Source organism: Bacillus aerolatus, assembly GCF_009183655.1.
Taxonomy (GTDB): Bacteria; Bacillota; Bacilli; order Bacillales; family Domibacillaceae; genus Pseudobacillus; species Pseudobacillus aerolatus.
Genome location: NZ_WEIO01000002.1, coordinates 403,701 through 461,371 on the forward strand (window position 1 = coordinate 403,701; position 57,671 = coordinate 461,371).

A 57,671-nucleotide genomic window follows, 5' to 3' on the forward strand; every position below is an offset into this window, starting at 1 on the left:
ACCTAAGGGAAAAATTAAGGCATCTTACGCAGCCAGTTTTGCAACTGATACAATTTCAGAAGATTATACGCCTTTTGTAAAAGAGAGCATAGGAAAATTGGATTGCGTAGGTATAAGAGAAAGAAGCGGTGTAGAAATTTTAAATAAATTGAATATAAAAAATGCGGTTAATGTCGTAGATCCGGTATTTTTACTAGATAAAGAAGAGTGGAATAATATTGGGAGAGAGGAATTTAATGAAAAGTATATATTAATATATGATTTTGATAATAACAAATTAATTGAAAAACTAGCTGTTGAAATTGCTAGGGATAAAGGATATAAAATTTATACTATTAATCCTGGTAAGCTTAAATTTTGCGATAGGTATTTTAAATTCGTTGGGCCGAAAACATTTATATCCCTGGTTAGACATGCACAAATTGTTATTTCAAATTCTTTTCATGCAGCTGTTTTTTCAATCGTTTACGAAAAAGATTTTGTTATTGTTAATAGAACTGAAGCAATAAATACGAGAATGAGAGACTTATTGGATGATCTAAGACTTAGTGAAAGGTTAGTAAATGAAAACTATAAACTAGAAAACATATTAAGAAAGGTTGAATATAAAGAAAGTAAAAAGATATTGAATGAAAAGATTGAGTTTTCTAAGAACTATTTAAAAAATGCATTATCTACAAAAGTAATAGTGTGAGGGCTTATTATGAAGAAAGTATTGTTTGTTATAGATTCTTTAAATAGTGGAGGGGCAGAAAAAAGTCTGGTTTCTTTGCTAGCTTTATTTAATTATCAAAAGTATGATGTTGATTTACTAATGTTTTCTCCTTCGGGGTTATATTTACCGCTTTTGCACGAAAAAGTTAATTTACTGGATGTACCCAACTATTTTATGACACAACACAATGATATAAGGAGTTTGTTTAAGAATAAAAAATTTAAGGAGTTATTTATAAGAATTGGAATTTCCTGCTCTCTTAGAAACCCATTTTATAAAAAACATATGCATAGTGCTCAAATAAGCTGGAAATGGATAAAAAAAGGTATAGATCAAATAAAGAAGGAATATGATATTGCCATAGCTTATAGTCAGGGTACACCAACTTATTTTGTTGCGGAAAAAGTTATAGCAAAGAAAAAAATATGTTGGATAAATACTGACTATAAAGTAGCACCATATAATAAAAACTTTGATGAAAAGTATTACGAACAATACGATAATGTTATAGCTGTGTCGGATCATAATAAAGCAGTTTTTGTTAATGAAATGCCAGGTATTGTGAAGAAAACAAGTGTTATTTACGATATAGTCTCACCTAGCCTAATTAAGTCAATGGCATCCTCTTTTGGTGGATTTACTGATAATTTTGATGGTTTAAGGATATTAACCATTGGAAGATTAGTAGATGTAAAGGGATATGATTTAGCTATAAAGGCTTGTTTCAAGTTAAAGCAGCAAGGATATAAAATTAAGTGGTATGCAATTGGCGAAGGAAATCTTAAAAGTAAGTTAGAAACGATGATTAGGGAATATCAACTAGAGGACACATTTATACTATTAGGAATAAAACGAAACCCGTATGTGTTCTTAAAACAATGTGATATATATGTTCAGCCATCAAGATTTGAAGGTTACGGGTTAGCGATAGCTGAAGCTAGAATATTACAAAAGCCAATAGTAGCAACAAATTTTACAGTAGTAACAAATCAGATTAAGAACAAAGAAAATGGTTTAATAGTCGACATGAATTCAGAATCGATTTCTATAGGTATAAAGGAAATAATAAAGAATCGTAATTTGAGGGAATATTTATACGAAAATTTAAGTAGAGAAAGGGCGGGTACTGAGCAAGAGATTGAAAAAGTTTATTCAATTATAGAATCTGTATAAAGGTAGATTTATAGTATTAGGCTATTGATTCGGGGGTGTTGTGAAAAATCAACTTAATGCTCATTAATACCAATGCAGGCGAAACGGAAAAGGCGCTCCTAAATATGATAACAGAGATGCCAAAGGATCAATTTGAAATCATAAATTTCATGTTAGAAGAGCATGGAGGGTTCTTGAATTCCATCTCTAATGACGTTAGGATTGAATATTTCAAAGGACAACATGAAGGAAATTCTAAAGGGGCCTTTACATGTAACTGAGCCGAATTTACCAAATAAAGAGATGATTATCGAGGCTCTCATCATATACTTTTATTGGTAAGATTACAAAAGAAAGAAGCCCTTTCTACAAATATGTTTTAAGTGATTAGCCAGTAAACCAAAATGAATTGAATGCGATATCGCAGTAGCTTATGCAGCCCCTACGGACCTCATAAGCTATTTTATTGCCCATAAAAGATCCATTTTGATGTTACTAAAATAGGTTTTAATAAGTATTTTGCAGCTAAAACTTACAAGAAGAAGTGCAAAAACTCTATTTGACCTCCAATAACGAGTCAAGGGTTAATATAGTTGTATGTAAATTTCGTTGATAATGTATCAAGAATGCTTTTTAAATAAAATTTAATATGGAAGGTTTAGAATATGAAAAGTCAACTAAAAGCTGGTGCCACATTATCATATGTAGCATTGTTTATTAATAGTGCTATCTCAATAATATATACACCTATTATGCTAAGTCTTCTTGGTCAATCGGAGTATGGATTATATAGTTTAGCTAGCGCAACTGCAGGATATGTAGGTGTTTTGAACTTTGGATTGGGGAATGCATTAATTCGATACACGGCAAAATACAAAGCACTAAATGATGAAAAAAGGTGCTCTGAATTATACGGATTGTTTTTTATTATGTACGGCACTTTAGGTGCGGTCGCATTAGTAGCAGGAATAATACTAACATTAAATGCGGATTTAGTTTTTTCAAATTCGCTAAGTATTGAAGAGCTTAACAAACTGGAGATAATCATGGGAATTATGATAGCAAACATATCCATTGGAATAGGACTAGGAATGTTTAATATAATCATTTTGGCCCATGAAAAGTTTGTTTTTCAAAAAATGATTGTAATCCTTGGTTCCATAATAAATCCTTTATTAATGTTGCCACTTTTAGTAAAAGGATATGGAGCTATAACCATGGCGTTAGTAACTGCATTACTAAGCTTATTAACAATTATTATAAATTTCAATTACTGCTTTAAAAAAATAAAAATAAATATATCCTTTGAAAAGTTGGAGAAAGGATTAGTTAAGGAAATAATAATATTCTCATCTTATATATTCTTAAATTTAATTATTGGCCAACTTTATTGGTCAACCGATCAAGTTATACTTGGTATTTATAGTGGAACCGTCGCTGTTTCTATATATACAATAGGTGTTTCTTTTATAGGTTACTTTTCTGGTTTTTCTTCTGCTATATCCAATGTATTTCTAAGTAAGGTATCCGCAATGGTGATGAAGGGGGCAACAGATAAAGAATTATCAGAGTTATTTATTAAGGTAGGGAGAATTCAATATATTATAATTTCATTTGCTTTAAGTGGTTTTATCGTTTTTGGACAAGAGTTTATTTATCTATGGGTCGGCAGAGAGTATAGTGAATCTTATATTATAGCAGTTATTATTCTTGCTCCTATGTTAGTCTCACTAATACAGGAAATGGGAGGAGTAATACTCCAAGCAAAAAATATGCAAAAGTTCAAATCGGTAGTCAATATTTCTATCGCTATACTCAATGTAATTATGAGTGTAATATTTGTTCAATGGTGGGGAGCTATTGGGTGTGCTATTGCGACAGCTATCTCTTTTACTTTAGGGAATATTATTATTATAAATATATATTATTGGAAGAAAGTCAAAATCAACATTCCTAAATATTGGGTTAACATTTTATTTATGAGTACACCATTTGTTATCAGTTTATTGTACGGTATTACATTAAATAATCAAATACTTGCTAATTATTGGACCGTGTTGTTTATTAAGATTTTTGTGTTTTCTGTAGCATACATTTTGCTAATGTGGATGACTGGTATGAATAAGTATGAAAAGGATTTATTAATTGTTCCTATTAAAAGAATAACACGCAGGCTTAGAATTAAAGATAATGTGGCGTAAAAGTAGTAAATGAGACCGGGCGTGTTGATTATTCGAATTAGGAAGACCGGTTCTATGAAAATTGAGTGTGCATGTAGGAAAGTGATCATTTCAGAAGCACAGTATAATTTTAGTTCTCTGGACAGCAGCCCGTAAGAGATAATGGCATAAAAAACTTTCGTATTTTTTGTTTGACTAAACATTCATTTGATCAGTACATAGGAAAATACCGATGCAAACAGCTGATTGTATACTGAATTTTTCGTCGTGCTAACTAAGACTATTTGACCCATTGGAAAAGGTTCAACCGTCCAGCGAACTCATAATTAATGCTGTTTTGAAGCATTTCCAACCCTTCATTTGAAATTATTTTTAGGGAATACTTTTTCTTGGTTTTGTTTGGTGTTGTTTACATTTCAAAAGAAGGTATTCCTTTTGTGTCTACATATGGAGTTCTTTGGGAGATTACCGCCGCACGCGTGATGTTATATTTTAAATTATAAATTAAATTTTGGTGGTGTTAACTATTGGGTAAATTATCTTTAAATTTAGTAAAGAATGATAGTCAAGCCTCTAGCATTTTAGATTTAATGAGATTTTTATCTGCTCTAACTGTTTTCCTATTTCACTTTTATGTTCCTGTACCTGGTTATCAGGCAGTGATGGTATTCTTTGTTCTAAGTGGATACTTTATATCTTCGAGTGTTTTAAAAGCAGTTGTAGAAAATAGGTGGAGCTGGTCTGACTATCTGTTTAAAAGATTAACAAGATTATGGATAGTTCTTTTACCTGCCCTGTTTCTAACCTATATCTTGGCAAAAATACAACTCGGACTATTCGGGGAAGATTTGAATCCCCCAAATTTAAAAGTTTCTAACTATATAAGTTGGGAACTATTTTTTGGGAATTTATTTTTTATGCAAGGGATATTAGTAAAAGGACCATTTGGTTTAAATGGACCATTATGGAGCTTAACCTATGAATTTTGGTACTATATATTATTTCCTTGTATAATTTTAATATTTTGTTCAAGTAAAAAAAGCAAAAAACTTTTTTATTTACTAGTATCAATCGCAATTTCAATTTTTGTAGGTCAAAAGATAATGGAATATTTTCTGATATGGTCATTGGGTGCAATCATTCCACTAATTAAACCATTAAACTTAGAGAAAGCATATTTAAAATTTATAATTACTCTATTTTCTACCTTAATAGCAATTGTTTCACTGCATTACGAGGCAGGTAGTAGTTTCTTTCTTGATTTAAGGGTTGGTATCACATTTTCATTTCTTATCTATCTCGTTGTTTCGTTTTTTAATAATAACAGTAGTTCCATAAAAAATAATATTCCTAAGTACTTGGCGGGATTTTCTTATACCTTATACTTAACACATTATCCTTTAGCAAATTTTATACTTACTTGGCGAATGTCCCCGCTATGGCCTTTCGAGGGGAATTCATTAATAATTAAAGTTGCGCTTGCTATTTTGGTCATTATATATGCTTGGATAATTGCATTATTAACTGAGAAACATACGGATAGAGTGAGAGGGATAATTTCCAAGCTGATTTTTAGAAAAAATATGAATCTGTTAAAAAATAAAAGTATTCCATCCAATAATGTAGACTCACAGCCTCCTATGTTAGGGTAGATGTCGCATAGAACCCTAGTGTTATATTAAGAAAACACGGAGGTCGAGCGATATGAAAGGAAAACCCTGAGCGACGAAAAACATTTTTTGGTGCTCTTACAGACTAAAGGATTAGCTATATTATTTATGCTGCTTCCACGCTACTAAAAAAGCATTCAGATTCCATTCGTTCATGGAATATCTGGACACCTGTCTGGAGAAGGTTCTTCGATGGATTGGATCTTTATCTATGCTGAAAAATTAAGTTCGATTGATATAGTACTTAGAATACTGGAAATCTCTCGTAACAACAAGTTAAGAATAAGAGGAAAGATATCCACAAGTATCAAGTTATTTCATTTTTTATATTCTATCTTGATAAATTTATAAAAAAATAAAAGAAAATAGGTGGGTGTTATCATGAGTAAGGTGAGTGTAATAGTGCCGATATATAATGCAGAAAAGAAACTTGGAAAATGCATAAAATCAATACTCAATCAAACATTTAATGATTTCGAATTGATTTTGGTAAATGATGGATCCATAGATAATAGCTTACATATTTGTCGGGGGTTTGAGAGAGAAGATAGGCGGATAAAAGTAATAGATAAAAAAAATGAAGGGTGTATTGCAGCTAGAAGAGAAGGAATAGAAAATTCGTCTTCCGATTATATAATGTTTGTTGACGCTGATGATTGGATTGATAAAAAGAGTATCGAAACACTTTATAATGAAACCATAAATAATGACTTAGATATTACAGTTTGTAATATGTATAAAGTATTAGGAAATGGCGCGCTATTCAAAAAAAAGAATGATAGTGTTTATTTTTCTAAGGATAAGATATACAGCGGTGAGGAAATTAAAAAGGAACTCGTTCCTGCCTACTTTCACGGTCATCCATTTCCATCCTCTTTATGTGCAAAGCTTTATAAAAAAGAGTTAATAGCGAAAAGTGGAAACTATTTAGACCGAATTTATTTTCTTGGAGAGGATCTATTTTATAACTTGGAAATGTTTTTAAAAGCAAAAAGGGTTAAAGTTATTTCCCACTCTCTTTATTTTTATAGTTTTGGCGGTTTTACAAGCAAATATATGCCACATTTATTTGAAGATATGATAAATGGTTACAAGATACAAAAAGAAGTAATTAATGAATACTTTGTAACCACTAAGCAAGAACATTATAACGGTATAAGCATAATGCTTCTTAATACATTTAAAACGTGTCTATGTAACTTGTTCGGTAGTAAACTATCGGAATCTAATATTAAAAAGTCCATAGCTATGTATATATCAAATGAGGATTTAATAGGAACATTATCCAATGAAGGTTCAATAAGATACTTCCCAAAGGAATATTTAAGTGCAATAAGAGAGAAAGATATAAACTTCCTGTACCAGTTAGGTAAAGATATGTATAAAAAGCAAAGACCTAGGAAAATGCTATTAAGTACTATTTCAAAGTTTCAAGGAATTTGATATTAACATTTGGACTTGAGTCAATATCTTGAACACAAATAAGTTAACCTTTTATGCTGTTTGACATAATTAATCCTTCACTTCTTGCAACGCCCGAAAGTTTGATTAGTCGTGAATACATTGGCGATTATACCAGCTTTCAATATAAAGAAAAAGCAGGAATTAATCCTGCCTAAGGAATTAGTTAATCGTTCATATTAAGGAATTTCATTTTGTTAAACTTGGGAAATTAAATCGCCGTTGAAAGTAGATATCAAGGATAAAAGATATTATTAATTAAATTATTTAATTTGATATGATTGTTGTGCAATTTGACCTGTGATTTGATTAAATTGTTATCTTTGAAAATTAAAGGAATAGTGGGGGAGTTATCGGCACTTACACTAACCATTGAAATACTCGTCATAAAAGTATTGTCTGTCAAAAGTATTTGATCGGCAACCATCGTATTTCGTATACCAATCATAAAGTTGCTGCTTCCATTTTGGTAGTGGAATATATTTCCTGAAAATTGAAGATTACCCCACTTTCCGTTTAATAAGAAGGCACTATCAGAACTCGCAGGATTGAAAAAATAACTGTTGTTTACCTTGAAAGAATTAATTTTTTTATCTGTACCCATATAAAAAAGGGTATGCGAGTCCCAATTGAAATAACAATTACTAAATTCATATTTGCCCCCCCCGGATATTTCCTCTAGCCGTCCACTATTAATAAATGTGCACCCTGTATATACACCTGGCGGCAATCCGGTAGGTCGGTTTTCTTTGTGTCTAGTATTTATAAAAGATACATTGCTTAAGATCCAATCATGGGCTCCTATGGGTACTACGGTAAATGCTTCTCTTCCGCTTCCTTCAAAAATACAATTTGAGATGCTTTGGGGTTCAACACTAAATATCAAAGGGGCACCAGGGTTTATTGATGCAACGTAAAAATCATTATCGAATAAGAATTTACAATTGTTTATTTGGGCGACATAGGCTTTTTGTTTTCCGAAATTAAGTGGACTATTATGGAAGAAACAATTATCTATTAAAGCCTCTGCTTTGCCTGGAAGACGCATTCTGCACCTATATAGGTGGTTATTTGAGAATAACGCGTCTCCTGTTAGAACGGGATCGCAATTGTGAAAGTAGTTCTTTTCAATAGTTGCTTTATCAACGCCGGAATTGATGGTAAATATTCCACCTTGGACTCGACTGTTAGTAATGCTAATGTGCTTTCCGGCTACAGCAATAATGTTATAGCTTTTATTGTCATAAATATCATTGCTGTCAAGAAAAATATATTGGTTTATATCATAACCGTCTTCTATAGCAATGGCTCCCTGGGGGGCCGTCCCGCTAATATGGTGGATTTCACACTTGCTCACATAGCAATGTTTCATTCCACATATTGCTATCCCTAATCTTCGGCAATGGTGAAGATTGCATTTTTCAATATACACATGTTTTGGAAATTCCGGAGTTCGTATTAATATTGTATTTCCTGAAACAGAAGGAATGGTGGCTTGATGTAATATAACTTTGGCATAGCTTGCTCCTATAGGAACCTCTACTTCATCAAAGAAATGAAGGTTTGTCTTGGATGATAAAAAGGTATCGTCATTTTTATAAAAGACTACGTCGTATGTGTTTGTTGTAATTTCGCTGCCAATCCCGCCGTAACTGTCACCGTAAAGCCCGAAGTAACCAAGGTTTGTTATTTGAGGGATCATGGGGATATTTACTTTTGAACGAATGCGATTAGAATCTGAGGTTAAAGTTCCATTTAAAGTATTCACCCCGCCTAATTCCAAATTCCCTGCGAGTTTTGGAAAGTTTCCGCCTATGCCTCCGAATGAAGTAATACCAAGAATAGCATCCCCGGTCGTATGGAAGATTTCAAGATTATCCAGAGTAATGTACTGGCCTCCGTATTTCATTTCCACACCTAAACCAAATTCATGAGTACCCCCGCTTGAATAATTATGGGTATACCGGTCTCCCTCAATCTTACCGTTAGTCACTCTTGAATACTTCTGTTTGTTGCGAAATGAGACAATGGCATAACCAGGCAAGCTGTTATCTCTTATTCTTAACGTAGCACCACCTAAATTGAATGTCATATAGCTTTGAGGTTGAATCGGATTATTCTCATCAATTAAATAAGTGCCATTAGGCAAGACAACCTCGGAATAGCCTTGCTGGGCTGCCCAGGATAAGGCATCGTTCAGTCCTTTAGATGTATTAACAGCATCAGTTCCATCGTTTTTGATATTCCAGCGGACTAATTCAACTAAGTAAGAACCTTCAGACATAAAGGATCACCTGTTGCTTAACTCTAGCCTTGTCCATTAAATGAATAAAAACTTTCTTTTTCATTACTATAGAGCCTCCACTTAAATTTAGTTTTAAGACAGTTCAATTACGATTGGAGTCTTTTCCATCTCCCTATTATGCTATTCAAAAAAGTTACTAAAGTAAGGGCCGATATCTTGAGTAAGAATGATCAATTTAATCAAGATGGATACACAAATCGGCAACGAATCCGTTTTGTGTAATTTCACTTTTGTTATTCCTCTGCCACTCCCCTAAAGATTTGGGACATTGTTTCCCTAAGAATAAAGAAAAAGGTTTACTATGTGGGCATTTTAGAAATTATGGAGGCATGAGGAGTGATATCGTGAAAAAATATATCGTATCATGTATGACTATAATGGTTGTACTGTTTATGAGCTGGGCATTGTCACCTGATAAACTGCCTAAACTCGCTGCTAAAGTCCATAATGAAGCTGAAAGTTTGATGAAGAGTCCGGTGTATGAACTAGAATTGAGTCGATGGGGAGTGTACAACGATGGAACTCATCCGCTGGAAACGACTAAAGGGATCAACGCAGCACTTAAATGGGCAAAGGAAAACAAGTACAAAACCTTTAAAATTCCGAATGGAACCTACCTTATTGCTAAAGGTACAAAACAAGCTGATCCTGAAGCAAGGATCAATATGGTCAGTGACATGGATTTGCTTTTGAGTGAAAAGACGATCTTGCAAAAAGAGACAAATGAATTTGAAGTTTATTCTGTTCTTTACCTTGGACCGGATGTTAAAAATGTAAAAGTCAAAGGAGGTGTATACCGCGGGGATAGGGGTACACATGATTATTCAAAAAAAGGTCCCGACACAGGGGGGACGCATGAATGGGGATCTGGGGTTGAGGTTGTTGGGGCAGAAGATGTTGTGATTGATGGGGTGAAACTCGAGAAGTTCACAGGAGATGGAATCATTGTGACCGGTACAACAGTTACTGGGTCTTCTATTTCGGAAAAGTCCTTGGAAATGGGAGGGATCGACGATAAAGGCAAACCGGTTTCTGCGAAAGGTAAAATTCGCACGAATAGCCGAGAGGTAACACATTTTGATAATACAGCCTACAAAACTTATCGAAATATTCATTTTTGGCTGCCGGAGGGTATTTCGTCTGGAAGCAAAGTAGACGTCTACTACTATCGAAAAGGTGGAAGCTTTATAAAAGCGGATAAACAAGTTCGATTTTACTCAGGAGAGTCCGTTATCCCGAATGATGCCGATTATTTCCGGGCAGTCTTTGAAGCACCTTCAACTAAGGATGTTAAAGTGAGTCGGATGACGGTCGATATGTCGAGAAATGTGACCATTAAGAATTCTGATATTGGATATAACAGAAGGCAGGGAATTAGCTTAGTCGGCTCAGAAGGTGTAAAAATTATGAATAATCATATCCATCACACGAACGGAACTGCCCCTCAAAGTGGGATTGATATTGAACCTGGATTTTTTCCCGGTAAGAACACGGTTATAAAAGACAATAGATTTACCGACAATAAAATTCAGATTGTGCTTGCCTACGGAGAAAACGTCACGATTGAAGGAAACCAATTCGAACAATCTTTAAAAGGGACGGCCGGCGTTCATGCCCATAAAGGATTCAGGGGAAAAGTAGTTGTGAAGGAAAATACCTTCAATGGATCTAGTCTAACCCTTTATTCGAAAAATGCAATCGTGGACCACAATGAGGTGATAAACAGTGAAGTCAAGCTGCTTGGTAAAAATATTTCATTTAGTAACGCAACGCTGACAGACGCGAGCCTTAGCATTGGAAGTGAAAAAGGCCAAAAGATAAAAAATGTGGCGATCCAGCATAACGGTGTTCGTCCCGGGGTTCTCTATATATGGGATAAGCCGGTTCGTTTGAAGGATGTGACTATAAAGGCAAAAACTCGGGATAAGGGTCTTATTTTTGGAACGGGAAACAGCCAAAGTGTCTATGACCGCTTAGTGGTGGAGGATAGTCATCGAAAAGGTACTGTGCTTCCCGCGGGAACGTATAACGACTGTTCTTTTAAGGCCGGGGGGCTTGGGATTAACCGTGAAGGGAAATACGTCTTAAATAAGTGTGTGATAAAAGATCAAAGCAGCCTCGTAAGTGTTAACAGCTTGTACGGCAAGCCGGATGTGACTATCAAAAATTCTTTATTAGAAGTAAAGGAAAACATCGGGTACGGGGCAGCTATTTACATCCAAGGAGCTGATAAATTTAAGCTTTTGAACAGCACAGTATTAGCGAAAAACAACATAGAAAATACACCCTTAATTAAGATCGGCCCATATGGGTATCCGAAACGTGCCAAAGTGTTTGGAGTTACGATCAAGGGAAATGAGATTCATGCCAAAACTTTAATACCAGCAGTAGATACATCCAGTGCAGGAACAGATGCACCGGCTTATCAAATTGAGGATAATACATTGTATAATGCTATATTGGAATTGACATCAAAAGACATTAAAATCGATAATAACCTTATTCAAAATTAAATCAAAAAGGTGGTCCCCCATAGTAGGCAGCAAATTGAAAAGATTTGTCTATCTATTATGGAGGGATTTTTGTTTTTTAAAAGAATAGGAATTAAATAAGAGAGTGTTATGTTCTTTGATGGTAAAATATAAAAAAATTATGAAATGGGGTTCTTTTATGAAGCTGGCTTTCATCTCAGATATCCACGGCAATGCCATAGCTCTAGATGCGGTACGGCAGGATATAAAAGAAAAGAATGTTGATAAAATTTTTGTTTTAGGGGATATAAGCTTCCGAGGACCTGAGCCGAAACGGGCGCTTGATTTAGTTAGGGCCCTAAAGTGTGAAGTCATTAAAGGAAACGCGGACGAATGGGTAGTTCGTGGTTTAAGAGAAGGAGAGGTACCAGATCAGGCTTTGGAAGTTATGACGAAAGAGCGTGATTGGACTTACTCACAATTGGATGATGAGAGTATCGAATATTTGAGAAATCTTCCATTAGAATTAACGGTTGAAGTTAGAAATATTAAAATTCATGCTTTCCATGCTACTCCTAATAGTTTGTTTGAAGTAGTTCCACCATTTGAAAGTGATAGCATGATGAGTGAAAAATTGATGATCAATGAAGCTGACATATACATATATGCTCATATCCATAAACCGTATATTAGGTATATTAACGGCAAATGCCTTATCAACATAGGGAGTGTCGGTTTACCTTTCGATGGTATGAATAAGTCCTCATATTCCCTAATTGATATTAGAGATGGCAGCTTTCAAACTTCTATTGTTAGAGTCGATTATGATGTAAAACAAGTTATCCATCAGTTTAGAGAATCTGACTACCCTAATGTTGAATTGATGACAAATTTATTGCTTAAAGCAAAGTTATAACTGTGTAAGACAATCAAAACACTTAATCTTTCAACATCTGAGCCACTCTCACTCTTTGCTGCAAAGAGGCGAGATACTCAAGAAGCGAGAAAACAGAAGCCCGGATCTCTTTTGGTGAAGCATGAAGCCGATTGGCGGTCAAGCTGCGCTCTAACAGGTTCAAATGTAGAGGAGTATGGCGGGAGAAGGAAGTTCATCCGTGGGCATGCGGACAGTACCTACAAATATATTAATCTTTTCAGCCCTTGGCACAATTGGTGTCAAGGGTTTTGTTTTGTGGGGGAAATAATGAACGGCAAAGCCCTTGTGTTTTTCTTGCATATAATAATGTATTCAAGACTTAAGAAGACGAGGTGTAGTTATGGATCCCTATTATATTAAGAAAGTAGAGAATTACTATAAAGATTTGCTTCAAGGGTGGAATTCCCGTGTTTATTGGTATTGTTTGGCGGACGCGCAAGTGAAAGGAGAGAGGCCGGATGATGCTTTAGCTTCAATTAATAAAGCATTGTCTTTTTCTAATCCTTACCCATCCAAAGAAAAGCTTCTTGAAATGAGGAAGGAGATTAAGGCAGGCATAAGGCAAAGGCAGCCTAGCAACGTTTCAGTCGTGGATAGAAAGCGTGGAGATGTAACGGGAGATGGAATTGTTGATAATGTCTATCTTACAGCTGACAAAACTGAAGACAGCCCTTTTTGGAAAAATATTACCCTCGTTGTTCAGGATGGAAGAACGAATGAGTACGAACGAATCCCCCTCAAAGAAAACGCCGGTTATCACCCGACAATCTTTCTTGGTGACTTTACGGGTGACAAGGTGGATGACATTTTAATCATCATTGACACGGGTGGGAGCGGCGGTACGATTTATGCTTATGTGTTTTCGTTTATAAACGGGAAAATCAGTTTGATTTTTGATTTTGACGCTTTCAATGAAAAATACAAGTATGAGGTGAATTATAAAAATCACTTTAAAGCTGAGGTGATCAGCTTTAATCTGAAGAAGAAGTATATACTTGACCTGCAGTTAAAAAGCAAAGAATATTTAGCGGAGATTTATTACCCGAACGGTACATTGAAAGAGCCAATTAAAGGTTGGGTATCTCCTTTATCGGGTCTATATCCAATCGATTTTGCAAGGGATGGCACTTATGAGCTGGACGCTTTTCAAAACATCGCTGGCAGATATAATGCAGATGGATTGGGCTGGATGAAAAATGTACTTAAATGGAATGGCCGCGAATTTGTGCCAGAGCGGCAAACAGTGTCTATCTTCGGTGCAGGATAAAACCCGGTGGGCATTGATTTTTAAAATGTTTAACGTACCCGGACAAATAATTTTACCCCTTTTGCTAAACAAGCTAAAGGGGTTTTATTAGTTATTCAACTCAATTCTCACATTAATCATAAGGTTGACTCCGCTGCAAAAAATAATTCATATCCTCTCTTATTTCTTCATACGATAAATTAACTTACTATTCTATTACACTCTAAAAAATAAAAACTCCTTCCGGATAAAGCAGAAAGGAGCTTGAATGATTATTAATGGATGTGTCTGTATACGCCGATTACTTTTCCGAGGATAGTGACAGTAGGCAGAATAATCGGTTCCATTGATGAATTCTCGGGCTGAAGGCGGATAAAATCTTTTTCTTTAAAGAAACGCTTGACAGTGGCCTCATCATCTTCTGTCATGGCAACGACAATTTCACCGTTTTTAGCTGTCTGCTGCTGTCGGACGACTACGTAATCGCCGTTTAAAATACCGGCTTCAATCATGCTGTCACCCATAATTTCCAGCATAAACACGTGTTCATCAGCAGGTGCAAGCCGTTCTGGTAATGGAAAAAACTCTTCTATGTTTTCAATGGCCGTAATAGGCAAGCCGGCAGTTACTTTCCCGATTAATGGCACGTTCACTACATTTTGTCTTGGCACAGTATCTTCCATTTCCAATATCTCGATGGCGCGCGGTTTAGTCGGATCACGGCGGATCATTCCTTTGCTCTCCAACCGGGCAAGATGACCATGTACGGTTGAACTTGATGCAAGGCCGACCGCTTCTCCTATTTCTCTTACTGAAGGAGGGTATCCTTTTGCTTTAACTTCAAACTTTATAAAATCTAAAATATCCTGCTGCCTTTTCGATAATTTTGTCATTTGTCTGCACCTCTTGAATTGTCTTTTTCCTGTATTATAACATGACACTTTTTAGGATACAAACATAAGTTCGAATACACTCTTGACACAAACAAATGTTCCTACTACAATGAAACATGAATATACGAACGAACATTCGGATTAAGGAGGACAATTGATGATGAAAACACTTGTGAAAGAGAACTCTTTTGTTCTATTATTTATAGCTGTTACAATAATGGCGGGGGTTATGCTGATCTTGAATATGAGTGAAGAACACAATCCTTATAAGGAGATCACGGTGCAGGAGGGGGATTCACTCTGGAGCATTGCCGGTCAATACGTTAAAGAGAACGGAATGAAAGAAGAGGATTTTATCATATGGGTACAGAAAGAGAATAAGCTGTACTCCGCCAAAATAATACCGGGGGATACGCTCGTCATACCGGTTGATTCATCTCAATCTTATCCGGACAGCCAAGTCGCATTTAAAGAGGAGTAGTTTTAAGTGAGAGCCATTATTTATTGCCGTGTCAGTACAAAAAAAGAAGCCCAGGAAACGTCGCTCGAGCGGCAGGAGGAAGAACTGCTCAGCCTCGCTTCAAGGAAAGGATATGAAGTGGCGGCCGTGATTAAAGATCAAGTGAGTGGCTATGATCTTGACAGGCCGGGCATGTTAGATGTACTTGATATGGTGAAAAAAGAGCAAATTGATGCAGTACTTATCCAGGATGAAACAAGGATCGGGAGAGGAAACGCTAAAATTGCTTTATTGCATTGCTTATTTAAAGAAGGAATAAAAGTATACAGTATTGCTGATGATGGAGAGCTGCAGCTATCTGAGTCAGACTCAATGGTCATCCAAATTGTCAGTATGGTGGAAGAGTACCAACGGAAAATCCATAATTTGAAAATTAAACGAGGTATGAAACGGGCAGTAGAAAACGGATTCCGGCCTGAAAACAATTTGAAAAATAGGGGAAACCCAGCTGGAAGGGAAAGAAAAGAAGTGCCCGTGGAAGAAATTGTCCGTCTGCGGCGGAACGAGTTGACGTTTGATGAAATAGCTGCAACGTTAAGAGGGTTCGGCTATCATGTATCAAAAGCGACTGTCCACAGAAGGTTTAAAGAATATACTGAAAATGCCGAAAATGAGTCTGAATAAGCGTCTTTCTTGTTTACATAGTTCTTTTTTTATAAGATAAAGGTAAGAAACTACAGAAAGGAGTGTCTGCTAAATTATAAGCAAGAATGGTTATGTATAATTTAGCAGCAGTGATCTATGCTTTCTTCAGATAAACTTACCCGCATTAACGAACTTTCTAAAAAGTCGAAATCAGAAGGGCTGACGGCAGACGAAAAAATAGAGCAAGCCAGTTTGCGCCAGGAATATTTAAAAGTTTTTCGTTCGTCTATGAAAAATACGGTGGAAACTGTACGTATTTTTGACCCGGAAGGCAATGAAGTGACGCCCCAAAAAATTAAAGATATTCAAAATCGAAAGAACATGCATTAATCAGCCGGCGCCTGTCGGTTTTTTTTGTTGGGAAAAACAACGAGAGAATACGAATTGTTCGCCACAGAAATCTTGTATATTTTTATAAAGACCTATAATATTAAGAGGAAACAATATTTGTCGATGAAAGGAAGTTTGTCATGTTTGATAAAGTTGATCAACTAGCTGTAAATACGATCCGCACTCTTTCTATAGATGCGATTGAAAAAGCAAATTCTGGACACCCGGGACTACCAATGGGGGCGGCGCCAATGGCGTACACGCTTTGGAGCCGTTATATGAACCATAACCCTAAAAATTCAAAATGGTTTAATCGTGACCGTTTCGTTTTATCGGCTGGGCACGGATCTATGCTTCTATATAGCCTTCTGCATTTATCCGGTTATGATTTGTCTATGGATGAAATAAAGAATTTCCGCCAATGGGGCAGCAAAACCCCCGGACACCCTGAATACGGTCATACAGATGGCGTAGAAGCAACAACAGGACCGCTTGGTCAAGGAATTGCAATGGCTGTGGGGATGGCGATGGCTGAAAGACACTTAGCAGCTGTTTATAACAAAGACAAGTACGAAGTAGTGAACCATTTTACATACACGCTCTGTGGCGATGGCGACTTAATGGAAGGTGTTGCTTCAGAAGCCGCTTCTCTTGCCGCTCATCTTAAACTGGGTCGTTTAATTGTTTTGTATGATTCCAACGATATTTCTCTTGATGGCGACCTTGACAAGTCGTTTTCAGAAAGTGTAGAAGGCCGGTTTAAAGCATATGGCTGGCAGTATATTCGTGTAGAAGACGGAAATGACATGGAAGAGATTTCTAGAGCTATCGAAGAAGCGAAACAAGATGAAACGCGACCGACGATGATTGAAGTAAAAACAGTGATTGGTTACGGTTCACCTAATAAATCAGGCAAGTCAGACGTTCACGGTGCTCCACTTGGTGAAGAAGAAATGAAACTAACGAAAGAATATTATAAGTGGACATTTGAACAAGATTTTCATGTGCCGGAAGAAGTGTACAGCCGTTTTGAAGAATCGATTATTCAAAAAGGAAAAACAGCCGAGCAAGAATGGGACAAATTGTTCGATGAATACAAAAAACAATATCCTGAACTTGGCCAAAAGCTAGAGGCAGCGATTAATGGCGAACTAGCTGAAGGATGGGATAAAGACATCCCGTCTTATGAAGAAGGAAAAAGCTTGGCAAGCCGCGCTTCCTCCGGAGAGGTGTTGAATGCGATTGCTAAAAACCTCCCTACATTTATCGGTGGATCAGCCGACTTAGCCGGATCTAATAAAACAATGATTAAAAACGGTAAAGACTTTTTCCCGGATGCGTATGAAGGCCGCAACATTTGGTTCGGTGTACGGGAGTTTGGCATGGGAGCTGCGATGAACGGGATGGCTCTCCACGGAGGACTTCAAGTATTTGGCGGCACATTCTTTGTTTTCTCTGATTATTTGCGTCCGGCCATTCGATTAGCAGCCTTGATGGGGCTTCCTGTTACGTATGTATTTACACATGATAGCATCGCTGTTGGAGAAGACGGACCGACACATGAGCCGATCGAGCAGCTTTCTGCACTCCGGTCGATTCCCAATCTTTCAATTATCCGCCCGGCAGACGGCAACGAGACAGCTGCGGCTTGGAAATTAGCAGTATCTTCTAAATCAACACCGACTGCACTCGTGCTGACCCGCCAAAACTTAGAGACGATCAAAGGGTCTTCTGAAACAGCTGAAGAAGGAGTGGCGAAAGGAGCGTATGTGATTTCGCCGGCTGAGAAAGCCACAGCCGACCTGCTTCTGTTAGCTACCGGTTCAGAAGTGAACCTCGCAGTAGAAGCTCAAAAAGTGCTTCAACAAGAAGGTATCCATGCAACTGTTGTCAGCATGCCATCATGGGATCGCTTCGAACAACAAAGTGCAGAATATAAACGTTCTGTTCTCCCTAAAGAAGTGAAAAAGCGCCTTGCTATTGAAATGGGTGCTTCTCTCGGATGGGAACGCTACACTGGCGACGAAGGTGATATTATCGCTATTGATCAGTTTGGTGCCTCCGCACCTGGTGAGACAGTGATGAAAGAATATGGATTCACTGTTGAAAATGTTGTTTCCCGTGCGAAAGCATTAATAGACAATTAATGGGATAAAAGAAAAGGCCAGTTTTGCTTTGTAGCAAACCGGCCTTTTCTTGTTGTTAATCGACAAAACTAGTGGCCGTTTTTTCCAAAATTCAACAACCTCAACACACGTTCTTTCTTATAATAAGGAAAAGGACAAGCAGGAGGTAAAATGAATGAGAAGCTATCAAATTTACTGGATCGGGGATGAATTTGCCCATTATTTTTACGGGCGTGAACAGAACTTTTTTCAGTTATTTTTTGAAAGCTCCATGAATGGGAATGGAGAAAAAAGTGTAATAGAAAAGCAAATCCAATACATCACGGAAAAATTCTCTCTGCGTTCCATAGCTTCTGTTTTAAATGAAGCTTTGGCAGGCAGAGAGAGTTTCTCGTCCGAAAATAATCACCTTTACACGATTGAGTTGCCGAAGCAAAAAGGAAAGGCAATCCTGTCAGCTGAAGAAAAATGCCTTTATTTAAAGGCTTCCGGCAGCTATGAAGTGGAAACGGTTTTTTTCCATTCTTTAAAAAAATTAAATGCTTGTTTGTTCGCTGTGGATTTTGAGAGAAAAAATTATGGCTGGCTCGAACCCATAAAGAAAGAAATTTTGTTTAAGTGAAGAAAATTTCTCTTTCATGTTGTATAATGGCTTTCGGTTTAGTAAACTTTTAGTAGACAACATGAAGGAGGAAGTATTTTATGTGGTATGTACTCGTCGGAATTCTGGCTTTAGCTGCCGGGGTTGCGCTTGGATTTTTTATAGCCCGTAAATATATGATGGACTATTTAAAGAAGAATCCACCAATTAATGAACAAATGCTGCGAATGATGATGATGCAAATGGGGATGAAGCCTTCCCAGAAAAAAATAAATCAAATGATGTCCCAAATGAACAAGCAATTTAATGATAAGTAAACAGCGCTCAATTTTGAGTGCTTTTTATTTTTTTCGAGCGAAATCAACACAAAAATGAGCAGGTGTTTGATAAAACCCTGCTCATTTTAATTAGGCATTTGTTTATGTTTATGGTTATATGAATAAGATGAATGAATATATTTACGGTTATAATCGTTTAATAACAGGTCAAGTTCCTGGCTGTATTTAACAGCAAGAGGAGAATTTAATCCATTAACTGCGACAATTTTGAATAGCTCCATTCGTTTCTTTTCAATAGCATCCAGTAAGTTATCTTTGCACACAGCAGTAATTCCTTTCTATGTAGTAATAAGCCAGTCTCTGCCAGTTTCTTTAGTATACCCAAACTTTGACTTTTTTTCAAAAACAAAATCATTTTTTGTAAAGAAATTCATACTTATTTACGCAGGGAAAGGTCACAAATTATTCATAACTCTTTTTTCGCTTCCCGTTCTAAACTTTGTTACAATGTCAATGGAAAGGCAGGGGGTTCTCATTGAACGATATTAATTTGTTTTTAGCCTTTGGAGCAGGCTTTCTCAGCTTTATTTCACCTTGCTGTTTGCCGTTGTATCCCGCATTTCTTTCTTATATTACCGGCATGAGCGTCAATGAATTAAAAAATGAGAATAAAATGCTGCAAAGAAGAAGCATGTTGCATACACTTTTCTTTTTATTAGGGTTTTCAATAATATTTATCTCACTAGGGTTTGCATCAAGCTTTATCGGCAGTCTATTGTTTCAATATCAAGATTTGATACGGCAAATCGGCGCCATCTTTATTGTCTTCTTTGGTCTTGTTGTTACAGGTATTCTGCAGCCAAAATTCATGATGACTGATAAGCGAATGGAATTTAAAAGCCGTCCGAGCGGCTATGTCGGCTCTACGTTGATCGGTCTGGCTTTTGCTGCTGGTTGGACGCCTTGTACGGGTCCTATTTTGCTGTCTGTCTTTGCCCTTGCAGCAAGTAACCCAGGGTCCGGTTTGTTTTATATGATCGCTTATACGCTTGGATTTGCGATTCCGTTTTTTATTTTGTCTTTCTTTATCAGCCGCATGAAATGGATCCGCACTCACAGCGGAATCATTATGAAAGTAGGCGGTTATATCATGATTGTCATGGGGATTGTTTTATTTTTTGATTGGATGACAAAAATTATTATTTTCTTAAGTCCTTTCTTCGGCGGCTTTACTGGATTCTAACTCACAAGAAAGCAGTTTTTGTCTTTTTAGTGAAAATCAATTATAATAGCAAGGCAAATGTATACGAGATAAGGAATGATGAAGATGTTGCTTGTTGCTTCATCCATTTTGGCGGTTTTGATGGGAATTGCAGCCATGATTATTCGCATGAAAGCTGCCAAAAAACCAACTTCCGCTAAAAAGATTATTTTGCCTCCGCTTTTTATGAGTACGGGCGCGCTGATGTTTGTGATCCCTGAGTTTCGAATCACTTCTATGCAGCTGCTCGAAGCAATGACTGTTGGAATGTTATTTTCGATTTTATTGATCAAAACATCGAATTTTGAAATTCGCAATGATGATATTTATTTAAAGCGTTCAAAAGCGTTTCCGATTATTTTAATCAGTCTTTTGATCATTCGGATTATCGGTAAAGTGGTATTAAGTGCAACCGTTCACCTTGGGGAATTGAGCGGAATGTTTTTTATTTTGGCTTTTTCGATGATTGTTCCGTGGCGAATATCTATGTATTGGCAATATCGGAAGCTGAAGGCGGAATTAGCTAAAGGTCCGCTTAATAATAAAACAATCTTATGAAAGAAAGAGCTTGCGAATGCCGCAAGCTCTTTCTTTTAAAATAAGTATTCATACGGTGACATATCGATTTTCATCTCTTTCAGCTTTTTGCGCAAAAACTTATGATCCCTTTTCGGAGTAGCGACAATATAGCCGCGAATAACTAAATCTTGCGTGATGACTTTCGCTTTTTCATTTAATGCAAGTTCCCCAATCTTTCCAGCGATTTTTTGGCGGGCGACATCCCGGAAAAGTTCAGGTACTGGGCTGACGAGCTCTTCCAGCAGCTCTTTTTCAGGCTGCTTCCACAGCTTTCGCGTTTGGTTGACGTAATATTCTTCCCAGTCTAAATCTGATTTTCCATCTTCTTTCGGAAACCTCTTTAAAAACTTGCGAAACATAAAAAAACCGCCGATCGCAAAACTGCCGACCAGTATAATGACCCATAAAAGTATAAAATAAGAAAACCAACCTTGCAGCATGATGGCAACCTCCATATTTCTCAACTGTCGCTCCCCATTATAGACAAATGAGAAAGCTGACACAACAGTAAAGGCGAGTTAGCTGTCCATTGAAAAAAATTAACCTTTCAACGGATAATTCAAAATCACAACTCCGAAAATAATGGCAGATAATCCGATAAACGTTTGAAAAGTGAATGCTTCTTTCCAAATGAGAATGCCGATTAAAGCGGTAAGCGCCGTGCCTACTCCCGACCAGATGGCATACGCCACACTGAGCGGAATCGTCTTCAAAGAAAGAGACAAAGCGTAAAAGGCAGCACCGTAACCGACAGTAACAATGAGGGAAGGCAGCCATTTCGTAAACCCTTCAGACGCTTTCAACATGGAACTTCCAATCACTTCACTTACAATCGCAAAAGCGAGCAATAAATAAGGCATTATATTTCTCCTTTTTGTTCTTAGTTTACCAGTTTTTGAAGTGATTTGCTTTCTGAGGGTTTTTCGTTACTATGGAATTAACAGACTTTTTTAGAGGTGAAATTAGTGAAATTTATACATACAGCAGACTGGCATTTAGGCAAGCTCGTACATGGGGTTTATATGACAGAAGAACAACGGGAAGTATTGCATCAGTTTGCCAAAGTAGTAGAAGAAGAGAAGCCGGATGCCGTCGTGATTGCCGGCGACTTATACGACAGGTCTATTCCGCCGACGAGTGCGGTAGAGCTGCTGAATGAAATGTTGTTTAAAATAAATATAGAACTGGAAACGCCGATTGTGGCCATTTCAGGCAACCATGACAGCTCGGAGCGGCTTTCGTTCGGTTCTTCTTGGTTTCAGCACAGCAAATTTTATTTAAAAGGCAAAGTTGATGATCAATTTTCACCTGTCCGGGTCAATGGAGTGAACTTTTATTGTGTGCCTTATGCAGAGCCGGGGGTAATTCGGCAGCTGCTGGGGGATGATTCCGTTCATTCCCATCAGGAAGCGATGAAGGCACTTATAGGAAAAATAGAAAAAGAAATGGATCATCGGGAAGTGAATGTCTTTGTCGGCCATGCCTTCGTTTTAGGCGGGAAAACATCCGAATCGGAAAGAACATTGTCGGTCGGAGGATCAGGCTGTGTTGGAGCCGAGTTATTTGCTCCGTTTCATTACACAGCACTTGGCCACTTGCATAGCCCGGATGCCATCAATCATGAAACGGTCCGCTATTCTGGTTCTCTTCTAAAATATTCTTTTTCTGAAGCGAAACAGCGTAAAAGTATTTCAGTTGTTACGATCGAAGAAGGAGGCGCTTTTTCGATCGAAGAAAAAACACTTATGCCTAAAAGGGATATGCGTGAAATTGAAGGTACGTTGGAAGAGCTGCTTGATCCATCCCGTATTCAAAAAGAACAGGCAGAGGATTATTTAAAAATTACCCTTCACGACCGGGGAGCTATCATTGATCCAATGGGGAAACTGAGACAGGCTTATCCGAATATTCTTCACTTGGAAAGACAAATTGATATATTGGATCAGCGTAAAAAAGAAGGTTACGAAATGAAACGTGAGGGGAAAAAGTCGGACATTGACCTTTTTGCCGATTTCTACAGCCAGATGACGACTGATTCTTTTACTGCTGAAAAAAGAAAAATAATGGAGAGGGTCATTCAAGAGGCCCGTCTGGAGGCGGATCAAAAATGAAGCCAATTAAATTAATAATGCAGGCATTCGGTCCTTATGCCGGCAAGGAAGAAATAGATTTTGGCAAACTGGAAAACCGAACAATGTTTGTTATTTCCGGCAAAACCGGCTCGGGTAAAACAACGATTTTTGATGGCATCAGTTTCGCTGTTTACGGCCGGGCCAGCGGAGAAGAAAGAGCAGGAACCGACTTGCGCAGCCAGTTTGCCCAAGACGATGTGTTAACTGAGGTGCAGCTTGAATTTTCATTAAAAAGCCGCAACTATCAAATTTACCGCTCTCCTCAGCAGGAGAAGAAAAAGGAGCGCGGAGAAGGCTTCCGGACAATTACAGCAAAAGCGGAACTTTATGAAATAAGTGATGATGGAAATAAAAAACTGCTCGCGGCAAATGTTCGCGACGTCGATGAAAAAATAAAAGAGATCGTTCAGCTTGATGCCAATCAATTCAGGCAAATCTTAATGATTCCCCAAGGTGAGTTTAGAAAGCTGCTTGTTTCTGACAGCAAGGAGAAAGAGAAAGTGCTGCAGCGCCTGTTCCATACACAGTTTTATAAATTAATAGAAGAAAAGCTAAAGCGAAAAGCGGCTGATTTGGAGAAAAAAGTGGAAAGCGGGCTGAAAGAACGAGCTCAATTATTAGACAGCATAGAGCCAGCAACTGAAGAAATGACGGAGTTGCTTAAGCAGGATCCCCGTAATGAAACAGCCGTGCTTTCCCAATTAAAAGCAGAAATCAACTTCTTAACGAAAAGATTAAATGTGATTAAAGAAATGATTGATCAGCAGCGTGCCGCACGCGATGAACTTAATCAAAATATTCATCAGGCAAGGCACATAATCAAACAAATGGCACGAAAAGAAGAATTGGAAGCGGAGAAAAAGGAACTGGAATATAGAAAGCCTGCTATCAAGAAAAAGGCAGAAGAAATTGAATGGGCTGAGAAAGCACAACAGCTTGAGCAGCAAGAAGAATTGTGCATGAAATTGAAAAAAGATCTCGATGAAGACGAAAAGAGAGCGGAAGAAACTAAAATAACGTATGTGAAAAATCAAAAGGCTCGTGAAACAGCCGTTTTGCAATGGCAAGCAGAAATTGCCAAAGAGACGGATAGAGAAAAGGCTGCAGAAGATTTAAGCAGGCTGCTGGCTTTAAAAGAAGCCGTCTATTCACTTGAAGAAGAAAAAGATATGCTCAACCGGCTGAGTGATCAAATGAAAGCGCATGAGCAAACGAGAGAAACACTTTCAGCCCGGTACATAGAAATAGAAATTAAAATGGAAAAGCTGGATAAGGACTTAGCTTCACTCGACAGCTGGCAGCAGACGCTTTACGAAGAAGAAAAGAAAAAACAGTTGGCTGAAACACAAGTGAAACTGCTCGGCAAAGTTGAAAAAGTGAATGGACAAGTTGAGCGTTTAACGGTGCGGGAAAAGCAGCTTGAGCAACAAAATGAAGAGGAAAAGCAATTGCTTGCATCAGCAAAAGCGAATATGGAAGAGCTCGAAACAAATTGGCAAAAGCAGCAGGCAGGCATGCTTGCGCAGTCGTTAACTGCGGACGAACCATGTGCCGTCTGCGGCTCTACAGAGCACCCACACCCGGCTAAAGCCCATGCGGATGCGCCTGCGAAAGAAGAAATAGAAGCAGCTAAGCAGGAAGCGGCCCAGATTGAAGCGAAACAGCAGAAAGTCGCAAGCGAACTTACTAGTATTCAAATCCATTTACAAAAAGAAGAGGAAGCAATGGATGAGCTCTTGCAAGAAGCTGCCGAGAATGGTTTGCAAGTGAATCAAAGGGATAAAGCCGGACAAATGCAGCAGCTGCTTGCTGTTCAAAAAGCGGCTGAAAAAGCTATGCAACAAGCAAAAAAGAAGTTGCAGGAAAAAACAGAATGGTTAGAAGAACGCGGCCGGCTGAATATCCGATGGAAAGAACTGCGTGAGGAATTAACGAACTGCCAGCAGCAGGAGGCAAAAGTGCGCGAATTATATGCCGGCAAGCAGTCGCAAGTAGAGGGGATGCTGAAGAATATCCCCGAATCAATCCGGCAAAAAGATGCATATGAACTTGCGGCAAAGCAAGCGGAAAGAAAGAAGCTCCAGTTAGCAGAACAATTAGAAGTTGCTGTACAAAGAAAACAAGCGGCAGAAACGATGCTGGCGGCGACGGAAGCAGGTTTAAACGAAATACGAAGTACGATCACTCAGCAAAATGAGCGGCTGGCGACTGAACGCATGCGGTTTAAACAGCTGATGGAAGAACACGAATTCAAAGATTTCAAGCATTACTCATCCAGCAAACGGACCACTGCTGAACAAAGGCAGTTGCAGGACGATATTAACTCATTTAATGAGCAATTCCGTTCAACATCTGATAGGCTGCGAGAAATTACTGAAAACCTTGCCGATATCGAAAAGCCAAAACTTTCTCATTTACTAGCAAAAAAAGAAGAAATCGACGATCAAATAGCTGAACAAGATAAAGAAAGGCTCACAGTCAACAACTTGATCAGTAATTGCCAGCGAATTGAAGACCGAGTAGAGGTGATCAATGAGCATTTGCAAGGCTTGGAACAGGAATATAGTGTCATAGGCCACCTTTATGATATGGCTCACGGCAGAAATGTGCACAAGTTAACATTTGAAAGATTCGTACTTGCTTCTTTTCTCGATGACATTTTGTTGGTAGCAAATGAACGGCTTGTCAAAATGACTAGCGGCCGCTACACGATGCACCGGAAGAAAGACCGGGCAAAAGGCAATGCGCAAAGCGGGTTGGAACTGCTGATTTTTGACCAATACACAGGACAAGAAAGACACGTTAAAACATTGTCGGGTGGAGAGAGTTTTAAAGCGGCGCTCGCACTTGCCCTCGGCCTGGCCGAAATCGTGCAGCAATACGCGGGCGGTGTTTCGCTGGAAACAATGTTTATTGATGAAGGGTTCGGCACACTTGACCCAGAGTCGCTTGATCAGGCTATTGAAGCGTTAATGGAAATCCAAGATTCGGGAAGGCTCGTCGGCGTCATATCCCATGTGCCGGAGCTGAAAGAAAGGATTGACGCCCGCCTGGAAGTCGTTTCTACCCAAAGCGGAAGCTATACACAATTTCAGCTTTTTTCTTTAGCATAAAATGAGTAAGACGTTCATAAATTGTTCAGAATAGTGAAAGGTTTGCCATTGAGTTCTGCCTGTATGTACAATACCATTGATAGGTAGAGATATCATAATACTGCAGGAGGGAAACGAATTGAAATTATCTCGCTTTTATTTATTGATTGCTTCTATATCCATTCTTCTACTTATTGCTGGTTGCAGCAACAGTGCGTTTGAAGGCAATATGGATGTTAAGATGCAAGACTTTGAACATACGAATCAAAATAACGAAAAAGTGAGCCTCGAAGATTTAAAAGGAAAAGTGTGGATTGCCGATTTAATTTTTACAAATTGTACGACTGTATGCCAGCCAATGACAAAAAATATGACAGATCTTCAAAAAATGCTTGAGGAAGAAGGCATTGAAGATTATCGCATGGTTTCATTTAGTGTTGATCCAGAAGTAGATACACCTGAAAAATTAAAGGAATACATTTCTTATTACGACGCAGATGAAAAAAAGTGGGACTTGTTGACGGGGTATGAACCGGAATATATTCGAGAGTTTGCCGAAAAGAATTTCCAGACACTCGCTGTCCCGGATCCTAACTCTAATCAAGTCATGCATGGAACAAGCTTTTACTTAGTTAATAAAGAAGGAACAGTCGTAAAAAATTACAGTGGAGCAGAAGATGTCCCTTTTGAAGAAATTGTGCAAGATGTAAAAACATTAGTTGAAGAATAGTAAAGAAACTGTCTTAAAAGAAGCTGACCCATAAGTGCCTGGCACCTTGCTTATGGGGCCAGCTTTTTTTCATACAAAGAAAAAATAATTTGAGTTGAGTGAATAATTGTTTCAGAAACATGTCAATAAAAAGTAAAAAACAAGTCTTGACTTTACAATATTAACAAAAAATTCACAATTATTTAATTGATTTTTTCGCCTAATTTGTGTAAGATAATTACACAGGAATTTTTCTGAAAATTTCAAAAAGGGGTGAATTTTATGAACTACGGCGTTTACAAGTTCGGATCGTTCAATCAAATTAAGTGTGAGTGCGGGTGGGAAGGAGTCCGTGCTGATTTAAGAAAAGCATTCGTTGTTCTTGAACAAACTAAGTGCGGCTCCATTTTCGATGCGGAAGACGTATATATTTGTCCGAATTGCGATTCAAGAAAATATTAATATTCTCCCGATTGTTAGCCTTCTAGTATCCATTTCCCATATGCCTGCCAATCTATTTGATTGTCTGCTAATTTATTCACTTTCAGCCTTTAAACGGAGCGTGCCATTTCCGGCAGCTCCGTTTTCCTATTGGGGCAAAACATGGCTGTGTATGTATATTTATTATAAAAAATAAGTCGTACCTACACATAAACCAATAATTAATCAAAAATAGCTTTCAAGCAGAGAGCTACAATACTATAATGTTTGTACAGAATGAAATCAATGAAAGAAAGTGGTTATATGGTAAAAGCAACTGGAAATTTCTTCGCTAAAGATTATGAATCGCTTGAAGTGCTCGCCGACTTGATCAGTGAAGAGCTTGAATGCCCAATTACAATAGAGGATGCGAATCACCGCATCATTGCTTACAGTCGCCACGAAGATGAAGTGGACCCCGTCAGAATCGCGACGATTATGCGCAGGCGCGTGCCGGAAAATGTCATTAACAGCTTATGGAAAGTGGGCGCCATTCCCAAACTGTTTGAAACAGAAGAGCCGGTTGTCGTTCCCCGGATTGATCAGGTTGGACTTGGTGAACGAGTGGCCATTTCTGTGCGAAAATACAATGAGGTGGTCGGCTTCATCTGGGCGCATCCACGAGTGTCATTCACTGAAGAGAAAATTATGATTTTGCAGGAAGCTTCTAAAGCTGTTAAAAATCAGCTTATTCAACATCAAAAGCAAAAAAAAGAAACGGAAAAGAATTATCAAGAACTTTTCTGGAAATTGTTGACGGGCCATTTTACCCGGCTGCGGGACTTAGAACAAGTGAATGAACGCTACAAACTAAATTTAAAAGGGCCGCTCGCGGTCATTATTTTTGATTTCCCGCAGCCGATCAGTCAATCAATTGAGCGGCAAACGAATTATTTAGTGGAAACGATGCAGCAGCTGCCGATCGTGGCAAGAACATTTGACAATGAGCAAATGATTTTACTCGCGAGGCTGTCGGAAAAAAACAAGGAAAATAGTTTGGCTGATTTCATAAATAATTTTATAGTTAAAATTAATGAACGCCAGCATATAGATGGAATTACAGCTGCTTCAGGAAGTGTAATTGACAATCCGCTCGAACTGTCAAAAAGTTATCAGGAAGCGCTGTACGTTTTGAAAATTAAGCAGCAATTTCCGCAGGCTGCTGCTTCTATTCATAGCTATGAAAAGTTAGGGGTATTTCAATTCATTGAAGACCTTGCCGCAATCAGAAAGCAATCTGGTTATGAGAATCCGATGATTACCAAACTGATGAAATATGACCGCGACCACCATTCAAATTTGCAGGAAACGATTTTTGTTTTTTTACAGCATGATGGCAATATGAATGATGCAGCGAAAGCGTTGCACATACATGCCAATACTCTTGCTTACCGTCTGAAAAGAATATCAGAAATAGCTGATATGAATTTAAAAGACGCCAATCAAAAAATCACTTTATACTTAGACTTGTTAATTAAACAATTAGAGGAAGTAAACTTGTAAAAAAACACAAAAACATCTCCCTGAATTTTTCTTTTATAACGATGAAAACGTTATTAATATGTCATACTATATATGTATATCGAAAATAAGGGAGATGTTGATATGATTATTGGTGTTCCTAAAGAAGTTAAAAACAATGAGAATCGTGTAGCAATTACTCCGGCAGGCGTCACTACATTAGTTAGAGCAGGGCATAAAGTATTAGTAGAAAAAGATGCAGGAATTGGAAGCGGTTTCACTAATGAAGAATATCAAGAGCTCGGTGCTGAAGTGATCGATTCAGCAAAAGACGTATGGGGACAAGCAGAAATGGTTCTGAAAGTAAAAGAACCAATCGAGTCGGAATACCAATATTTCCGTAAAGATTTACTTTTATTTACGTATCTTCACCTTGCAGCAGAACCTGCATTAACAAAAGCACTTGTAGAAAACGGCGTAACAGGCGTTGCTTATGAAACAGTATCGGTAAACCGTACACTTCCTTTACTTTCACCAATGAGTGAAGTAGCTGGCCGCATGGCAGCACAAATCGGTGCGCAATTCCTTGAGAAAAACAAAGGCGGTAAAGGTGTGCTTCTCGGCGGCGTGCCAGGCGTTAAGAAAAGTAAAGTTACTGTAGTCGGCGGCGGAATGGTTGGAACGAACGCGGCGAAAATTGCTTCCGGTCTTGGAGCGGATGTTACAATTATTGACTTAAGTGCGGACCGTCTGCGCCAGCTTGAAGACATTTTTGGTTCAAGCGTGCAAACACTAATGTCCAGCCCATTCAACATTGCAGAAGCAGTGAAAGAATCTGACCTTGTTATCGGTGCAGTATTAATTCCAGGATCAAAAGCACCTAAACTTGTAACAGAAGAAATGGTAAAAACAATGTCACCAGGTTCTGTTATTGTTGACGTTGCAGTCGATCAAGGCGGTATTTTTGAAACAGTTGACCGCATTACAACACACGACAATCCGACTTATGAAAAACATGGCGTCGTTCACTATGCTGTAGCTAACATGCCTGGAGCAGTGCCACGCACATCAACTGTTGCTTTAACTAACGTGACGATTCCTTACGCCCTGCAAATTGCTAACAAAGGATTTGAAAGAGCGATTTCAGACAACCCTGCGTTAAAACTAGGAGTCAACACTCATAAAGGCCACGTAACTTACGAAGCGGTTGCAAAAGACCTTGGATACGACTTCACAGCAGTAGATGATTTAGCTTAATTATTGCAAACCTTGTCATTACATGACAGGGTTTTTTTTATATTTACAAATATAACATTTCAATTAAGTGCTGTTAAATGGCCTTTTTCGACAAAGGTTCTATGATATAATTTCTTTTAAGAAAAGAGATTTTTCCTAAATATAGAATGATTGAGGTTCAGTAAATTAGTAAAGGACAGGTGATGGCGCATGGTTGTGAAAAGTTCATCAATCAAAACAGCCAATTTCATGAAACCTTTTACGATAATTATCTGCTTTATTTTGCTTTTTATTGGCCTGTCATTTTATTTTTATTACAAAGAACAAATGAACGAACTGGCTTATGCAGAAAAGATGGAAATGATCTACAAGAAAATGGATGAAACTGCGGTTAAAGCAGAGGCTGTCGTTTCCAGTTATCCAATCGAGGGCAGTTTTGTGAATCGTCGCGGTGAGGGGATGGTAGCCGGAAAAAATAATTCGTTGCAATACTTCCAGGATAACGGAGTGATTGAAAAGCTCGAAAAGGAATCTGAAGAGTGCCATGATATGCTTTATGAGTTGGCGGAGCCGCCTGAAAGATTGACAGAAGCGTATTCTGTTCTGCTTGATGCTCACATCACATACAAGCAATACATACAACTGGCGCTTCATCCACAAAAACAATCCGACAGCTTTATAAAGAAAGCAAGAAGTTTAAAAGAAGAATTAAACAGCCGTTTGATACTTGCTAAGAACAGAATAGCACAATTGTAAAAAGAATAATCCGCCGGGGCTATTCTTTTTATGGATGGAAGGATTAATTTTTTGAACATTTACATTTTTTAAGTCAGCCGTTATAGAAACATGGACGCCGGTAATAATTTTAAGCTGCTTGGAAGTCTGAATTCAAAAAAGAATGTACAAAAAACAGCAGCTGATGGGAAAACTGCTGTTTTTTGTATATTACTATTAACCTTTAAACCCTGTATTTGCTTTCACTGATACTTCAGCAAACCTGAGGGCATCTGCTTTGGCAGAAAGCACGGTTCCGATATAGCCGCCCAGGAAGCCGGCCGGAATGGAAACGATCGCCGGATTCGTTAATGGGAAGAGAGGAGTGCCAACGAAAATGGCTGCGCCCTCAGGACCTAAAACATTAGGGCTGACAGCGACTAACACTAATGCAGAAATCAGACCGGTTAACATAGCGGTAATAGCACCAGTTGTATTAAAGCGCTTCCAGTAAATTGTATACAAAATGACTGGAAGGTTGGCACTTGCTGCTACACAAAACGCAAGAGAAACGAGAAAAGCAACGTTCATCTTTTGGGCGAAAAGAGCGAGCGAGATAGATAGTACAGCGACAGAAATAGAGGCATAGCGGGCAGCGAGCATTTGCTGTCTTTCTGTCATTTTTCCTTTTTTAATAATTTCCCCATAAATATCATGAGCAAAAGCGGAAGCGCCTGACAGGACGAGCCCGGCTACGACAGCAAGAATCGTGGCAAAAGCAACAGCTGAAACGAATGACATCAGCATATCTCCGCCTAATGCTTGTGCAAGCAATGGAGCGGCCATATTTCCAGCTGCGTTGGCAGCGATGATTTCATTTGATCCGACAAATGCGGCAGCACCAAAGCCAAGAAAAATAGTCAGAATGTAAAAGATACCAACGATCCATGTAGCGACAACAACAGAACTTCTCGCTGTTTTCGCATCTTTTACGGTAAAGAAACGCATCAAAATATGCGGAAGTCCGGCTGTACCAAGCACAAGAGCCATCGTCATCGACATCGTATCAACCGGGTTCGTATATTTCACGCCCGGATTTAAGAAATTTTCCCCGTGTGGTGTAGCTGTCTTCATTTCGGAGAACATTTCGAAAATGTTAAAGTGGAATTTCGCTAAGACGAGAAAAGAAATGATAACGGTCCCAATCATCAGTAAAACAGCTTTTATAATCTGTACCCAGCTAGTCGCTGTCATACCGCCAAATAACACATAAACAGTCATCATAACACCAACAATTAAGACTGCAACCCAATAATCAATCCCTAATAATAATTGTATAAGGGCGCCAGCACCAACAAGCTGTGCAATCATATAGAAAATAACAATGGTAATGGTGCTTAAAGCGGCTGTAGCTCTTATTTTCTTTTGGTCAAAACGGGCATTGATCATATCGGCCAGTGTATATTTCCCTAAGTTACGCAACGGTTCAGCCACGAGATAAAGGACAACAAGATAGGCGACAAGATAGCCAAGGCTAAAAAAGAAACCGTCAAATCCATTTAAAGCGATCGCTCCTGCTATGCCGAGGAAGGAAGCAGCCGATAAATAGTCACCAGCGATGGCAAGTCCATTTTGCCATCCGGTTAGTCCGCCGCCCGCTGTGTAAAATTCACTGGCTGTATTTGTTCGTTTTGCGGCAAAATAAGTAACAATAAGCGTTAATCCGACGATTCCAACGAAAAAAGCTAATCCAACGGCACTCATAATGATTGATCTCCTTTTTTCTCCACTCGAAAATCACTTAAAATAGTATCAGACATTTGATCAAACTGATTTGCTTTTCTCACATAAATCATACTAAGCGTCCAAGTCATGACAAATTGAGCAAGTGCAAACACCCAAACCCATGAAATGGGACCAATTGCCGGCTTGTTTAATATAGTTGAATAAGATGTCAACAGCGGTAATGAGAAATAAAAAAGTAAGAAGAAAATAGAGAACGGAACGATAAACTTGTTTTTCGTGTTGACCAGATGTTTGAAATCTGGACTTTCAGCAATCCTTTCATAGGTGTTTTTCTTTTCTGAAGATGGGGGTAAGTCAAATTTTTTGTTTTCCATAAGCATCCTCCTGAAATAATTTTCCGAAATAATTAAAATTTCAGAATTATATACCAATTCTAAAAAATAATTCCAGTTGGCGCAACTAATTGTATCAAATTAGTCGAAATTACTTTTAGACATAATACGACATTGCCTGTTTATAAAGAGCTTAATTTTCGTTAATACCTTCTTCTACTATTTTGGTATATAATAAATGTAAATAACACGAATAGATTGGACGGATTAACTATGATAGAAGGCCGGCAACTGGCACATTCACTCGTGTCTTTAACAGGCACTCATTTACGCTTCGTATATGTCATGCTGCATGATTTAAACTTTTGGGATCTTGTTTCTTCAAAAACGAAAGACCTTGTATCCAAAGAGCAATCCGCTCATTTTTATGAATGGCTTGAACGGGAAGCGGAAAAGTTAAATGTAGTGGAGGACCGCGAATTGCAGCTTGATTTATTGCTCGAGTTAAGTAAAACGTTAAAGCTTCCGATGCGTTTGCTTAATGATCCGTATGAAACAATTAAACAATGCGGGGAGATCATTGAAGAGGTTTTTCAGCAGCTTCAAAAGCAGCATAAAGGCTTTGCGAAGGCGTTCGAACAATTTCCTGAAAAAAGTAAAGTTGAATTTCTTGTTCACTGGGAAATGGTGGAGTTGTACTCTCATATAAATGCGAGGCATCCACAAACCGAGAAAGAAACACCGGCTATGATTTGGGCAGAAGAAATTTTGCATTATATCGGGCATCTTCCCTCTTATCAACAAGAACAAATTAAACAGCAATTGAACTTAGCGGAATGGACAAAAGATGAGCTGGAAATGTCATTAGCAAAGGATACATTTCGAGTTTTTACATTGATTGCTGAAAAAACAGGGTTCCGCTTTTATAAGTATTTGCTTCAGTGTTTTTCAAGCAAAAGCCCGGCTGCTGTTCATGAGCCGGAGGAAGCCGCTTATTTTTCATGGATGACGAATCCCGATTTACTTTTATCTCTTATTTTTAAAGGTGGAGGCATTCTTTACCGCTATCAAAATCTTCTATTTAATAAGGGGCTGCTGCCAATAGTGCTGCTTGAAGCGATCCTTCCTTATTTGGCGGCTGGAGAGGCGGAAGAAGACAGCGATGAGAAGCTTGCAGTGATTGTCCAATCATGGAACAAGCGCTATTTAAATTATAAGAAAATGCTTCGCTCCGTGAACGAAATGGTACAAAAACAAAATGACTGGAAAAAAGGGCTGGCTATTCTACGAGAAGAGCTGAAGGAGGAAGAAGCCGCTTTTTACCAAACAGAATCTTACAATAAGCAGCTGCATCAAAAGCTGACCCTCATGTTAAAAAAAGATCCGAACCGTCCATATTTTGGTGAACTTAGTGTGAAAAACAACCGGTTGCAGGAAAATCTAAAGAAAATTGAATCAAAATTAAAGAAGCAGGAAGAAGCAAAAAAAGGCGTGATAAGGGCGGTTTCTACTTTTATTAAAACAAGCTACTACCAGACAGAAAAATCACAGATCGAAAAGAAAGTCGAAAAAGTATTCGCCGATATCACAGCCTTAGTGTTAGAAAAATACTATGATTATGAGCCGCAATTGATTGAAGAAATATACCGGTCAAATGACCAAATAGCAGAGATGCAAACGAACAAACAGGAAATTCAGCGAAAACTCAAAAAGTTTGAAGAGAAATTGGAAGAAGTAAAACAGCAAGAAAAACAAATGAGGAATGATATTGCTGCTGCCGAAAAACGAACGTACGGCTTATCACAAATGTATAGACGTGAAATGGAGAAAGAAACAAACTCAAGCGTTAACCATATATAATTATAATTTGACAAACCTCTGCCGCAGCTGATTGGCAGAGGTTTTTTCTTGAAATGAAAGATCTTTTTCAATTAGTGGAATAAGGGATAAGTTTTGGGGGAAATTATCTGAAGAGGGAAAAAGTATAGGGCAGTCTCCTTTTCTTGATTCAGTTCTGTTTATTTGATAGGGTAGAATGGTTGTCGAATAAGCGTGAAGTTAATCAGCAACATACTGCCTGTTCCCATGTGCATTAGTCAGTCTTTAAATTAGGAGAGGAGAATTTTGTGAAGAAAATTTCAAATGTGTTTTGGATTACGATTGCAATAGTACTGGCTTCCGTCGTATTTGGCGTGGCTGCGCCGAGTACATTCGAGAAAGTAACAGGAAATGTGCAATCATTTATTACATCAACATTCGGTTGGTATTATTTAATATTAGTCTCAATCATCGTTTTATTTTGTTTGTTTTTAGTTTTTAGTCCTGTAGGAGCAATCACATTAGGCAAGCCAGGAGAGAAACCGGATTATTCCACTACGTCATGGTTTGCGATGCTGTTTAGTGCAGGTATGGGAATTGGTTTAGTATTTTGGGGGGCGGCGGAGCCGTTAAGCCACTTTGCCAGCGATCCTCCTTTAGCAGAAGCGGGGTCTGACCAAGCGTTAAAAGACTCGTTGCGTTATACGTTTTTTCACTGGGGCATTCACGCTTGGGCAATTTATGCTGTAGTCGCGCTCGCGCTTGCGTATTATAAATTTCGAAAAGATGAACCGGGTCTGATTAGTGCCACGCTCGTTCCGGTATTAGGAGAAAGAGCAAGAGGTCCGCTCGGTACAGCGATCGATGTGATGGCTGTTTTTGCTACAGTTGTAGGGGTAGCGACAACACTCGGCTTTGGCGCTGCTCAGATCAATGGGGGGCTATCTTACTTATTTGGCATTCCGATTAACTTCTTTGTTCAGCTGATTATTATTATAGTTGTCACGATTTTGTTCACGATTTCGGCGATGAGCGGGTTAGGAAAAGGAATAAAAATATTGAGCAATGCCAACATGGTTTTAGCTATTGCGCTGCTTGGATTAATGCTCGTTCTTGGGCCGACACTGTTCATTATGAATTTGTTTACGGACACACTTGGTTCTTATTTACAAAATCTAGTGGATATGAGCTTTACTCTCGCCCCATTAAATGATGAACACCGGGCATGGATTAATGGGTGGACCATCTTTTACTGGGCTTGGTGGATTTCCTGGTCGCCGTTTGTCGGTATATTTATTGCCCGTGTGTCTAAAGGGCGGACCATCCGTGAGTTTTTAATCGGAACGCTGCTCATGCCTGCGCTCGTCAGCTTTTTATGGTTCGCAGTGTTCGGGGCCTCAGCAATGGATTTGCAGTTATCGGGTGCTGTTGATTTAACGAAAAATGCCACAGAAGAAGTTTTATTCGCCGTCTTTCATGAACTCCCATGGTCGTCGGTTTTATCCGTCATAGCCATTGCACTAGTGGGCGTATTTTTTATTACATCAGCAGACTCAGCCACGTTTGTGTTAGGTATGCAGACCACATATGGCTCACTCACGCCGCCCAACCGCGTGAAATTAGTGTGGGGGTTCGCTCAGTCTCTTATAGCGATTATTCTCTTGTACAGCGGCGGGCTGCAAGCTCTGCAGAACGCCCTCGTCATAGCTGCTTTTCCGTTTTCAATGATCATGATTTTAATGATGCTGTCTTTGTATAAATCACTCAAAAAAGAGCGGAAAGAGATGGTCAAGGCACCGCGGCCTAAACGAAAATAAGACGTCAGACTGACCGCTTTGCAGGGCGCAAGGCGGTCTTTTTAATGGTCACACAATTATCACTTGCAGATTCCTCTTTGGTTGCCTAATATAGATGCGAATCGATTTTACATTAGAGGAGAACAACATGGCAAGAAGAAAATTAAGGAAGTCAGTGAAAAGAAAATTGTTTTTTCTATTATTAATGGCTGCGATCTTGGCGATTGTAATGAATCAAAAGCAAAGGCCGGCGAACCCGATTCTTGAATCGGCCATCCCTCAAGAGTTTATTCCAGTGTACGAGGCAGCTGAAAAAGAATATGGCGTCCCGTGGGAACTGCTCGCCGCTCATCATCGCGTAGAAACGAAATTTTCAAAAATGGATCCAATGTTGTCGCCTGTCGGGGCTGAAGGGCACCTGCAGTTTATGCCGTGCACATTTGTTGGCTGGAGCCATCCAACGTGCAGTGGGCTCGGAAAGGGAGATATCCCAGCTGAGGAAAAGACCGATCCTGCTGTCATTAAAAAGTATGGAGGCTACGGTGTGGATGCTAACGGCGATGGAAAAGCAGACCCGTATAATCTCGAAGATGCTGTGTTTAGCGCGGCTGCCTATTTAAAAGCAAACGGGGCAGCGGACGGAGAGTTGGAAAAAGCTATTTATGCTTATAATCACAGTCAACAATATGTAGAGGATGTGCTCCATTATTTTCAATCATACACATCAAAAGAATAGAAGTAAGAGGGAAAGAGAAAAGGAGTCTACGATGATGAAAGTAAAATCAGCTATTTTCATTGCCGCCTTTTTTCTACTTGGGGGTTGTGCAGTTGAAGAGCAAAAAGAAGAACTAACGAAAGATTCATCGGAAACCGTGGTGAAAGAAGAAACAACCGAACAAGCGAATGAACAGCCTTCTTTGCCCGATATTATTGATGGAGACACAGCAGAGAAAAAAGGTATAACTGGTACGGTATTTTATGTTGTCGATGGGGACACATTCGACATCAAGCTGCCAAATGGCAAGGAAGAACGAATCCGGATGACGCTTGTTGACACACCGGAAACGAAGCATCCACGTCTAGGTGTCCAGCCATTCGGACCGGAAGCATCGGCTTTTACTAAAAAAGTATTAATGAATAAGAAAGTGACATTGGAATTTGATGTCCAAGAACGCGACCGCTATGGCCGGATTCTCGCTTACGTATGGCTTGATGGAAAGATGGTGAATGAGCAACTAATCGCGAAAGGATTAGCGCGCACAGCCGTTTTTCCGCCAAACACGAAATATGTCGACCGTTTTGAAAAAGTACAGAAAGAAGCGCGCGAGCAAAAAGTTGGCATTTGGTTAGTGGAAAACTATGTGACCGATCGCGGCTATAACACTATATTAGAAAAGGAAAAGATCGACGCTGTGACAGATCCAACTGGCAAATGTCGAATCAAAGGAAACATTTCAAGTTCCGGGGAAAAAATCTATCACGTACCCGGAAACCAATCGTATGAAGTAACAAAACCGGAACAAACATTTTGTTCAAAAGAAGAAGCGGAAGCAGCAGGGTTCCGGGCAGCTAAACGATAAAAAAACGCTTCTGCTATGCCCTTCAAGGCTTTCCTCTGCACTTTTTTCGCTATGTCGCATAATATGTGTTGTCGATTAATATGAGAAAGGGGCACAGACATGGCAAAAGAAAAAGGAAACGAACCGGAAAAAAGAGCCGGCATGACAGATTCAGAACGAGAAGAGTGGATGCGGCGCAGTCATGAATTTTGGTGGGGGAAGCGGCGTCCGAAAGAAGAGCAAAACAGCGAAGAAAAAAAGTGAACTAATCAAAAAAGCGAGCCTTTTCGGCTCGCTTTTTTGATTGGATTTATTGCTGATGTAAATACAGGCTGATTTCTTCCATGAGAGAATGCAATAACACTTATCACATAATCAAAATAGTAAACGACAAAAACTGTGATACCTTTAATTTAACTAATACGGAGGTGAGTAGATTGGAAGCACAAAAAGTACAGCCATATGTACAAAGTCAGCCTAAAAAAGAAGGTCAGCCTCGCAGTGTCGTAAAAGGAATTATATTAACCTTATTTATTGCGGTCGCAGCTGGGTTGATTGCTAAGCTGCCTTTTTTTGAAATTATGGGCATCATGATTTTGTCGATTTTGATCGGAATGATTTGGAAAAATACGCTTCAAGTCAATCCGGGATATCAGGAAGGGATTCAATTCAGCAGTAAAGTGCTGCTGCGGGCGGGAATTATATTATTAGGGTTCCGATTAAATTTGCTTGATATTGTGGCAGCAGGCTATGCAGTGTTAGTAACGGATGTACTTGTCATTGCCTTTACGATGACATTTATTCTCTTACTCGGAAAAGTATTTAAGTTAGATAAGCATTTATCGATGTTAATTGCAGCCGGTACGGCTATTTGCGGAGCTGCGGCGATCATTGCTGTGGCACCAATCATTAAGAATAAGCAGGAACATACAGCTATCGCCGTTTCCTGTATTGCTATTTTAGGTACAGTCGGTGCGCTTATTTACATTTTTCTATTCCCACATCTGCCAATCAGCAAATATGAATATGGCGTCCTGACAGGGGCTACGCTTCATGAGCTCGCTCATGTAGTTGCAGCTGCTGTTCCAGGAGGAGCGGAAAGCAGTGAAGCAGCGGTCATCGTTAAACTTGGAAGAGTCCTTCTTTTAATTCCAGTTGCATTATTGATCAGCTTTGTGATCAATAGAAAGGAATTGACAGAGAAAGGCTTAAAAGGTCTTCCAATTCCATGGTTTATCTTTGGATTTTTATTTGCCAGCTTTATTAATACGTTAAACTTTATTCCGGACAGCGTAGTAACATATATCTTATTAGTAAGTACCTACCTGCTCGCTATGGGAATGGCGGGGCTTGGCTTAAATGTCAATTATAAGGATTTTTCGAAAGAAGGAATTAAGCCGGTAGGAGTGGCAGTTGTTGGATTTATCGGTTTATTGGCGCTTGCTCCGTTAATTTTATATATCTTTCGCATGATTTAAGTGAAAAACCCCCTCTGACTCATTTATAATTAAGAAGGGAGCAGAGGGGAGAAGGAAAAATGAACTTAGAATATTTGCGATTATTTTACGCAGTAGCAAACAATAAAAATTTTTCGCAGACGGCAAAAGAACTGCACATATCCCAGTCTTCTGTCAGTCTGCAAATTAAGCATTTAGAAGATATGCTGCAAACGAAGCTGTTTGAACGGACAACGAAAAAAGTCGATTTAACGCCCGCAGGACACATTTTGTATAATAAAGCAGAAAAAATGCTTTTTTTAATGAGTGAAATTCAAAATGAACTGCAAATGTTAAAAGGGGAAGTGGCAGGCAAATTAAATATTGGTGCTAGTTTGACAATAGGTGAACATGTTCTTCCCTTTTTAATTGCGGAGTATAAAAAAGATTATCCACTCGTCGATGTTCGTTTGAAGATGTGCAATTCAGAGCAAATCATTGAAAAGCTTTACAAGCATGAATTAAATCTTGGTTTTATCGAGTCCATGCTGTCTTATCCGAATTTAAAACAAGTTCCATTTCAAGAGGATGAATTGATTTTGATTGCCTCTAGCCGCTCACAAATAGTAACAAATTCTGTTTTGTCCAAAAAAGACCTTACTACTTTTCCGTTTATTATTAGGGAAAAAGGGTCCGGGACAAGGCAGGTGATTGAAGACAGCTTAAGAAAAAACGAAGTAGATCCAAATGAACTAAAGACAGTCCTGGAACTAGAACACACCGAGTCAATAAAAAGTGCGGTAGAAGCTGACCTTGGCATCTCTATTATTTCGAAATCGGCTGTGAAAAAAGAATTGCAGCTCGGTACATTGAAAGAAGTAAAAATTGAAGACGTTAAACTGACACGGCATTTTTATATGGTTTATTTTGAAGAAGCGCTGCAATTAACAAGCGAGAAATTAATTGAGCTCGTTTTCTCCCAATCTGGCAGCAAAGTATAACGGCGGTTACCGGTTCGGATTCCATACGGGATCCGAGCTGGTAACCGTTTTTTATCTAATGGTTTTACTTTATGAGTAAATCATCATAAGATGAAAAGAAGAGATAATCATTATTCTATTAAGGAAAGAGGTATCTGTATGGAAAAACTAAACCCTAAAGATCCTGTACCACTTCACATTCAACTAAGAAATAAAATAGAAGGCTTAATAAATGAAGGGCATTACCAGGATAAAATACCTAGTGAGCGGCAACTGATGGATGAATATGAAGTGAGCAGAAGTACAGTAAGGGAAGCTGTATCTCACCTTGTCAGAGAGGGAATTGTGGAGAAAGTACATGGCAAGGGCACATTTATTTCTTCTAAAGCTATTCAAGAGTGGCTTGGTTCCTTAACGAGTACGACTGAAACCATTCGGAAAATGGGCATGGCACCAGGAGCGAGGCTCGTTACACACGGAACGATCATTCCCCCTAATGACATCATTGAAGCGACAGGACTTGACACTGCCTACTTTATTAAAAGAGTTAGATACGCAAATGACATTCCGCTTGCTATCGAACTGCAATACTATCCTGTCGAAATTGGTGAAAAATTAGCTGAACTGGATATTGATAAAGGAACCCTTTTTGATTTAATCGAAGAAAATCTCGGAATCAAATTGGCGGAGGCTGAACAATTAATTACAAGCAGCTTTTTAACCACTGAAGACGCTGAGCTACTAGGTGTCTCGGACTCATTAAATGTACTGAATACTGAGCGAAAACTTATGGATCAATCAGGCAGATTGATCGAATATTATGTCGCTTCTTTCCGATCAGATATGTATTCCTTTCGGATGAAATTAAGCAAGAAAAGCAATTAGTCATGGAGCAGCCGAATAAATTGCGGTTCGCTTCTCGGCTAGTAACCCCATATCCACCAAAGAAAAAACAGTCTATTAAGAATACAGATAAGTGTAAGTTAAAAATGCAATAGATAATATTTTTAGAATAGATTGAATATTTTAAAATCGTGTGGTTTAATGTAATTAACAACAAAGAGAAACACAAACTGGTACGGACAACGTGACAACTTGGTGACACAATATGACACGATACTCGTAAGGAAAGAAAGGAGAGGATAATAATAAAACGTAGAACCATTCAGTAAGGACGTAAATATCATTTGAGTAAATTCGCTGCCTTTGCAGCTGAGTTTAATAGATAGTTGTTTAACAGGATGGATGAAATGAATACTAGTTAAAGGGGGCAAACATGATGACACAATTAGAAGTCAAGGACAGTCAAAAGTTGATCAAGCAAGACAATGATCATTTGTGGCATGCAATGAGCCGGCATGTAGAAGGCGGCAAGCCAATGGTTGCTGAGTCAGGTGAAGGGGCCTGGTTTACTGATATTGAAGGTAAACGCTACTTAGATGGTGTTTCAGGTCTTTGGTGCCTAAATTTAGGACACGGACGAGAAGAAATTGTGGAAGCAGCTGCAGAACAAATGAGAAGTCTTTCTTATTTTCCGCTTACACTAAGCCATCAGCCAGCCATTGAGCTATCTGCAAAAATTAGCGAACTGTTAGGGGACTCATATAAAACCTTTTTCTCGAATAGCGGTTCGGAAGCAAATGAAACCGCCTTCAAAATAGCTAGGCAATATCATCATCAAAATGGAAACCCGGGAAAATATAAATTTATTTCCAGATATCGGGCTTACCACGGATCTACTCTTGGCGCGATGAGCGCTACAGCTCAAGCGAATAGACGAGTAAAATATGATCCAGGTGCGCCAGGTTTCCTTCATGTTCCGCCTCCTTATAGCTATCGCTGCCCATTTGGAGAGGAAGTAACAAATTGTGACAAGGTAGCTGCTGACCAAATCGATCAAATGATTACATGGGAAGGTGCTGAAACTGTAGCTGCGGTTATCATGGAGCCATTTATTTCTGGAGGAGGCGTCATTGTTCCGTCTAGTGAATACATGCAAAGAGTAGCTGAAATTTGTAAAAAGCATGATGTACTTCTCATTGTGGATGAAGTAGTTTCCGGATTTGGGCGTACAGGTAAAATGTTTGGCTTTATGCACTCGGAAGGTGTGCAGCCAGATATAGTAACAATGGCTAAAGGGCTGACAAGTGGTTATTTACCGCTCGGTGCGACAGCAGTACATTCTCGAATCTATGAGAAGTTTACAGAAAAAGGCGCTGATAATCATTTCCGTCATGTCTCTACATACGGAGGGCATCCAGCAAGCTGTGCAGTAGCTCTGAAAAACATTGAAATCATTGAAAGAGAGAATATTGTTGAAAGAGTAGCTCGGCTTGGAGAAACAATTTTAGGTAAATTGAATGAGCTGTCTAGCCATCCAATTGTTGGTGAAGTACGATCTAAAGGATTCTTGTATGGCTTGGAATTAGTCAAAGACAAGAAAACAAAAGAGCCAATTTCGGATGAAGTCATTGGCGGCATTATCGCAAAATGTAAAGAGAAAGGCTTGATTATCGGCAGAAACGGTGACACAGTGCCAGGTTTTAACAATGTTCTCATCGTGGCACCACCACTTTCTTCTACTGAAGAAGATCTGCATTTCTTAGTTGACACTGTTTTTGATGCTTTTAAAAATACAAAATAAACTTAAACTTAAAATTGAAAGGTTGGATTGTAAATGGCAAAAGTAGAAAAAGAATTACAAGTGGTTCAAACGCAAAAACTTAAAATGACACCAAGTGAGGCAATTGTTGAAACATTGGTTGCTGAAGGAATCGACCAAATGTATGGAATTTTAGGTTCCGCTTTCATGGATATGCTAGACTTGCTGCCAACAGCAGGCATTAAATTCATCCCTGTTCGCCATGAGCAAAGTGCTGGCCATATGGCTGATGCTTTCACTCGAGTAACAGGAAAAGCTGGGGTTATTATCGGCCAAAACGGACCTGGTATTACAAATATGGTGACATCAGTTGCTTCTGCAAATATGGCTCATACACCGATGATTGTAATCGCTCCAACTGCTGGTACAAAAACAATTGGATGGGACGGTTTCCAGGAGTGTGACGAAGCTTCTGTATTCGAAAAAATCACAAAAGCAACTGTAAAAGTAACTCACCCAAGCCGCGTGGCAGACTGCTTGCGTACAGCTTTCCGTCTTGCTTATGCGGAAAGAGGACCAGTTCTTTATCATATCCCACGTGACTATTTCTACGGAGAAATCGAAGATTATATCCTAGAGCCTTCTCAATACCGTGTTGAGAAAAAAGGCTTTGGTGATTCTAAAGCAATTGATGAAGCTGTTGAATTGTTACTACAAGCTAAGAAACCTGCAATTATCTCAGGCCGTGGCGCAGTAGATGCGAATGCAATAGACTCAGTAGTAGAACTTGCTGAGTACCTATCCGCACCAGCAGCTGTTTCATACATGCACAATGATGCGTTCCCTTGCGATCATGAGCTTGCAGTTGGACCAATCGGTTACATGGGATCAAAAGCAGCAATGAATTCACTGAAAGATGTTGATGTTCTTTTAGCAATTGGTACAAGATTGTCTGTTTTCGGAACACTGCCATGCTATGACATTGACTATTTCCCTAAAAACGCTAAAATTATTCAAATCGACATCAACCACCGTAACATTGCAAGAACGCATCCTGTAGCAGTGGGCGTTTTAGGCGATGCACATGATGCAAGCCTTGAAATCTTAAAACGCTTAAAAGAAAAGCGTGAGACAAATGAGCGCAACGAACAACGTATTCAAGAAATCGCTGCACTTAAACAAGAGTGGGAGCAAGAGCTTGTAGATCTTGCAATGGTACCAGGAAACCCAATGAACCCAAGAAGAGCTCTATTAGAAATTTCTCGTGCGATTCCAGAAACTGCAATCGTGACATCTGATATCGGTAATACGTCTTCAACAGCTAATGCTTATTTGAAATTTAAACAACCACGTAAGCATATCGCAGCATTAACATTCGGAAACACTGGTTTTGCTTATCCTTCAGCAATTGGAGCAAAATTAGCTGCGCCTGATTGCCCAGCTCTTGCTATCGTAGGGGATGGCGCATGGGGAATGAGCTTGCATGAAGTAAGTACAGCTGTTGAGCAAAAACTTCCTGTTATTGCTTGCGTATTCAATAACGGTGCATGGTGTGCAGAAAAGAAAAACCAAGTAGACTTCTACAACAACCGTTTTGTTGGAGCTGACATTGAAGGACCAAACTTTGCTGAAGTAGCAGAAAGCATGGGTGCAGTAGGAGTTCGCGTAGATAATCCAGAAGATCTTCAAAAAGCTCTTGCAGCTGCATTGAAGTCTGACAAACCAACAGTTATTGATATTTTAGTAGATGGCACACAATTAGCGCCGCCATTCAGAAAAGATGCGCTTCAAATGCCAACTCGTCTATTAGAAAAATATGCACACTTAGATCACAGAAACTGGTAAATAAAAACAGGGGCTTTTTCAAAAAAGCCCCTGTTTTTTTAAAAAATATTCCTCCATCTAAGAAGGACTACCTATGTGTAATGGGGTATAAAAGCAGATAACCCAATCATTATTGCTAAGCCGTCTGAAAGCCATATGACGAAACAATTGGAAAATCCCGTAATATAGGAGGTATATGATGGAAGAAAGGGTTCAGCTTGAAAAAACGTTTAAACAGCACTGGGTATGGGCAATTGCTTTAGGATCAGCAATTGGCTGGGGATGTTTTATTTTACCTACTGAATGGATGGCGAAAGCCGGTCCGCTCGGTGTAATAATCGGTCTTTTTGTTGGCGGTTTAATTATGATGATCATTGCCGTTAGCTATGGAATTTTAATAGATAAGTTTCCGGTTTCAGGTGGAGGATTTACATATGCTTATCTAGGATTCGGTAGAATTCACGCTTATTTTTGCGGCTGGTTCCTGACTTTAGGTTATATTTGTATCGTTGCCTTGAACGCTTCAGCGATGGCTCTTCTCGGCAAATTTCTTTTCCCGTCTATTACGAACACAGTATTCTTATATGAAATTAATGGCTGGGAAGTTTATTTAGGAGAAGTAATTATTGCTAGTGCGGCTCTAATCTTTTTCGCTTGGTTCAATATTAGAGGCGCGTCATTATCAGGACAAATCCAATTTATTTTCTGTGTGATTCTTGTGCTCGGAATACTGGCTTTGACAATCGGCATGCTGCTTCACCCAGAAGCCAGCTTTAGCAATCTGACCCCCGCATTTAAGCCGGGAATTGCCCCTATCGCAGGCATCGTCGCCATATTAGCTGTGGCGCCATGGGCTTACGTAGGATTTGATAACATCCCTCAGGCAGCTGAAGAATTTAACTTTCCAGCTAAAAAAGCTTTCTCCTTAATTATTTATTCAATACTTGTAGCTATGTTTTTATACTCATTTATGATCATCGCTACAGCAGTTGGAAGTCCGTGGCAGCAGCTCGTAGCTGGAAAGCCAGTTTGGGGAACGGGCGATATTATCTCTCAAAGTTTAGGAGTGATTGGGGTAACATGTCTCGCTCTTTCGATTTGTATGGGTATTTTTACAGGATTAAACGGTTTTTACGTGTCAGCAAGCCGATTGATGTTTGCGATGGGCAGAGCGCAAATCCTTCCTGCTTCTTTTGCGAAACTTCACCCGAAACATAAAACGCCTAATTTTGGGATCATATTCACTTGCTGTTTCTGCTTAATTGCTCCTTGGTTTGGCCGCCCTGTATTGTTATGGATTGTTGATATGTCAGCCATTGGTGTAACGATCGCATACCTTTATACTTGCCTTACAGCTTACAAACAATTTAATTGGAAAAATGAAAGCGATTACTTAGGCGCTGGAAGTAATGAGAAAACGGTTTCTCCTGTAAAGAAATTCATCTGCCTGGCAGGCGTTTTATCAAGTGTCGCGTTTTTAGCCTTACTGCTCGTTCCTGGTTCACCTTCAGCTCTCGGAACGCCATCTTTAATTGCAATGGCCGTATGGACTGTAATGGGGATAGCTTTTTACATTTACAAAGCGAAAGACTTTAAAAATATTCCAACAGAGACACTGGATTATTATATTTTAGGAAAAGAACGTACGAATAAAGAAACGGAAGAAGTAGAATTGGCACAGCTGCAACTTAAAACATCAAAATAGGATATGCTATAAAAAAGAACCTGGATCTGTTACTGATCCAGGTTCTTTTTTATGGGAAGGAAGTTAGACGGGCACTAATTCCGTTTTTTCAACAGCAGAATCCATTTGCACAATTTTTTCAACTTCCCAGCCTTCAAGAGTCTCTTTTTTCAATAGAGCATCCACTAAATTATGAAATTGTTCTTCGCGCTCTTGAATCAATGACTCAGAGATGGATAATGCTTTTTGGAACAGCTCTTGCATTTTTGCTTCGCGTTCCATTTTAACGAATGTTAACGTAAAGCCGTCCTGCAGCACACCCAAATCCACCATTTGTTCAATGATTTGTTTAGCTTGTTGAACATCCCCGCTTACTCCAATACTGTGTTCTCCAAGAAACTTTCGTTCTGCTGTCCCACCTGACAAAATCATGGCTACTTGATCGAGCAATTCACTAGCAGTAGATAAGTGAAGCTCTTTTGGAATTGGTGCGACATAACCGAGGGCCTGCCCTCTTGGAATGATTGTTGCTTTTCTGACTGAACCAGGTTTTGTGGCAGCGGCGACAAGGGCGTGCCCCGCTTCATGGATGGCAACGCGCCGTTTTGTTTCCGGATCTTGAAGCGTTCGTGACGTACTGCCAAGGATTGTACGATCTAATGCATAGTCAAGGTCGCTCTTTTCAATCGTATCCCGGTTATTACGGATGGCGCTTCTGCTAGCCGTTTCAAATAGCGAGCTTAGTTCTGCCCCTGAAAATCCGGATGTGCTTTCCGCTAAATCGCCAAGTGTAGACATAACATTATTAGCAAGCTGCTTTCCTTTAATATGGATATCAATAATTTCTCGTCTTCCTTTCGTATCTGGCAGGGGGACAAGGAAGGAGAAATCGATTCTTCCTGGACGAAGAAATGCTTCATCCAGCATGTCTTTTCTATTCGTGGCAGCGATAAATAAAATGTCGTCATTTGAATGGCCTCCGTCAAGCTGAACGAGAAGCTCTGTTAACGTCTTTTCTGCTTCCTCACCGCCGTGAGCTTTACGCCGTCCAGCGAGAGCATCCACTTCATCGATAAAAATAACGGCTGGCTTTTGCTTTCTGGCTTGTTGAAATAAACTCCGTACGCGGGATGCACCAACCCCTACAAATAATTCAGTAAAGGCAGATCCGCTTGCTGAAAAGAAGTTGGCGTTCATCTCTTTTGCAATTGCTTGTGCCAGCAATGTTTTCCCCGTGCCCGGAGGTCCGTACAGTAAAATGCCTTTCGGAGGCTTAATGCCGATCTTTGCAGAACGCTCAGGGTTTTTTAATATAGACAGCGTTTGTTTAATTTCATCTTTCATTTCTACTGAAAGACCACCTACGTCTTTTAATGTAATAGAAGGAAGGGGTCTTGCTTTTGATAAGCTGTCTTTCATCGCTTTTGTTCCGCCAGTGCCGCTTCGTCCTTTTTTATATAGAACAGCTGCAACTACCGCAACCAATAAAATAACACCACCGATAATCCAATTATCATAAGGTCCTTTATTAGAGTAAGAATATCGAATATTATATGTTTCAATCAATCTGTCTACCGATAAGCTTCCTGGAGAAGTATACGAGACATATTGGTTGTCTTTAGTCGTAAGGTAAAGAGCCCCATCCGGTTTTTCCTGCAATGAAACAGGTGCTCCGTTTTGTTCTTTAATGATTTTTTCCATAGACGAAAAGGAGACGGTCACCGCTTTATCAACATCATTCAATGACCAGGCAATCGCTGCTGTAATCACCATGATTAAGGCGAGCAGCGGAAAAAACTTCTTCATCAATTTGGACTTAGCTCCCACACACTTCAACTCCCTATTCGAGGTATATCTCCATTATAAATATTTAAATATAGATATAAATGGGTAAAAAGTAATGTATATTTTTACAGATTAAAGAAATTATTCGGGGCTCATCATTAATTTTATCCCAATACAATGATGAAAGTCTTTTATAAACATGCATCAAAGCAACGTTTATTAAAATGATATTATAGCTGCGGCATTAATGAGATAATGCGAGAAAACCCCTATAATTGAAAGGAGATGAGAAGCTAGATCGCTTTCGCGAAACCATTCAAGCTGAGCGAATCAATGAAGAAACTGCCCCAAAAGCTTTGACATGAAAGTTTTTGAAACAGTTTTTTTTCAATTGACTGTATAATAAAAAGATGATTTTCAGTTTGAACATTATAAAAACTAACACGGAGGTTGAATGAGCATCGAAAAGTTAAAAACAGACATAGCGATCCAATTTAAACAAGCGGGAAAGTGTTATGTTAACGGGTCAGAAAAGCAGATGGTTTTGCAGAATATTACGGGAGATGTGCCAGCTGGGGCAGTTGTTACGCTTGTAGGGCCTTCCGGATCAGGGAAAAGTACGTTACTATCACTTTGCAATCTGTTATTAACCCCTGATGAAGGAGAAGTGCGGATAGAAGGTAAAGAAGTGCGAGAATGGGATGTGAACAAGCTGCGCCAACATGCGGCACTCGCTTTCCAAACGGCTCCTATGATTCCTGGAACAGTGCACGACAATTTAATGCTTGCTGCTCGTCTTCACGATATTTCGTTACAATCACCGGAAGAATTGATTCAATACGTCGGGCTTTCTAAGAATATACTGCCGCGCAGCGCTGAAGAGCTTTCGGGCGGACAGAAGCAGAGAGTCGCTCTTGCAAGAACGCTCGTTAACCAATCATCAATATTAATGCTGGATGAAATGACCTCTGCATTAGATCCATCTGCAGCAAAGGAAATAGAAGAGCTGATCATAAAAATACATAAAGATGAACAGAAAACGATTTTATGGGTAACGCATGATTTAGAACAAGCAAGGAGAGTAGGCGATTATACGTGGCTGCTCGCGAACGGACGGCTGATTGAAAAAGCAGAGACGCATTCATTTTTTCATTATCCTGAGAAAGAGCTGACTCGCCGGTTTTTACAGGGTGAGCTGGCGGGAGGGAAAGACCTGTGAGCTTGTTTACTTTATCTTTAGCGCTCGTATTCGTTGGTTTAGCGATTCTTTTATCAAGCGGATTAAAACTTGGGCTCGAAAAAGACATGGTCATTGCAGTTGTCCGTTCGGCTGTTCAGCTGCTGGTAATTGGTTACGTTCTCACATTTGTATTTTCTTCAAACAGCCCTTTTTTTACGATTGTAATGGTCGTTCTAATGATCGCTGTAGCTGCCCAAAACATTGTTAAACGGAAATATGGCTTTCCAAAATTGGGCTGGCGTGTCGTTGTAACCCTTTTTGCTATTGAAGCTGTTTCGATGCTATTTTTAATTGGATTAAATATTATTCCACCTGCTCCAAGGTATATAATTCCATTCAGCGGAATGATTATTGGCAGTTCAATGATCATAGCAAGTCTGTTGTTGAACAGACTAAATGCTGAAATCATTTCAAGAAAGGCTGAAATAAATGTTGTACTCTCGCTTGGCGGCACTCCCAAACAGGCTGTACATATGATTTTAAAAGACGCGGTCCGTGCCAGTATGATCCCGAGCATCGACAGCGCAAAAACGATTGGCCTCGTTCAGCTGCCTGGGATGATGACCGGGCAAATTATTGCAGGAGCGGACCCTGTACAAGCAGTGCGCTTTCAATTGATCATTGTTTTTTCTTCTTTAGCAACAGCTGCTTTAACGAGCATTATTTTAGGCAGCCTTATTTATCCGGCTTTATTTAATAAACATCAACAGCTTTCCTTTAAGGAATATTGAACCCTCCCGCCACTTAACACTCTTTCGAGCTGTTTGAAGTGAAGGAAAATAAGCAGTCGTATGACGATTTCCTAAAACACATTTGAAAAGAGTTAGCGAATACAAAGAGAAAAAAGGATTTGGCGCCCGTACACAAACTATTTTTCATTTACTGCAAGTAGCACTCGATTGTCCGAAGGCGATTCATTCCCCACTTAATACTGGGCTGCGCCCTTCGCGTATTTGAAGATGGGGGTATTCTCGCCCGAAAATCTGATAAATTATTTTTTGAGTGCAATTATAACTATGTGCAAAATTCAAATAATTATATTGTGAAATAATCTGTCCATAAATTACCTCGTTAAAGACTCTGCTAACAGGAAAAGCTATTGTTTGTATGATCATTAAAAAGGAGGACAATTGTATGAACAACAAACCAAATCCAGATGACAGATCAAATAATGTAGAAAGACTCCAGGATATGGTAGAAAATACGATTGGAAATATGGAGAGAGCGGAAGAAACGATGATGAACGCCGGACCGGAAGAACGACAAGCAATTGAAGAGAAAAACGCACGCCGCAGGGAGAGCATTGCCGGCATGCGGGAAGAAATAAAAGATGAGGCAAGTGCTCGGGAAAACGGACAAATAAACGGCTGATCGAAAGGACGCAGTTTTGCGTCCTTTCTTTCTTTATTTATATGTTTTTTCTTCTTTTAAAAGGGAAATAGGTGATGTCAAAAAGGGCCAGCAAAATAAATGGGAGGAAAAATATGAACAGCGAAGCATTGGATGTGGTTATTATAGGCGGCGGCCCGGGCGGATTAAGCGCGGCTCTTGTATTAGGAAGATCGCTGAGAAAGGTGATGGTGATTGACGAAGGAAAACCAAGAAACCGAGTGACCGCCAAGGCACATGGATTCCTGACAAGAGATGGTATGAAGCCATCTGAAATAAGGGAGATTGCGCACGAACAGATGAAGCATTACCGTAATGTGCAAATTTCGAAAGATGTCGTCGAAATTGTTGAGAAAAGAGACGGACTCTTTGTCATTAAGACGAGAAATGAAAAAACGATCTTAAGCAAAAAAATGATCGTTGCTACCGGAATGAAAGATCATTTACCGGGAATTCCCGGAATGAAAGAAGTGTACGGAAAAACATTGTTTCATTGTCCTTACTGTGATGGGTGGGAGCGGAAGAACGAAACACTCGCTGTATTTGGCAATGGAAAAGCGTTAATGCCTTTTATTAAAACCATTTACAACTGGAGTAAGGATTTAATCGTTTTCACAAATGGGAAAGCAGACATAAGTGAAGAAGAAAAACAGCAGCTGATGCAGCGTAACATTGGATTAATCGAATCTCCTGTTACAGCAATTGAATCTACAAACGGCAAACTGGAAAAAGTGGTCCTGCAAAGTGGGGACGTTGTCAGCAGAAAAGGCGGATTCATGGTAACGACTGGAGAAAGGCAAGCCTCTGCAATACCCGCCCTGCTGGGTGTCTCATTAAATGAAAAAGGAGAATATGAAACAGATGAACACGGCCAAACAAATATTGAAGGCCTTTTCGTTATCGGAGATGCCAAAAATACATTTACGAGCCTGGTTGGTGCCGCCAGCCAAGGTTATGAAGCAGGTGTCAAAATAAACAATGAATTTGTAGAAGAAAAATGGGTTGACAGCGATTCTCCTTAATACGTTATCCTATACTTTTAGTGCATTTTATGTACAATCTTCCCCCTCTTTCCGCCGAACGATGATATAATTTAGATAGTCATAAACACAAAAGTAAGGAGAACGGCCGATGAAAATTATAATTGCCGAAAAACCAGATCAAGGCCGGACACTGGCCTCACCGTTTAAATCAATCAAGCGGGACGGCTTTTTAGAAATCGCGCCAAATCGCTTTTTTCCAAAGGGAGCTTATATGACGTGGGCCGTTGGGCATTTAACTCAGCTCGTCCCTCCTGAAACATATGAATCTGCTTGGAAAAAATGGTCAATAGACGCTTTGCCGATGATTCCAGAGAAATTCCAATATGAAGTGGCCAAGTCAAAATACAAACAATTTAATGTAGTAAAAAAACTTTTGCGGGATTCGAAGGTAACAGAGATTATCCATGCAGGAGACGCCGGCCGTGAAGGAGAACTGATCATTCGCAACATCATCAGCTTGAGCGGCGTAAACAAGCCGCTTAAACGGTTATGGATTTCTTCTTTAACAAAAAAAGCGATTGAACAAGGCTTTGAAAAGCTGCTGGATGGGAATGAAACGAGAAATTTGTATTATGAAGCTTATACAAGAGCTTGTGCAGACTGGCTTGTCGGTATGAATGCATCACGAGTATACAGCATCCTGCTGAAAAATCATGGGATGAATGATGTTTTTTCAGCGGGGCGCGTACAGACACCGACGCTCGCGTTGATTGTGAAGCGTGAACTTGAAATTGAACATTTCAAGCCAGAGCCATTTTGGGAAGTCATTGCCCAATTTAACATAGATGGCAAAAAGTATGAGGGGAAATGGGAAAAAAACGGGGAATCGCGGCTGGATAATCAAGAAATGGCCGAAAAGATCGCGGCTTTTTGTCATGGTAAAAAAGCTGTAGTCCGCCAATTGAAGAAAGAACGAAAAGTTTTTCAACCTCCGCTTTTATTTAATTTATCCTCACTTCAAGCCACCGCTAACAGCGCCTTTAAATTCTCGCCTAAAAAAACACTCGACCTCGCCCAGTCGCTTTATCAAAAAGGTATCATTTCTTATCCGCGCAGTGATTCCAATTATGTGAGTGAAGGAGAAGCAGCTACGTTTTCGGAAGTTTTACAAAAGCTGCGGCGGCTGACTGAATATGAACAGCTCGTTCCTGCAGTAGTGCCTTCTATTGTCAGCAACAAAAGGTTTGTCAACAGCAAAAAAGTGTCAGACCATTATGCCATTATTCCGACTGAACAAGTAAAGGATCCTAATAAGCTGCCTGCTGAAGAAAAGAAAATTTATGACTTAATTGTCCGTCGGCTCATTGCGGCCCATTATGATTCGGCTGTATTTGATTACACGACGGTTGTCACACTAGTCGATGGTCGGGCCGAGTTTATCTCTAAAGGAAAGCAGCTGATTGAAGAAGGCTGGAGAAAAGTCATTTTTCAAAATGAAGAAGATAAAGATGTTATTTTGCCTCCTTTAAAAGAAGAAGAAATGGGAGTGGCAGAAAAGGCACTCGTGAAAGCAGGACAGACTCAGCCGCCGAAACGCTATACAGAAGGACAGTTAATTACATTAATGAAAACAGCGGGTAAATATTTAGATAACGAAGAGCTTGAGAAAACATTGAAGCAAACGGAAGGGCTGGGCACGGAAGCAACGCGGGCCGGCATTATTACTATGTTGAAAGACAGAAAGTATATTGATGTGAAGAAAAATTTAGTGTTTGCGACAGATAAAGGGAAAGTATTGATCGCAGCGATTGGGGATAAAATACTCGCTTCCCCGGAAATGACGGCCAGGTGGGAACAGCGTCTGACAAAAATAGGCGAAGGCGAAGCATCTCCGTCTGAATTTATGGAGCAGACGAAAAAGATGACTGCTAAAATTATTCAAGATGCGGTCAGTTTATCGAAGGAATGGTCATTCGCAGGACTAGATACGGAGTCTATTCAACGTTCCGCTTATAAAAAAAGGTCTAATACTTCATTGGGAAATTGTCAAAAATGCGAAGGGAAAGTTGTGGATAAAGGTTCGTTTTACGGCTGCACAAATTACGCAAAAACAAAATGCAACTTTACCATTTCCAAGAAGATACTCAGTAAGACAATTACACAAGCTAATGTGAAAAAATTATTAACTTCTGGAAAAACGGACACGATCACGGGCTTTAAAAAAGGAGATAAAGTATTTAATGCCGCACTGGAACTCGGTCGCCAGGATGGAAAAATCAGCTTTATTTTTGCCAATGATTAAATGGGAAAAGACGATGCTCAAGGCGCCGTCTTTTCTTTTTATGTTTCCATCCACGATATTATTTTATTTTCATTGTTGTTCTTTCTCGTTATAGTACTTCACACCGAACTGGGCACCTTCATCAACCATCTTATTATCGGCGACATCCTCAGGGTGCGGATGTCCAGCTTTTAAAATAGGGAATTCATCTTTCGAAGGTTGGACATCCATATTCATTTTCTTTTTAGCCGTATTCATCATGCTGTCGAATTTCGCACGGTTTTCGTCTTTTGAAAGCCACCAGGCTGCTGCTCCTGCTCCAAGGAGCATATAACCTAATCCACCGCCTTTGCCAATTTGATTTCTTTCCATATTCCTTCCAAACATAATAGAATTCCTCCTTAAAAAACTTCAAGCTTTTATTATATTTTATACAAATGAATATTGCTCCTTGCATTATAATTACCCGGATGTGGACAAATTAAAACACGTAGCTTGTTTCTTTCCTCTTCATGAGGGTATTTGAATAGTGCAAACATAAGTAATAGGGGGAGTGAACATGGAGCATACTTTTAATGGCGGCAAATGGTCCTGGCATGAACTCAGCCAGTCGCAAGTCGATCAAGCTATAAAGTTCGCCGAACAATATAATTCATATAATAAATGGGCTGAAGAAACGAAAAAAAATATGACGAACAATCTGCAAGTGGATACGAGTGAAGAAGGAAAAGAAGCTTTGTGGGGATCGCTTGTTTATTATCAGAATGTGGAAGAAAAAGAAGGGAAACAAGTGTTTCACTTCTATCTAACGAAAAAATGTTTAATTACTGATAATCTGGATGTGTCAATGCTTGATGGAGTGGACGAGGATATTATCAGAAAGAAAATGGATCAAGCCGATTGTCCAGTAGAAGGCTTTATGATTATGGTTGGCGATCTTATGAATCATTTTCTCGGAAAAATTGATGCGTTTGAAGTTCGTCTAAGGGATTTACTTTGGAGGATTAAAGAAAAAAACAATACAGAAATTCTTGATCAAACAGCGAAAAACCGTCATGAACTTCTTATATGGCAAAATTTAATTATCCCAGTTTTAGAAATAAAGTACGGGATCGAAGAAACGTTTGGCAATGATGTTTCTAAAGGAATTCATTTCAAAAGGGCAGCTAAACGTATTGAGCGTGCATACATGTTAATAAATGAATATGATAAAGAACTGAAGGCGATGGTAGAGTTGGAAAATACAGTTTCCACACACCGGGGGAATGAAATTATGAAAACCCTGACCGTCCTGACCACACTGTTTACGCCTGTTACAGCATGGGGAGCTGTTTGGGGGATGAACTTTAAAAATATGCCTGAACTTGACTGGAAATTGGGCTACATCTTCTCATGGGGGATCATCGCTGTCTCTACTTTAATTTTATATATTTATTTATTGAAAAAAGGCTGGATGGGCGATATATTACGAGGGAAAAGAAAGAACTCATTTTTTAAATAGATAGTTTCAACTTATAAGTAAACCTTATCAAACTCGATTCAATTCTCGTTATTTACTTATGTAGAGGATTGTATTATGATGAAAAGGTATGAAAAGCGGAGAAATATTTCTTCTGCTTTTCAGCTATGCTTACATACTTAATTAAAAGAGGGGGAATCGGGATGGCAAAGAATGATGTATTTAATGCCCGTTCAAGTTTTGAGCTCGATGGTAAACGGTACAATTACTATCGTTTAGCAGCTCTGGAAGAAGCGGGTGTGGCGAAAGTATCCCGCCTGCCATATTCGATCAAAGTTTTATTAGAATCTGTATTGCGCCAGCATGATGGCTATGTTATTAAAAAGGAACATGTTGAAAATCTGGCTAAATGGGGAGCCGCTGATTTAAAAGAAGCAGAAGTGCCGTTTAAGCCTTCACGTGTTATTTTGCAAGACTTCACTGGTGTTCCTGTTGTCGTTGACCTTGCTTCTTTACGTAAAGCAATGGCGGACATGGGCGGCAATCCGGATGTTATCAATCCTGAAATTGGGGTTGACCTTGTCATCGACCACTCCGTCCAAGTAGACACATACGGTACACCGGAAGCGCTTGAAAGAAATATGGAACTTGAATTTGAGCGCAATGCTGAGCGTTATGAATTTTTAAGCTGGGCGCAAAAAGCATTTGATAACTATCGCGCAGTGCCACCGGCAACTGGTATCGTTCACCAAGTAAACCTTGAGTACCTTGCTAATGTTGTGCATGCCGTAGAAACTGCTAACGGCGAACTGGAAGCTTATCCGGATACGCTTGTCGGAACGGATTCCCATACGACGATGATCAACGGAATCGGTGTTCTCGGCTGGGGCGTCGGTGGTATTGAAGCGGAAGCAGGTATGCTTGGTCAGCCTTCTTACTTCCCGGTTCCAGAAGTTATCGGTGTAAAATTATTAGGAGAACTTCCAAACGGTGCGACAGCGACTGACTTAGCGCTGAAAGTAACGCAAGTATTGCGTGCTAAAGGTGTAGTAGGCAAGTTCGTTGAGTTCTTCGGCCCTGGTGTTTCCCAGCTGCCACTCGCAGACCGTGCGACAATCGCTAATATGGCGCCTGAATACGGAGCAACTTGCGGATTCTTCCCAGTTGATGCAGAGTCATTAGACTACATGCGTTTAACTGGACGTGAAGAAAGCCATATCCGCGTAGTGGAACAATACTTGAAAGAAAACGATATGTTCTTCACACCTGCAAATGAAGATCCTGTTTATACAGACGTTGTTGAATTGGACCTTGCTGATATTGAGCCGAACTTATCTGGTCCGAAACGTCCGCAAGATTTAATTCCGCTTTCCAGCATGCAAAACTCATTCCAGGAAGCGATCAGCGCTCCGGAAGGCAACCAAGGATTCGGATTAACTCCGCAAGAATTGGATAAAGAAACGACAGTTAAATTTGCTGACGGCGAAAAAACGGATATGAAAACTGGTGCGGTTGCAATTGCAGCGATTACATCTTGTACAAACACGTCTAACCCATACGTAT

50 protein-coding genes (2 of these 50 cut by a window edge) are annotated in these 57,671 nt (G+C 39.3%); 41 read left to right on the forward strand and 9 right to left on the reverse strand.

The genetic code is table 11. The annotated features are described in order from the left end of the window. The 5 genes from F9802_RS05585 to F9802_RS05610 all read left to right on the forward strand — a co-directional run. On the forward strand, positions 1–694 hold the 3' portion of the coding sequence (locus tag F9802_RS05585) for a polysaccharide pyruvyl transferase family protein (protein ID WP_152150161.1). The gene continues 425 nt to the left of window position 1, outside the view; only the last 694 of its 1,119 coding nucleotides appear in the window; the start codon falls outside the window, past its left edge; the stop codon is at positions 692–694. Positions 695–703: 9 nt separating this feature from the next. Continuing rightward, positions 704–1,888, forward strand: a complete 1,185-nt coding sequence (locus F9802_RS05590; protein ID WP_152150162.1) for a glycosyltransferase — start codon at positions 704–706, stop codon at positions 1,886–1,888. A 644-nt stretch (positions 1,889–2,532) separates the two neighbouring features. Then, positions 2,533–4,068: an oligosaccharide flippase family protein gene (locus F9802_RS05600; RefSeq protein ID WP_152150163.1), complete on the forward strand. Its 1,536-nt coding sequence runs from the start codon at positions 2,533–2,535 to the stop codon at positions 4,066–4,068. 506 nt (positions 4,069–4,574) lie between these two features. Further along, positions 4,575–5,699, forward strand: coding sequence for an acyltransferase family protein (locus F9802_RS05605; protein WP_152150164.1), 1,125 nt, complete (start codon positions 4,575–4,577; stop codon positions 5,697–5,699). A 399-nt stretch (positions 5,700–6,098) separates the two neighbouring features. Then, positions 6,099–7,160 (forward strand): glycosyltransferase family 2 protein, encoded by a 1,062-nt coding sequence (locus tag F9802_RS05610; RefSeq protein ID WP_152150165.1) that lies wholly within the window; start codon positions 6,099–6,101, stop codon positions 7,158–7,160. A gap of 253 nt (positions 7,161–7,413) precedes the next feature. Here F9802_RS05610 and F9802_RS05615 read toward each other — a convergent pair whose 3' ends face one another. Continuing rightward, positions 7,414–9,462 (reverse strand): right-handed parallel beta-helix repeat-containing protein, encoded by a 2,049-nt coding sequence (locus F9802_RS05615; RefSeq protein ID WP_152150166.1) that lies wholly within the window; start codon positions 9,460–9,462, stop codon positions 7,414–7,416. 365 nt (positions 9,463–9,827) lie between these two features. Here F9802_RS05615 and F9802_RS05620 point away from each other — a divergent pair, with 365 nt between their 5' ends. From F9802_RS05620 to F9802_RS05630, 3 genes are all read left to right on the forward strand, one after another. Further along, positions 9,828–11,996: a right-handed parallel beta-helix repeat-containing protein gene (locus tag F9802_RS05620; RefSeq protein ID WP_225435199.1), complete on the forward strand. Its 2,169-nt coding sequence runs from the start codon at positions 9,828–9,830 to the stop codon at positions 11,994–11,996. 157 nt (positions 11,997–12,153) lie between these two features. Then, on the forward strand, positions 12,154–12,870 hold the full coding sequence (locus F9802_RS05625; protein WP_152150167.1) for a metallophosphoesterase family protein: 717 nt from the start codon (positions 12,154–12,156) through the stop codon (positions 12,868–12,870). A gap of 361 nt (positions 12,871–13,231) precedes the next feature. After that, positions 13,232–14,158 carry a VCBS repeat-containing protein gene (locus F9802_RS05630; RefSeq protein ID WP_225435200.1) on the forward strand — a complete coding sequence of 309 codons (927 nt, stop codon included), beginning with the start codon at positions 13,232–13,234 and terminating at the stop codon, positions 14,156–14,158. Positions 14,159–14,412: 254 nt separating this feature from the next. On the opposite strand, the gene lexA is transcribed toward F9802_RS05630, so the two are convergent. After that, a complete protein-coding gene (gene lexA, locus F9802_RS05635; protein ID WP_152150168.1) occupies positions 14,413–15,030 on the reverse strand; it encodes a transcriptional repressor LexA in 618 nt (205 codons plus the stop codon). 157 nt (positions 15,031–15,187) lie between these two features. Between lexA and yneA the strand changes: the two genes are divergently transcribed. From yneA to F9802_RS05665, 6 genes are all read left to right on the forward strand, one after another. After that, positions 15,188–15,511 carry a cell division suppressor protein YneA gene (gene yneA / locus F9802_RS05640; RefSeq protein ID WP_152150169.1) on the forward strand — a complete coding sequence of 108 codons (324 nt, stop codon included), beginning with the start codon at positions 15,188–15,190 and terminating at the stop codon, positions 15,509–15,511. 6 nt (positions 15,512–15,517) lie between these two features. Continuing rightward, a complete protein-coding gene (locus F9802_RS05645) occupies positions 15,518–16,174 on the forward strand; it encodes a YneB family resolvase-like protein (RefSeq protein ID WP_152150170.1) in 657 nt (218 codons plus the stop codon). A gap of 117 nt (positions 16,175–16,291) precedes the next feature. Further along, the gene (locus F9802_RS05650; protein WP_152150171.1) at positions 16,292–16,525 is read left to right on the forward strand and encodes a DUF896 domain-containing protein; all 234 of its coding nucleotides are present in this window, start codon (positions 16,292–16,294) and stop codon (positions 16,523–16,525) included. A gap of 140 nt (positions 16,526–16,665) precedes the next feature. Beyond that, positions 16,666–18,672, forward strand: coding sequence for a transketolase (tkt, locus tag F9802_RS05655; RefSeq protein WP_152150172.1), 2,007 nt, complete (start codon positions 16,666–16,668; stop codon positions 18,670–18,672). 154 nt (positions 18,673–18,826) lie between these two features. Beyond that, complete coding sequence (gene sirA / locus F9802_RS05660) at positions 18,827–19,273, forward strand: sporulation inhibitor of replication protein SirA (RefSeq protein ID WP_152150173.1); 447 nt, start codon at positions 18,827–18,829, stop codon at positions 19,271–19,273. Positions 19,274–19,353: 80 nt separating this feature from the next. Continuing rightward, positions 19,354–19,569, forward strand: coding sequence for a YneF family protein (locus F9802_RS05665; protein ID WP_152150174.1), 216 nt, complete (start codon positions 19,354–19,356; stop codon positions 19,567–19,569). Between the two features lie 86 nt (positions 19,570–19,655). On the opposite strand, the gene F9802_RS05670 is transcribed toward F9802_RS05665, so the two are convergent. Further along, on the reverse strand, positions 19,656–19,853 hold the full coding sequence (locus F9802_RS05670; RefSeq protein WP_152150175.1) for an aspartyl-phosphate phosphatase Spo0E family protein: 198 nt from the start codon (positions 19,851–19,853) through the stop codon (positions 19,656–19,658). A 212-nt stretch (positions 19,854–20,065) separates the two neighbouring features. On the opposite strand from F9802_RS05670, the gene F9802_RS05675 reads away from it, so the two are divergent. Then, the gene (locus tag F9802_RS05675) at positions 20,066–20,773 is read left to right on the forward strand and encodes a cytochrome c biogenesis CcdA family protein (protein ID WP_152150176.1); all 708 of its coding nucleotides are present in this window, start codon (positions 20,066–20,068) and stop codon (positions 20,771–20,773) included. A 75-nt stretch (positions 20,774–20,848) separates the two neighbouring features. Then, a complete protein-coding gene (locus F9802_RS05680) occupies positions 20,849–21,349 on the forward strand; it encodes a CcdC family protein (protein ID WP_404799140.1) in 501 nt (166 codons plus the stop codon). A 35-nt stretch (positions 21,350–21,384) separates the two neighbouring features. On the opposite strand, the gene F9802_RS05685 is transcribed toward F9802_RS05680, so the two are convergent. Both F9802_RS05685 and F9802_RS05690 read right to left on the reverse strand, forming a co-directional pair. Further along, positions 21,385–21,810 carry a DUF2621 domain-containing protein gene (locus tag F9802_RS05685; RefSeq protein ID WP_152150177.1) on the reverse strand — a complete coding sequence of 142 codons (426 nt, stop codon included), beginning with the start codon at positions 21,808–21,810 and terminating at the stop codon, positions 21,385–21,387. 99 nt (positions 21,811–21,909) lie between these two features. Then, on the reverse strand, positions 21,910–22,230 hold the full coding sequence (locus tag F9802_RS05690; RefSeq protein ID WP_225435201.1) for a DMT family transporter: 321 nt from the start codon (positions 22,228–22,230) through the stop codon (positions 21,910–21,912). Between the two features lie 105 nt (positions 22,231–22,335). Between F9802_RS05690 and F9802_RS05695 the strand changes: the two genes are divergently transcribed. The 7 genes from F9802_RS05695 (at position 22,336) to F9802_RS05725 (ending at position 31,236) form a co-directional block, all read left to right on the forward strand. Further along, positions 22,336–23,481, forward strand: coding sequence for an exonuclease SbcCD subunit D (locus tag F9802_RS05695; protein WP_152150179.1), 1,146 nt, complete (start codon positions 22,336–22,338; stop codon positions 23,479–23,481). Continuing rightward, the gene (locus tag F9802_RS05700; protein ID WP_152150180.1) at positions 23,478–26,615 is read left to right on the forward strand and encodes an AAA family ATPase; all 3,138 of its coding nucleotides are present in this window, start codon (positions 23,478–23,480) and stop codon (positions 26,613–26,615) included. The genes F9802_RS05695 and F9802_RS05700 overlap by 4 nt, the downstream gene beginning before the upstream one ends. Positions 26,616–26,733: 118 nt before the next feature. After that, a complete protein-coding gene (locus tag F9802_RS05705; RefSeq protein WP_152150181.1) occupies positions 26,734–27,324 on the forward strand; it encodes an SCO family protein in 591 nt (196 codons plus the stop codon). 261 nt (positions 27,325–27,585) lie between these two features. Then, positions 27,586–27,765, forward strand: coding sequence for a hypothetical protein (locus F9802_RS05710; RefSeq protein WP_152150182.1), 180 nt, complete (start codon positions 27,586–27,588; stop codon positions 27,763–27,765). A gap of 264 nt (positions 27,766–28,029) precedes the next feature. Continuing rightward, positions 28,030–29,286: a PucR family transcriptional regulator gene (locus F9802_RS05715; protein ID WP_191991766.1), complete on the forward strand. Its 1,257-nt coding sequence runs from the start codon at positions 28,030–28,032 to the stop codon at positions 29,284–29,286. 102 nt (positions 29,287–29,388) lie between these two features. Beyond that, complete coding sequence (gene ald, locus F9802_RS05720; protein ID WP_152150184.1) at positions 29,389–30,501, forward strand: alanine dehydrogenase; 1,113 nt, start codon at positions 29,389–29,391, stop codon at positions 30,499–30,501. A gap of 189 nt (positions 30,502–30,690) precedes the next feature. Further along, entirely contained in the window at positions 30,691–31,236 is a 546-nt protein-coding gene (locus tag F9802_RS05725) for a hypothetical protein (RefSeq protein ID WP_152150185.1), read from the forward strand. A gap of 195 nt (positions 31,237–31,431) precedes the next feature. Here F9802_RS05725 and F9802_RS05730 read toward each other — a convergent pair whose 3' ends face one another. Both F9802_RS05730 and F9802_RS05735 read right to left on the reverse strand, forming a co-directional pair. Beyond that, positions 31,432–32,958 carry a solute symporter family protein gene (locus tag F9802_RS05730; protein WP_152150186.1) on the reverse strand — a complete coding sequence of 509 codons (1,527 nt, stop codon included), beginning with the start codon at positions 32,956–32,958 and terminating at the stop codon, positions 31,432–31,434. Continuing rightward, positions 32,955–33,314: a DUF485 domain-containing protein gene (locus tag F9802_RS05735; protein WP_152150187.1), complete on the reverse strand. Its 360-nt coding sequence runs from the start codon at positions 33,312–33,314 to the stop codon at positions 32,955–32,957. Before F9802_RS05735 ends, F9802_RS05730 begins: the two co-directional genes overlap by 4 nt. A gap of 231 nt (positions 33,315–33,545) precedes the next feature. On the opposite strand from F9802_RS05735, the gene F9802_RS05740 reads away from it, so the two are divergent. The 11 genes from F9802_RS05740 to F9802_RS05785 all read left to right on the forward strand — a co-directional run bounded on the left by F9802_RS05740 (position 33,546) and on the right by F9802_RS05785 (position 46,992). Next, positions 33,546–35,132 (forward strand): lysis system i-spanin subunit Rz, encoded by a 1,587-nt coding sequence (locus F9802_RS05740; RefSeq protein WP_152150188.1) that lies wholly within the window; start codon positions 33,546–33,548, stop codon positions 35,130–35,132. Between the two features lie 266 nt (positions 35,133–35,398). Then, on the forward strand, positions 35,399–36,907 hold the full coding sequence (locus F9802_RS05745; protein ID WP_152150189.1) for a glycine betaine uptake BCCT transporter: 1,509 nt from the start codon (positions 35,399–35,401) through the stop codon (positions 36,905–36,907). Between the two features lie 127 nt (positions 36,908–37,034). After that, a complete protein-coding gene (locus F9802_RS05750; RefSeq protein ID WP_152150190.1) occupies positions 37,035–37,622 on the forward strand; it encodes a lytic transglycosylase domain-containing protein in 588 nt (195 codons plus the stop codon). Between the two features lie 31 nt (positions 37,623–37,653). Then, positions 37,654–38,466: a thermonuclease family protein gene (locus F9802_RS05755; protein ID WP_152150191.1), complete on the forward strand. Its 813-nt coding sequence runs from the start codon at positions 37,654–37,656 to the stop codon at positions 38,464–38,466. A 99-nt stretch (positions 38,467–38,565) separates the two neighbouring features. Beyond that, on the forward strand, positions 38,566–38,709 hold the full coding sequence (locus tag F9802_RS19540; RefSeq protein ID WP_191991767.1) for a hypothetical protein: 144 nt from the start codon (positions 38,566–38,568) through the stop codon (positions 38,707–38,709). A gap of 164 nt (positions 38,710–38,873) precedes the next feature. Next, entirely contained in the window at positions 38,874–39,923 is a 1,050-nt protein-coding gene (locus F9802_RS05760; protein WP_404799141.1) for a YeiH family protein, read from the forward strand. Between the two features lie 59 nt (positions 39,924–39,982). Beyond that, positions 39,983–40,882: a selenium metabolism-associated LysR family transcriptional regulator gene (locus F9802_RS05765; RefSeq protein WP_152150192.1), complete on the forward strand. Its 900-nt coding sequence runs from the start codon at positions 39,983–39,985 to the stop codon at positions 40,880–40,882. Between the two features lie 138 nt (positions 40,883–41,020). Continuing rightward, complete coding sequence (locus F9802_RS05770) at positions 41,021–41,746, forward strand: GntR family transcriptional regulator (protein WP_152150193.1); 726 nt, start codon at positions 41,021–41,023, stop codon at positions 41,744–41,746. 391 nt (positions 41,747–42,137) lie between these two features. Then, positions 42,138–43,505 (forward strand): aspartate aminotransferase family protein, encoded by a 1,368-nt coding sequence (locus F9802_RS05775; protein WP_404799142.1) that lies wholly within the window; start codon positions 42,138–42,140, stop codon positions 43,503–43,505. Positions 43,506–43,538: 33 nt separating this feature from the next. After that, the gene (xsc, locus tag F9802_RS05780; RefSeq protein WP_152150194.1) at positions 43,539–45,308 is read left to right on the forward strand and encodes a sulfoacetaldehyde acetyltransferase; all 1,770 of its coding nucleotides are present in this window, start codon (positions 43,539–43,541) and stop codon (positions 45,306–45,308) included. A 178-nt stretch (positions 45,309–45,486) separates the two neighbouring features. Beyond that, on the forward strand, positions 45,487–46,992 hold the full coding sequence (locus F9802_RS05785) for an APC family permease (RefSeq protein ID WP_152150195.1): 1,506 nt from the start codon (positions 45,487–45,489) through the stop codon (positions 46,990–46,992). Between the two features lie 63 nt (positions 46,993–47,055). Here F9802_RS05785 and F9802_RS05790 read toward each other — a convergent pair whose 3' ends face one another. Further along, positions 47,056–48,798: an AAA family ATPase gene (locus F9802_RS05790; protein ID WP_404799143.1), complete on the reverse strand. Its 1,743-nt coding sequence runs from the start codon at positions 48,796–48,798 to the stop codon at positions 47,056–47,058. A 412-nt stretch (positions 48,799–49,210) separates the two neighbouring features. On the opposite strand from F9802_RS05790, the gene F9802_RS05795 reads away from it, so the two are divergent. From F9802_RS05795 to F9802_RS05815, 5 genes are all read left to right on the forward strand, one after another. Then, on the forward strand, positions 49,211–49,975 hold the full coding sequence (locus tag F9802_RS05795) for an ATP-binding cassette domain-containing protein (protein WP_152150196.1): 765 nt from the start codon (positions 49,211–49,213) through the stop codon (positions 49,973–49,975). Continuing rightward, the gene (locus tag F9802_RS05800) at positions 49,972–50,727 is read left to right on the forward strand and encodes an ABC transporter permease (protein WP_152150197.1); all 756 of its coding nucleotides are present in this window, start codon (positions 49,972–49,974) and stop codon (positions 50,725–50,727) included. The genes F9802_RS05795 and F9802_RS05800 overlap by 4 nt, the downstream gene beginning before the upstream one ends. Before the next feature lie 403 nt (positions 50,728–51,130). Further along, a complete protein-coding gene (gene tlp, locus F9802_RS05805) occupies positions 51,131–51,367 on the forward strand; it encodes a small acid-soluble spore protein Tlp (protein WP_152150198.1) in 237 nt (78 codons plus the stop codon). Between the two features lie 113 nt (positions 51,368–51,480). Next, a complete protein-coding gene (locus F9802_RS05810; RefSeq protein WP_152150199.1) occupies positions 51,481–52,407 on the forward strand; it encodes an NAD(P)/FAD-dependent oxidoreductase in 927 nt (308 codons plus the stop codon). Positions 52,408–52,516: 109 nt separating this feature from the next. Continuing rightward, positions 52,517–54,670, forward strand: a complete 2,154-nt coding sequence (locus F9802_RS05815; protein WP_152150200.1) for a DNA topoisomerase III — start codon at positions 52,517–52,519, stop codon at positions 54,668–54,670. Positions 54,671–54,739: 69 nt separating this feature from the next. Here F9802_RS05815 and F9802_RS05820 read toward each other — a convergent pair whose 3' ends face one another. Continuing rightward, positions 54,740–55,036, reverse strand: coding sequence for a hypothetical protein (locus F9802_RS05820; protein WP_152150201.1), 297 nt, complete (start codon positions 55,034–55,036; stop codon positions 54,740–54,742). A 172-nt stretch (positions 55,037–55,208) separates the two neighbouring features. Between F9802_RS05820 and F9802_RS05825 the strand changes: the two genes are divergently transcribed. Together F9802_RS05825 and acnA are read left to right on the forward strand one after the other, a co-directional pair. Further along, positions 55,209–56,150, forward strand: a complete 942-nt coding sequence (locus F9802_RS05825; RefSeq protein ID WP_152150202.1) for a magnesium transporter CorA family protein — start codon at positions 55,209–55,211, stop codon at positions 56,148–56,150. 161 nt (positions 56,151–56,311) lie between these two features. Beyond that, positions 56,312–57,671, forward strand: the start of a protein-coding gene (acnA, locus tag F9802_RS05830) for an aconitate hydratase AcnA (RefSeq protein ID WP_152150203.1). 1,364 nt of this gene lie beyond the right edge of the window; 1,360 of the gene's 2,724 nt are visible here — the first part of the coding sequence; the start codon lies at positions 56,312–56,314; the stop codon falls past the right edge of the window.

Coding starts and splice junctions, on each gene's coding strand:
- F9802_RS05590 (WP_152150162.1), top strand. CDS start 704: ATGAAGAAAGTATTGTTTGTTATAGATTCTTTAAATAGTGGAGGGGCA.
- F9802_RS05600 (WP_152150163.1), top strand. CDS start 2,533: ATGAAAAGTCAACTAAAAGCTGGTGCCACATTATCATATGTAGCATTG.
- F9802_RS05610 (WP_152150165.1), top strand. CDS start 6,099: ATGAGTAAGGTGAGTGTAATAGTGCCGATATATAATGCAGAAAAGAAA.
- F9802_RS05615 (WP_152150166.1), bottom strand. CDS start 9,462: ATGTCTGAAGGTTCTTACTTAGTTGAATTAGTCCGCTGGAATATCAAA.
- F9802_RS05625 (WP_152150167.1), top strand. CDS start 12,154: ATGAAGCTGGCTTTCATCTCAGATATCCACGGCAATGCCATAGCTCTA.
- F9802_RS05630 (WP_225435200.1), top strand. CDS start 13,232: ATGGATCCCTATTATATTAAGAAAGTAGAGAATTACTATAAAGATTTG.
- lexA (WP_152150168.1), bottom strand. CDS start 15,030: ATGACAAAATTATCGAAAAGGCAGCAGGATATTTTAGATTTTATAAAG.
- yneA (WP_152150169.1), top strand. CDS start 15,188: ATGATGAAAACACTTGTGAAAGAGAACTCTTTTGTTCTATTATTTATA.
- F9802_RS05650 (WP_152150171.1), top strand. CDS start 16,292: ATGCTTTCTTCAGATAAACTTACCCGCATTAACGAACTTTCTAAAAAG.
- tkt (WP_152150172.1), top strand. CDS start 16,666: ATGTTTGATAAAGTTGATCAACTAGCTGTAAATACGATCCGCACTCTT.
- sirA (WP_152150173.1), top strand. CDS start 18,827: ATGAGAAGCTATCAAATTTACTGGATCGGGGATGAATTTGCCCATTAT.
- F9802_RS05665 (WP_152150174.1), top strand. CDS start 19,354: ATGTGGTATGTACTCGTCGGAATTCTGGCTTTAGCTGCCGGGGTTGCG.
- F9802_RS05680 (WP_404799140.1), top strand. CDS start 20,849: ATGATGAAGATGTTGCTTGTTGCTTCATCCATTTTGGCGGTTTTGATG.
- F9802_RS05685 (WP_152150177.1), bottom strand. CDS start 21,810: ATGCTGCAAGGTTGGTTTTCTTATTTTATACTTTTATGGGTCATTATA.
- F9802_RS05690 (WP_225435201.1), bottom strand. CDS start 22,230: ATGCCTTATTTATTGCTCGCTTTTGCGATTGTAAGTGAAGTGATTGGA.
- F9802_RS05700 (WP_152150180.1), top strand. CDS start 23,478: ATGAAGCCAATTAAATTAATAATGCAGGCATTCGGTCCTTATGCCGGC.
- F9802_RS05710 (WP_152150182.1), top strand. CDS start 27,586: ATGAACTACGGCGTTTACAAGTTCGGATCGTTCAATCAAATTAAGTGT.
- F9802_RS05715 (WP_191991766.1), top strand. CDS start 28,030: ATGAAAGAAAGTGGTTATATGGTAAAAGCAACTGGAAATTTCTTCGCT.
- ald (WP_152150184.1), top strand. CDS start 29,389: ATGATTATTGGTGTTCCTAAAGAAGTTAAAAACAATGAGAATCGTGTA.
- F9802_RS05725 (WP_152150185.1), top strand. CDS start 30,691: ATGGTTGTGAAAAGTTCATCAATCAAAACAGCCAATTTCATGAAACCT.
- F9802_RS05730 (WP_152150186.1), bottom strand. CDS start 32,958: ATGAGTGCCGTTGGATTAGCTTTTTTCGTTGGAATCGTCGGATTAACG.
- F9802_RS05735 (WP_152150187.1), bottom strand. CDS start 33,314: ATGGAAAACAAAAAATTTGACTTACCCCCATCTTCAGAAAAGAAAAAC.
- F9802_RS05740 (WP_152150188.1), top strand. CDS start 33,546: ATGATAGAAGGCCGGCAACTGGCACATTCACTCGTGTCTTTAACAGGC.
- F9802_RS05750 (WP_152150190.1), top strand. CDS start 37,035: ATGGCAAGAAGAAAATTAAGGAAGTCAGTGAAAAGAAAATTGTTTTTT.
- F9802_RS05755 (WP_152150191.1), top strand. CDS start 37,654: ATGATGAAAGTAAAATCAGCTATTTTCATTGCCGCCTTTTTTCTACTT.
- F9802_RS19540 (WP_191991767.1), top strand. CDS start 38,566: ATGGCAAAAGAAAAAGGAAACGAACCGGAAAAAAGAGCCGGCATGACA.
- F9802_RS05765 (WP_152150192.1), top strand. CDS start 39,983: ATGAACTTAGAATATTTGCGATTATTTTACGCAGTAGCAAACAATAAA.
- F9802_RS05770 (WP_152150193.1), top strand. CDS start 41,021: ATGGAAAAACTAAACCCTAAAGATCCTGTACCACTTCACATTCAACTA.
- F9802_RS05775 (WP_404799142.1), top strand. CDS start 42,138: ATGATGACACAATTAGAAGTCAAGGACAGTCAAAAGTTGATCAAGCAA.
- xsc (WP_152150194.1), top strand. CDS start 43,539: ATGGCAAAAGTAGAAAAAGAATTACAAGTGGTTCAAACGCAAAAACTT.
- F9802_RS05785 (WP_152150195.1), top strand. CDS start 45,487: ATGGAAGAAAGGGTTCAGCTTGAAAAAACGTTTAAACAGCACTGGGTA.
- F9802_RS05795 (WP_152150196.1), top strand. CDS start 49,211: ATGAGCATCGAAAAGTTAAAAACAGACATAGCGATCCAATTTAAACAA.
- tlp (WP_152150198.1), top strand. CDS start 51,131: ATGAACAACAAACCAAATCCAGATGACAGATCAAATAATGTAGAAAGA.
- F9802_RS05810 (WP_152150199.1), top strand. CDS start 51,481: ATGAACAGCGAAGCATTGGATGTGGTTATTATAGGCGGCGGCCCGGGC.
- F9802_RS05815 (WP_152150200.1), top strand. CDS start 52,517: ATGAAAATTATAATTGCCGAAAAACCAGATCAAGGCCGGACACTGGCC.
- F9802_RS05820 (WP_152150201.1), bottom strand. CDS start 55,036: ATGTTTGGAAGGAATATGGAAAGAAATCAAATTGGCAAAGGCGGTGGA.
- F9802_RS05825 (WP_152150202.1), top strand. CDS start 55,209: ATGGAGCATACTTTTAATGGCGGCAAATGGTCCTGGCATGAACTCAGC.